General features: G+C 37.0%; 46 protein-coding genes and 3 tRNA genes (1 of these 49 cut by a window edge). 19 read left to right on the top strand and 30 right to left on the bottom strand.

All coding sequences use genetic code 11. From position 1 onward, the window contains the following. The 15 genes from proB to gltB form a co-directional block, all read right to left on the bottom strand. Positions 1-564, bottom strand: the 5' portion of a protein-coding gene (gene proB / locus I3217_RS07100; protein WP_435049053.1) for a glutamate 5-kinase. It extends 201 nt beyond the left edge of the window; only the first 564 of its 765 coding nucleotides appear in the window; it begins with the start codon at positions 562-564; the stop codon falls past the left edge of the window. Positions 565-566: 2 nt separating this feature from the next. Further along, complete coding sequence (locus tag I3217_RS07095) at positions 567-1,763, bottom strand: glutamate-5-semialdehyde dehydrogenase (RefSeq protein ID WP_435049052.1); 1,197 nt, start codon at positions 1,761-1,763, stop codon at positions 567-569. A 51-nt stretch (positions 1,764-1,814) separates the two neighbouring features. Further along, entirely contained in the window at positions 1,815-2,954 is a 1,140-nt protein-coding gene (locus I3217_RS07090) for an aspartate aminotransferase family protein (protein WP_435049051.1), read from the bottom strand. A gap of 2 nt (positions 2,955-2,956) precedes the next feature. Next, positions 2,957-3,748 carry a pyrroline-5-carboxylate reductase gene (proC, locus tag I3217_RS07085; protein WP_435049050.1) on the bottom strand — a complete coding sequence of 264 codons (792 nt, stop codon included), beginning with the start codon at positions 3,746-3,748 and terminating at the stop codon, positions 2,957-2,959. 20 nt (positions 3,749-3,768) lie between these two features. Then, positions 3,769-4,752 (bottom strand): N-acetyl-gamma-glutamyl-phosphate reductase, encoded by a 984-nt coding sequence (gene argC, locus I3217_RS07080; RefSeq protein WP_435049049.1) that lies wholly within the window; start codon positions 4,750-4,752, stop codon positions 3,769-3,771. A gap of 94 nt (positions 4,753-4,846) precedes the next feature. Next, positions 4,847-6,025, bottom strand: a complete 1,179-nt coding sequence (locus I3217_RS07075) for an argininosuccinate synthase (RefSeq protein WP_435049048.1) — start codon at positions 6,023-6,025, stop codon at positions 4,847-4,849. 8 nt (positions 6,026-6,033) lie between these two features. After that, positions 6,034-6,651 (bottom strand): GNAT family N-acetyltransferase, encoded by a 618-nt coding sequence (locus I3217_RS07070; protein ID WP_435049142.1) that lies wholly within the window; start codon positions 6,649-6,651, stop codon positions 6,034-6,036. A gap of 415 nt (positions 6,652-7,066) precedes the next feature. Continuing rightward, a complete protein-coding gene (locus tag I3217_RS07065; protein WP_435049047.1) occupies positions 7,067-8,659 on the bottom strand; it encodes an NADP-dependent glyceraldehyde-3-phosphate dehydrogenase in 1,593 nt (530 codons plus the stop codon). Between the two features lie 86 nt (positions 8,660-8,745). Further along, complete coding sequence (ilvA, locus tag I3217_RS07060) at positions 8,746-10,011, bottom strand: threonine ammonia-lyase IlvA (RefSeq protein WP_435049046.1); 1,266 nt, start codon at positions 10,009-10,011, stop codon at positions 8,746-8,748. A 7-nt stretch (positions 10,012-10,018) separates the two neighbouring features. Continuing rightward, positions 10,019-11,521, bottom strand: a complete 1,503-nt coding sequence (gene ilvC, locus I3217_RS07055) for a ketol-acid reductoisomerase (protein WP_435049045.1) — start codon at positions 11,519-11,521, stop codon at positions 10,019-10,021. 10 nt (positions 11,522-11,531) lie between these two features. Beyond that, positions 11,532-12,059, bottom strand: a complete 528-nt coding sequence (ilvN, locus tag I3217_RS07050; RefSeq protein ID WP_435049044.1) for an acetolactate synthase small subunit — start codon at positions 12,057-12,059, stop codon at positions 11,532-11,534. 2 nt (positions 12,060-12,061) lie between these two features. Further along, entirely contained in the window at positions 12,062-13,795 is a 1,734-nt protein-coding gene (ilvB, locus tag I3217_RS07045; RefSeq protein ID WP_435049043.1) for a biosynthetic-type acetolactate synthase large subunit, read from the bottom strand. Positions 13,796-13,838: 43 nt separating this feature from the next. Then, positions 13,839-15,524: a dihydroxy-acid dehydratase gene (gene ilvD / locus I3217_RS07040; RefSeq protein ID WP_435049042.1), complete on the bottom strand. Its 1,686-nt coding sequence runs from the start codon at positions 15,522-15,524 to the stop codon at positions 13,839-13,841. 484 nt (positions 15,525-16,008) lie between these two features. Then, positions 16,009-17,475: a glutamate synthase subunit beta gene (locus tag I3217_RS07035; RefSeq protein WP_435049041.1), complete on the bottom strand. Its 1,467-nt coding sequence runs from the start codon at positions 17,473-17,475 to the stop codon at positions 16,009-16,011. Positions 17,476-17,480: 5 nt separating this feature from the next. Next, positions 17,481-21,989: a glutamate synthase large subunit gene (gene gltB / locus I3217_RS07030; protein WP_435049040.1), complete on the bottom strand. Its 4,509-nt coding sequence runs from the start codon at positions 21,987-21,989 to the stop codon at positions 17,481-17,483. A 449-nt stretch (positions 21,990-22,438) separates the two neighbouring features. Here gltB and I3217_RS07025 point away from each other — a divergent pair, with 449 nt between their 5' ends. The 5 genes from I3217_RS07025 (at position 22,439) to metK (ending at position 28,130) form a co-directional block, all read left to right on the top strand. Continuing rightward, entirely contained in the window at positions 22,439-23,491 is a 1,053-nt protein-coding gene (locus I3217_RS07025; protein ID WP_435049039.1) for an outer membrane beta-barrel protein, read from the top strand. An 88-nt stretch (positions 23,492-23,579) separates the two neighbouring features. Then, complete coding sequence (locus I3217_RS07020) at positions 23,580-24,890, top strand: ammonium transporter (protein WP_435049038.1); 1,311 nt, start codon at positions 23,580-23,582, stop codon at positions 24,888-24,890. Between the two features lie 157 nt (positions 24,891-25,047). Next, complete coding sequence (locus I3217_RS07015; protein ID WP_435049037.1) at positions 25,048-25,386, top strand: P-II family nitrogen regulator; 339 nt, start codon at positions 25,048-25,050, stop codon at positions 25,384-25,386. A 19-nt stretch (positions 25,387-25,405) separates the two neighbouring features. Continuing rightward, a complete protein-coding gene (locus tag I3217_RS07010) occupies positions 25,406-26,632 on the top strand; it encodes an ammonium transporter (protein WP_435049036.1) in 1,227 nt (408 codons plus the stop codon). Between the two features lie 244 nt (positions 26,633-26,876). Next, the gene (metK, locus tag I3217_RS07005; RefSeq protein WP_435049035.1) at positions 26,877-28,130 is read left to right on the top strand and encodes a methionine adenosyltransferase; all 1,254 of its coding nucleotides are present in this window, start codon (positions 26,877-26,879) and stop codon (positions 28,128-28,130) included. 113 nt (positions 28,131-28,243) lie between these two features. On the opposite strand, the gene I3217_RS07000 is transcribed toward metK, so the two are convergent. The 3 genes from I3217_RS07000 to I3217_RS06990 form a co-directional block, all read right to left on the bottom strand. After that, positions 28,244-28,325: transfer RNA gene (locus I3217_RS07000), tRNA-Tyr, on the bottom strand. 133 nt (positions 28,326-28,458) lie between these two features. Beyond that, complete coding sequence (locus I3217_RS06995; protein ID WP_435049034.1) at positions 28,459-31,164, bottom strand: carboxypeptidase regulatory-like domain-containing protein; 2,706 nt, start codon at positions 31,162-31,164, stop codon at positions 28,459-28,461. Positions 31,165-31,197: 33 nt separating this feature from the next. Continuing rightward, positions 31,198-32,031, bottom strand: coding sequence for a GLPGLI family protein (locus I3217_RS06990; RefSeq protein ID WP_435049033.1), 834 nt, complete (start codon positions 32,029-32,031; stop codon positions 31,198-31,200). Between the two features lie 127 nt (positions 32,032-32,158). On the opposite strand from I3217_RS06990, the gene I3217_RS06985 reads away from it, so the two are divergent. Both I3217_RS06985 and I3217_RS06980 read left to right on the top strand, forming a co-directional pair. Continuing rightward, positions 32,159-32,938: a hypothetical protein gene (locus I3217_RS06985; RefSeq protein WP_435049032.1), complete on the top strand. Its 780-nt coding sequence runs from the start codon at positions 32,159-32,161 to the stop codon at positions 32,936-32,938. 3 nt (positions 32,939-32,941) lie between these two features. Next, positions 32,942-33,556: a deoxynucleoside kinase gene (locus I3217_RS06980; RefSeq protein ID WP_435049031.1), complete on the top strand. Its 615-nt coding sequence runs from the start codon at positions 32,942-32,944 to the stop codon at positions 33,554-33,556. Here the strand turns inward: I3217_RS06980 and I3217_RS06975 are convergent. The 5 genes from I3217_RS06975 to I3217_RS06955 form a co-directional block, all read right to left on the bottom strand. Further along, positions 33,553-34,551 (bottom strand): App1 family protein, encoded by a 999-nt coding sequence (locus tag I3217_RS06975; protein ID WP_435049030.1) that lies wholly within the window; start codon positions 34,549-34,551, stop codon positions 33,553-33,555. The genes I3217_RS06980 and I3217_RS06975 overlap by 4 nt on opposite strands. Positions 34,552-34,730: 179 nt before the next feature. After that, positions 34,731-37,091 (bottom strand): sodium-translocating pyrophosphatase, encoded by a 2,361-nt coding sequence (locus I3217_RS06970; protein ID WP_435049029.1) that lies wholly within the window; start codon positions 37,089-37,091, stop codon positions 34,731-34,733. 114 nt (positions 37,092-37,205) lie between these two features. After that, positions 37,206-37,733 (bottom strand): inorganic diphosphatase, encoded by a 528-nt coding sequence (locus tag I3217_RS06965; protein WP_435049028.1) that lies wholly within the window; start codon positions 37,731-37,733, stop codon positions 37,206-37,208. A gap of 145 nt (positions 37,734-37,878) precedes the next feature. Further along, the gene (locus I3217_RS06960) at positions 37,879-40,371 is read right to left on the bottom strand and encodes a DUF5686 family protein (RefSeq protein ID WP_435049027.1); all 2,493 of its coding nucleotides are present in this window, start codon (positions 40,369-40,371) and stop codon (positions 37,879-37,881) included. Positions 40,372-40,439: 68 nt separating this feature from the next. Further along, entirely contained in the window at positions 40,440-41,417 is a 978-nt protein-coding gene (locus I3217_RS06955) for a pyruvate dehydrogenase complex E1 component subunit beta (protein ID WP_435049026.1), read from the bottom strand. A 376-nt stretch (positions 41,418-41,793) separates the two neighbouring features. Here I3217_RS06955 and I3217_RS06950 point away from each other — a divergent pair, with 376 nt between their 5' ends. From I3217_RS06950 to I3217_RS06930, 5 genes are all read left to right on the top strand, one after another. Further along, positions 41,794-42,540, top strand: coding sequence for an electron transfer flavoprotein subunit beta/FixA family protein (locus I3217_RS06950; RefSeq protein ID WP_435049025.1), 747 nt, complete (start codon positions 41,794-41,796; stop codon positions 42,538-42,540). Between the two features lie 75 nt (positions 42,541-42,615). After that, entirely contained in the window at positions 42,616-43,578 is a 963-nt protein-coding gene (locus I3217_RS06945) for an electron transfer flavoprotein subunit alpha/FixB family protein (protein ID WP_435049024.1), read from the top strand. Between the two features lie 170 nt (positions 43,579-43,748). Then, positions 43,749-44,360 carry a bifunctional nuclease domain-containing protein gene (locus tag I3217_RS06940; protein WP_435049023.1) on the top strand — a complete coding sequence of 204 codons (612 nt, stop codon included), beginning with the start codon at positions 43,749-43,751 and terminating at the stop codon, positions 44,358-44,360. A 21-nt stretch (positions 44,361-44,381) separates the two neighbouring features. After that, the gene (locus tag I3217_RS06935; RefSeq protein WP_435049022.1) at positions 44,382-46,097 is read left to right on the top strand and encodes a NupC/NupG family nucleoside CNT transporter; all 1,716 of its coding nucleotides are present in this window, start codon (positions 44,382-44,384) and stop codon (positions 46,095-46,097) included. 90 nt (positions 46,098-46,187) lie between these two features. After that, on the top strand, positions 46,188-47,012 hold the full coding sequence (locus I3217_RS06930; RefSeq protein ID WP_435049021.1) for a thymidylate synthase: 825 nt from the start codon (positions 46,188-46,190) through the stop codon (positions 47,010-47,012). Between the two features lie 38 nt (positions 47,013-47,050). Here the strand turns inward: I3217_RS06930 and I3217_RS06925 are convergent, their stop codons facing one another. Continuing rightward, positions 47,051-47,347, bottom strand: coding sequence for an isoamylase early set domain-containing protein (locus I3217_RS06925; RefSeq protein ID WP_435049020.1), 297 nt, complete (start codon positions 47,345-47,347; stop codon positions 47,051-47,053). 242 nt (positions 47,348-47,589) lie between these two features. Here I3217_RS06925 and I3217_RS06920 point away from each other — a divergent pair, with 242 nt between their 5' ends. From I3217_RS06920 to lspA, 5 genes are all read left to right on the top strand, one after another. Then, a complete protein-coding gene (locus I3217_RS06920; RefSeq protein ID WP_435049019.1) occupies positions 47,590-48,489 on the top strand; it encodes a dihydrofolate reductase in 900 nt (299 codons plus the stop codon). Positions 48,490-48,594: 105 nt separating this feature from the next. Continuing rightward, complete coding sequence (locus tag I3217_RS06915) at positions 48,595-50,154, top strand: NAD(P)/FAD-dependent oxidoreductase (RefSeq protein ID WP_435049018.1); 1,560 nt, start codon at positions 48,595-48,597, stop codon at positions 50,152-50,154. Between the two features lie 12 nt (positions 50,155-50,166). Then, on the top strand, positions 50,167-50,730 hold the full coding sequence (locus I3217_RS06910; RefSeq protein ID WP_435049017.1) for a sugar O-acetyltransferase: 564 nt from the start codon (positions 50,167-50,169) through the stop codon (positions 50,728-50,730). Between the two features lie 54 nt (positions 50,731-50,784). Next, positions 50,785-51,681 carry an ACP S-malonyltransferase gene (fabD, locus tag I3217_RS06905; RefSeq protein ID WP_435049016.1) on the top strand — a complete coding sequence of 299 codons (897 nt, stop codon included), beginning with the start codon at positions 50,785-50,787 and terminating at the stop codon, positions 51,679-51,681. Continuing rightward, positions 51,681-52,175, top strand: a complete 495-nt coding sequence (gene lspA, locus I3217_RS06900; protein ID WP_435049015.1) for a signal peptidase II — start codon at positions 51,681-51,683, stop codon at positions 52,173-52,175. The genes fabD and lspA overlap by 1 nt, the downstream gene beginning before the upstream one ends. 59 nt (positions 52,176-52,234) lie before the next feature. Here the strand turns inward: lspA and I3217_RS06895 are convergent, their stop codons facing one another. The 3 genes from I3217_RS06895 to I3217_RS06885 all read right to left on the bottom strand — a co-directional run bounded on the left by I3217_RS06895 (position 52,235) and on the right by I3217_RS06885 (position 54,842). After that, entirely contained in the window at positions 52,235-52,426 is a 192-nt protein-coding gene (locus I3217_RS06895) for a hypothetical protein (protein ID WP_435049014.1), read from the bottom strand. 267 nt (positions 52,427-52,693) lie between these two features. Continuing rightward, entirely contained in the window at positions 52,694-53,716 is a 1,023-nt protein-coding gene (gene galE, locus I3217_RS06890) for a UDP-glucose 4-epimerase GalE (protein WP_435049013.1), read from the bottom strand. Beyond that, entirely contained in the window at positions 53,709-54,842 is a 1,134-nt protein-coding gene (locus tag I3217_RS06885; protein WP_435049012.1) for a DegT/DnrJ/EryC1/StrS family aminotransferase, read from the bottom strand. The genes galE and I3217_RS06885 overlap by 8 nt, the downstream gene beginning before the upstream one ends. 154 nt (positions 54,843-54,996) lie before the next feature. On the opposite strand from I3217_RS06885, the gene I3217_RS06880 reads away from it, so the two are divergent. Beyond that, positions 54,997-56,238, top strand: a complete 1,242-nt coding sequence (locus I3217_RS06880) for a 3-deoxy-D-manno-octulosonic acid transferase (RefSeq protein ID WP_435049011.1) — start codon at positions 54,997-54,999, stop codon at positions 56,236-56,238. 97 nt (positions 56,239-56,335) lie between these two features. After that, entirely contained in the window at positions 56,336-56,704 is a 369-nt protein-coding gene (locus I3217_RS06875) for a hypothetical protein (RefSeq protein WP_435049010.1), read from the top strand. A gap of 78 nt (positions 56,705-56,782) precedes the next feature. On the opposite strand, the gene I3217_RS06870 is transcribed toward I3217_RS06875, so the two are convergent. The 3 genes from I3217_RS06870 to I3217_RS06860 all read right to left on the bottom strand — a co-directional run bounded on the left by I3217_RS06870 (position 56,783) and on the right by I3217_RS06860 (position 57,538). Next, the gene (locus tag I3217_RS06870) at positions 56,783-57,175 is read right to left on the bottom strand and encodes a hypothetical protein (RefSeq protein ID WP_435049009.1); all 393 of its coding nucleotides are present in this window, start codon (positions 57,173-57,175) and stop codon (positions 56,783-56,785) included. A 180-nt stretch (positions 57,176-57,355) separates the two neighbouring features. Then, positions 57,356-57,441, bottom strand: a tRNA-Leu gene (locus I3217_RS06865). A 25-nt stretch (positions 57,442-57,466) separates the two neighbouring features. Next, a tRNA-Gly gene (locus I3217_RS06860) sits at positions 57,467-57,538 on the bottom strand. Positions 57,539-57,671 lie beyond the last annotated feature (133 nt).

Raw genomic sequence — 57,671 nt, 5'->3', positions numbered from 1 at the left:
TTCTATGGTTTTTGGCATGCCATTTTCCATAGATTCTTTCGTATAAATACCATTGGTATTGGTTGCAATAATGAACAAATCGGCTTCTAAAAGTGAAGCTGTTAAAGCTCCCAGTTTATCGTTATCGCCAAACTTAATTTCATCGGTAGCTACCGTATCATTTTCATTAATAATCGGAATATAATTATTAGTTACCAACACATTAATAGTATTAACAATGTTAGTTCTACTTTCTTCCTTTTCGAAATCGGAATACGACAATAAACACTGTGATGTTAACAATCCGTATTCTCTGAAAATCTCCTGATAGATTCTTATTAAGTGCGGCTGACCGATAGATGCCAAAGCCTGTTTTACAAAAACATCCTTTTGCTTACTTTCCAGTTTCACAAACTGTTTAGCCACGGCAATGGCTCCCGAACTTACAATAACAAATTCGCAGGTATCCTTCAACTCTGCTATCTGACTTGCTAAGTCTTCGATTTTTCCTCTGGAAATATTATCGGTTTCTTTAGTTAGCGTATTTGAACCAACCTTTAATAATATGCGTTTCTTTTTCTGCATGCCTATCTTATTTGTCCTTTACCGTGAACATACCATTTATTGGTTACCAAATGCTGTAAACCTATCGGACCACGTTGATGTAATTTATCGGTACTAATCGCTAATTCTCCTCCAAGTCCTAACTGACCACCATCGGTAAAACGCGTTGAAGCGTTGTGGTACACCGCTGCAGTATCTACATTTTCCATAAATACTTTCGCTTCATCCTCATTAGTTGTGATAATTGAAGAAGAATGCCCACCAGAATATTGGTTAATCATGGCAATAGCCTCCTGAGTTGACGCAATTTCAGCAATAGCGATTTTAAAATCCAAAAACTCCTGATACCAGATATCGTCAGATTCTATAGCTTCAACACCTTCATATTTCGCTATGTTTTCATCACCTAAAATCTGAACATCAAAATTCTTTAATTCTGAAATTAATGTATTTATAAAGCTTTTCTTATTCGGAAGATTAGCATCAATTAACACTTTATCAAGGGCATTACACGCTGAAATTTTAGCTGTTTTAGCATTGATAATCACTTTTAAAGCAATATCCAAATCGACTTCTTTATGCACATACACAAAGTTATTTCCACGTCCGCTAATAATTACCGGACAAGTCGCATGTTCCTTCACAAAAGCAATTAAACGCTCACCACCACGTGGCACAATTAAATCGACTTTTTGTGTTGGATTTTCTAAAAACGCCTGTGTTTCGGTTCTGTTGAATTGTAAATATTCTACCCATTCAGTCGACGCTCCATTTGCTTTTAAAGCCTCGTGCCATAATTCGACAATTTTTAAATTAGAACTAGTCGACTCCTTTCCGCCTTTCAATAGAATTTTATTCCCTGATTTAAAGGCGATTCCCGCTGCTTCAACGGTAACATCCGGACGCGATTCGTAAATAATCAGCACCGTTCCGAAGGATGCCGTTTTATTATACACCTGCATGCCATTATCATGTTTGAAACTAAAACGCTCAACACCAACGGGGTCTGCCTGAGATGCCAAATGCGTTACCGAAGCAATCATTTCATCTACTTTAGCATCGTTCACTTTTAAACGATCGTACATGGAAATGTCATCACCTTCGTAAGCTTCCAGATCTCCTTTGTTTATTTTTATGAGGGCTGCTCGATCTCTTTCAAGCAATTCCGCCATAGTTAATAATACAGCGTTTCTTGTTTCAATTGATAATAAGGTGTTCATTTTTTATATCCTTATGTGATTTCTCCTATCGGCGAAATGACAGGTTATTTTTTATACTTCAACCGCTTCCAGCTCCTTTTTTAAGGCCTTAAAAAACTGATCGATATGTTCTTTTTTAATGCTTAGTGGAGGTAAAATTCTCAACAGCTTTTTATTTGAAGCGCCTCCCGTAAAAATATGGTGATCGTAGATTAATTTCTTTCTTAAATCTCCAACTTCAAAATCGAATTCCAAACCAAGCATTAAGCCTCGTCCTTTTATATTTTTTATTTTGGGAATGGTTTTAGCAACAGCAACGAAATACTCGGACATCGCATTCACATTGTCGATTAATTGTTCTTCTTCAATGGTGCTTAAAACCGCCAAACCAGCTGCACATGCTAAATGATTACCACCAAAAGTGGTTCCTAACATACCATATTTTGCTTCAATATCCGGATGAATTAAAATCCCGCCAATAGGAAATCCGTTACCCATACCTTTAGCAATTGAAATCACTTCCGGAGTCACATTATAATGCTGAAACGCGAAGAATTTCCCGGAACGTCCGTAACCAGACTGTACCTCATCGGCAATAAAATAGGTGTTATTCGCTTTACAAAGCGCATCAACCTGCTCGTAAAATTCGGCAGTAGCCTGATCTAATCCTCCAACACCCTGAATAAATTCAACAATAACAGCACAAACATCTCCTTTTTCCAACTCGGTTTTTACACCTTCAATATCGTTTAACTCCAGAATGGTTACTTCCTGCTGCGCATTTATTGGTGCTATAATATTAGGATTATCGGTTGCTGCAACAGCCGCCGATGTACGTCCGTGGAATCCGTTTTTAAACGCCACCACACGCGACTTTCCTGTTTTAAAAGAGGCTAACTTTAAAGCATTTTCATTCGCTTCGGCACCTGAATTACACAAAAACAAATTGTAACCTTCACAACCAGAAAGCGCTTCTAACTTATCAGCCAATTCCACCTGAATCGGGTTTTGAATCGCGTTAGAATAAAATCCTAAAGCATTCACCTGACTGGTAATCGCAGCCACATAATTAGGATGCGCATGACCAATAGAAATTACGGCATGACCACCGTAAAGGTCTAAATATTCGGTATTGTTTTCGTCGTAAACGTGAATACCTTTCGCCGATACCGGCGTTACATTATATAATGGATAAACGTCAAATAATGGCATTTTTAATTCTTTTTAATTTGATTAATTTTTTCAAATGAAGCTACAATTCCCTGAATCAAAGCAGAGCTTAATCCATTGTGTTCCATAGCATTCAACCCTTCAATTGTACAACCACTTGGCGTGGTTACACGATCTATTTCCTGTTCCGGATGCTTACCGCTTTCTATTAATAAACTGGCAGCTCCGTAACAGGTTTGCACAGCCAATTCATGGGCTTCATGAGCTTCAAAACCTAGCTGAATAGCTCCTTGAGTCGTAGCACGAACCAAGCGCATCCAAAAGGCTATACCGCTGGCACAAATAACGGTTGCTGCCTGTATTAATTCTTCGGGAATCACCAATGTTGTCCCTGATTGATTAAAAATATCCTGTGCTAAACTCACTTTATCCTGAGCCTTATCGTTTGCCGAAATACACGTCATCGATTTACCAATAGAAATCGCTGTATTAGGCATGACACGCATGATATTTTTATCGCTTCCAATAATACTTTCAATCCTTGGAATTTCAACTCCGGCAGCCACAGAAATAACAATATGGTTTTGGGTAATCTTCCCTGAAACTTCTTCCAGAACCTTATCTATATGTTTGGGTTGTAAAGCGAAAATAACAATATCTGACTGCTCTACAGCCCACGAATTGTTGTTAGTCGTTTCAACGTTTTCAACGCCTTTAAACGTCTCTAAGCTACTCGCCTTTCGGCTACTTAAATACAATGAAAAGGTGTTGTTTTTAATAAGGCCGTTTGCAATCGAACTTCCTAAATTACCGATTCCTATTACTGCTATTTTCATGTGTTGGTTAGTTCTTTTTATTAGAAATAAGTCGCTTTCAAGTTCAACCCAGTGGTTTCTTCAAGTCCGAACATTAAATTCATATTCTGAACCGCTTGTCCGGAGGCACCTTTTAATAAATTATCTATAATACTCGTAATTAATAATTTTCCGTTGTGCTTATGCAAATGAATCAAACACTTATTAGTATTAACAACTTGCTTTAAATGTAATTCATCATCGGAAACAAACGTAAATTCAGCATCCTTATAAAATTCTGTATAAAGTGCTTTTGCATCTTCAACCGAACCTGAAAAATCGGTATAAAGCGTTGCGAAAATACCTCTTGAAAAATTTCCTCGGTTAGGCATAAACAGAATATCTGAATCGAATCCGTTCTGTAATTGTTTCACCGATTGATTAATCTCCCCTAAATGCTGATGCGTAAACGGTTTATAATACGAAAAGTTATTATCTCGCCACGTGTAGTGCGTCGTTGCCGAAAGCGATGTTCCTGCTCCTGTTGCTCCTGTTACCGCATTAATATGCACATCATTATTTAACAATCCTGCATTCGCCAATGGCAACAAACCTAATTGAATAGCTGTTGCAAAACATCCTGGATTTGCAATATAATTAGCTGTTTTAATAACTTCCCTTTGTAATTCAGGCAACCCGTAAACAAAGGTGTTTCCATTAAAAACTTTATCGGCTTCTAATCTGAAATCGTTTCCTAAATCGATAATTTTTGTGTTTTCTGAAAAGGTATTTTCCGATAAGAATTTAACCGAATTTCCATGTCCTAAACACAAAAACAACACATCAACATCCGGATTTACCGTATCGGTAAACTCCAAATCTAAAGATCCAACAAGATCCTGATGAATTTTACTTATTTTATTTCCTGCGTTAGATGTACTGTATACAAAGTTAAGTTCTGCCTGTGGATGATTGATTAATAATCTCACCAACTCGCCGGCAGTATACCCTGCACCACCAATAATTCCAACTTGAATATTTTTCATTTTTACTGTTTTTCAAACTCATCATTTAGATACTGAAACAACACTTCGACTCTGCTCAGTGTGACAATTCAGGATGACAAGCTTTAGTTCTGTTTTAGTTTGAATTTACCTGTTGATAAATTTTATTCTGGTTTCCGAAGATTTTAATAAATCCTTTAGCTTCATCTGCCGTCCAGCCTTTATTTTCTTCTCCATAGCTTCCAAACTTCGCACTCATTAAATCGTGCTCCGATACAATACCATCTAATGTAAAGTGGTAAGGTTTTAATGTTACAGTAACATCGCCACTCACTTTATCCTGGCTGCTTTGTAAAAAGGCTTCCATATCGCGCATTACAGGATCTAAATACAAACCTTCGTGTAAATGCATCCCGTAGAAACTTGCAATATATTCTTTGTGTTGTAACTGCCATTTAGTAAGCGTGTGCTTTTCTAATAAATGATGCGCTTTAATAGTAATTAATGCCGCAGCAGCTTCAAAACCAACACGACCTTTAATACCAACAATCGTATCCCCCACGTGGATATCTCTACCAATGGCATAAGCCGAAGCTAAATTGTTTAAGGTTTCAATATTGATTTCAGGATCGTTTTCAATTCCATTAACAGCTACCAACTCTCCTTTTTCAAAGGTTAATTTTACTTTTTCTTCCTCAGAATGTTTTAACTGAGACGGGTATGCTTCACTAGGTAATGGTTTTTCAGACGTTAAGGTTTCCGAACCTCCAACGCTAGTTCCCCAAAGTCCTTTGTTAATCGAATATTTCGCCTTTTCCCAAGACATATCGATACCATTGGCTTTTAAATAATCGATTTCTTCCTGTCTCGTTAATTTTTTATCTCTAATTGGTGTGATAATTTCAATATCTGGCGCCAAGGTTTGGAAAATCATATCGAAACGCACCTGATCGTTACCTGCACCTGTACTACCGTGAGCAATATACTCGGCATCAATACTTTTCGCGTATTCAATAATTTCAATAGCCTGAATAATACGTTCCGCACTTACAGATAACGGATACGTATTGTTTTTTAATACGTTTCCAAAAACTAAGTACCTTACTACTTTTTGATAAAATGTTGCTACCGCATCTATATTCTTATAGGTTGTTACACCCATTTTATAGGCATTTGCTTCAATTCTATCAATCTCGGCTTTGGTAAATCCACCGGTGTTTACACTTACAGCATGCACTTCAAATTCTTTTGATAAGCTTACTGCACAATACGAAGTATCTAACCCGCCACTATAGGCAATTACTAATTTTTTCATCTGCTATATTACTTTTGGTCTTTTTTTTTTAAAAACATAGTTTCCTTGATATGTTTTAATCTATTGAAAACCTTGTCTTTTACTTTTTTCTGTTTTTCTAATTTTGCTTTAGGGTCGTAAAGCATTCCTGTACACAAACACATTTTTCTATTTGTTCGTGTTAATACGTCGTAGTTTCTACAGGTCTGGCAACCATCCCAAAATGTCTGGTCATCTGTTAACTCAGAAAACGGAACAGGTTTATAACCGAGATCACTGTTCATCTTCATAACCGCTAAACCTGTTGTGATACTAAACACTTTAGCATCAGGAAATTTTGTTCTTGAATGCTTAAAGATTTTATGTTTTATCTTTTTAGCCAAGCCAACATTCCTGTAATCAGGGTGAACTATAAGTCCTGAGTTTGCCACGAACTTACCGTGACCCCAAAGTTCTATATAACAAAAACCAGCAAATTTGTCGCCTTCCAGGGCAATAACAGCATTACCATTTTCCAGTTTTTTCGTAATATACTCAGGAGAACGTCTTGCTATACCAGTTCCTCTAACAGCGGCTGATTCTGCAATAGTTTCGCAGATAATTTCTGCGTATTTAACATGTGATTTATTGGCAATTAATACCTCGATGTTTTTCATAAACCAATCTAGGTTAGAAATAAATAATGATTTAAATTTTGTTGCTTGTTATTTTGAATCCTAATAAAGTTAATATTTTTTGACCTAAGCATATAACACACCTATAAGGCGTATTTAAAATTAGTCAAAAAACAAATGGATTCTTTTCTTTTGGAAAAGCAGGGCACACCTGCTTCAATATAAACATTAGACCCTCAAGGGGCGGCGAAAACGACGTGTAAGAATAAAGGTATTGGATAATATGCTCAAGAACTGAACATTAAACTCTGTAAAAATATAATATGTCGTTTTCATAATAGTAACTCTAAATCGTCGGCCTAGGCCCCTTTCGTTAACTAGATGAAACAAAATTACATAAAATATTTAAACTACATCAAAACACACCAAAAAAAATCATTATTTATTTTTACAAAATATAATCGGTACTAATAAAATTAGACGCCTTAGTATCAAGCAGTTCTTTTAAAATAGCGTTATTATAAGAATTATCTTTAGACGCGACAAAAGTTCTAATTGAAAAAGAACGCAATGCATCATGTACACTCAAGGTGCCAACCGCCGAATCTTTACGTCCGGTAAATGGATAAACATCTGGACCACGCTGACAGGAACTGTTCAAGTTAACGCGACATACTAAATTCACAAGGGTATCAATTAATGGCGCCAGCGTTTGAACATTCTGTCCGAAGATACTAACCTGCTGCCCATAATTAGAATCTGCAATATCATCCATAGGCTCTTCTATATCCTTAAACGGAACAATAGGAATCACCGGTCCAAACTGCTCTTCCTGAAATACTCTCATGGTTTTATTAACAGGAAACAACACCGCAGGAAAAATATAATTCTCAACCGTTCTACCTCCCTTTTCGTTTAAAATGGAAGCTCCTTTTTCTAAAGCATCATCTATTAAGCCCTGTATATAATCAGGCTTATCGGGCTCCGGCAAAGGGGTTAACTTAGCTCCCTTATCCCATGGGTTGCCAAACTGAAGTGCATCTACACGTTCTGAGAAACGTTTATTAAATTCCTCCAGAATGGATTCATGCACATACAACACCTTTAAAGCCGTACAGCGTTGTCCGTTAAAAGACAACGTTCCTGCAATACACTCATCTATCGTTAAATCTAAATCGGCATTAGGTAATACTATCGCTGGGTTTTTAGCTTCTAACCCCAGTACCAACCTTAGTCTGTTTTGTCTGGGATGACTATCCTGAAGTGCATTTGCCGACTTACTATTTCCTATTAAAGCTAAAACATCTACCCGTCCTGTCTCCATTATTGGAGTAGCCACAACGCGACCTCTACCATAAATAATATTTACCACACCATCTGGAAAACTATTCTGGAAAGCTTCCAGTAAAGGTGTCATTAATAAAACACCATGTTTAGCCGGTTTAAAAATAACGGTATTCCCCATTATTATTGCTGGAATTAATAAAGCAAACGTTTCATTTAAAGGGTAGTTATATGGCCCCAGACAAAGCACTACGCCTAAAGGACCACGTCTGATATGAGCATATACACCATCGTGTTTTTCAAACTTGGCATTATCGCGATCTAACTGCTTATACTCCTCAATAGTATCGTAAATATAATCTACTGTCCTATCGAATTCCTTTTCCGAATCCGGTAAATTTTTACCAATTTCCCACATTAACAACTTTACAATTTCTTCACGCTTGGTTTTCATTTGTACTACAAATTTCTCCATACATGCAATACGATCTATCACTTTCATAGTAGGCCATTCGCCCTGGCCTTTATCGTATGCACTACATGCGGCTTCCAAAGCCTCCAAAGCTTCCTTTTTTCCCAGTTGCGGAATATGACCTAACAAAGTAGGCGCATACACCTCGGTAGAAGAAATTGTAGAGTAAACCTCAGCCATATCTCCCGACCAGGATTTCAATTCTCCTCCAACAAGGTATGTCTTCTGTTGTATTGTTTCTGTAATTTGATATTGTTCCGGAATGTCAAGGACAGATGTATTCATAATAAAAATAGTTATCTCTATTGATTTTTTAACGAATCCTAAAGATAACTATTTCTATATTAAATTTTAACCCACAAGGGTTAAGATTACACTAAAAACTGAAACAAATCGGGTTTATCATTTATATAATCTCCGAAGAAATTTTTAAGTTTCATTTTTGTCATTAAAGGCTCTAAATCAGCAGCCGATTTCAATTCAATCCCTACAACAGCAGATCCATTTTCTCTGTTGGTTTTCTTGGTATATTGAAAATAGGTAATATCGTCATTAGGCCCGAGAATTTCGGCTACAAACTCTTTTAAAGCTCCAGCACGTTGCGGAAACTTCACTATAAAGTAATGTTTTAAGTTTGAATACAATAAGGCGCGTTCTTTAATTTCTGCTGTTCTTGTAATATCGTTATTGCTTCCACTAATTACACACACCACATTCTTACCCTTAATCTTATCGGCATAAAAATCGAGTGCTGCCACACTAAGCGCTCCCGCAGGTTCAACCACAATAGCATCCTTATTATAAAGTTCCAATATAGTTTCACAAATTTTACCTTCAGGAACAGTAATCATGTCATCTAAATTCGTCTGACAAATGGAAAATGTCCGATCTCCAACTTTCTTAACAGCAGCACCGTCAACAAAATTTTCTATTGATTTTAAAGCTGTGTTATGACCGTTCCTGATTGAAGTTGACATAGATGGCGCCCCCTGAGGTTCAACTCCTATAATCTTAGTATTTGGTGAAATTTGCTTGAAAACAGTAGACAAACCAGAAGCCAGCCCACCACCACCTACAGGAACAAATACATAATCCAGTGGACAATCGGTCTGACTTAAAATCTCCAGTCCTATTGTAGCCTGCCCCTCTATGACTTCCTTATCATTAAAAGGATGAATAAAAGTTTTATTAAGACGCTCGCACTCTAACATTGCCGCATGATAAGCATCATCGTAAGTATCGCCAACCAATACAATATTAGTATACTCTTCTCCAAACATTTTAACCTGCTCTATTTTCTGATTAGGTGTTGGGGAAGGCATAAAAATAGTACCCTTAATTTTTAATAATTTACAAGATAAAGCAACGCCCTGCGCATGATTTCCCGCACTGGCACAAACAATACCATTTTCCAGCTGGTTTGGATTTAAAGACGAAATTCGATTATACGCCCCTCGAATTTTATACGACCTTACCAATTGCAAATCTTCGCGCTTAAATAACACCTTGGCATCGAAACGCTTAGAATACTGCATATTTACCATTAAAGGTGTTAAAACAGCGACCGACTTTAGTCGTTCGGCCGCTGCTTGTACTGCTTTTAAACTTGGATAATATGTCTTATTTTCTGTATGCATATAAAATTTAAGCTAACACAGAAGCTTCTTCTTCTACCTCTGTTTTTATTGTTTTCATTGCAGTCATTGCGGTTCTTAAAGTCTTACCTACCGCTTCGATTGGATGATTTCTAATTGCATCATTTACTGCAATTAATTCAATATTATCTACAGCATTAGACGTAGCAAAAGGCTTGCCTATTACATTAGTTTTAACCCTTTTCATAAAGTCTGCTAACAATGGTTTTGCAGCATGGTCGAATAAATAACAACCGTACTCTGCTGTATCAGAAATTACACGATTCATCTCGTACAACTTCTTTCTTGCAATAGTATTTGCTATTAATGGTAATTCGTGAAGCGACTCATAATAAGCAGACTCTTCTATAATCCCTGCACTTACCATAGTTTCGAAGGCCAGTTCTACTCCCGACTTTACAAGCGCAATCATTAATACTCCATTATCGAAATATTCTTGTTCAGAGATTTTTTCGCTTGTTAACTTTGTTTTTTCAAATGCGGTTTCAGCTGTAGCAGCTCTCCATGTTAACAAGTTTACGTCGTCGTTAGCCCAGTCTTCCATCATGGTTTTAGAAAAATGCCCTGAAATAATATCATCCATATGCTTTTCAAACAACGGACGCATGATATCTTTTAATTCTTCAGACAATTTATAAGCCTCAATCTTAGCAGGATTAGACAAGCGATCCATCATATTTGTAATTCCACCGTGCTTCAAAGCTTCCGTTACTGTTTCCCAGCCATACTGAATTAATTTAGCAGCGTAACCAGGCTCAACACCTTCTTCCACCATTTTGTCAAAACATAAAATAGATCCTGTTTGCAACACCCCACATAAAATGGTTTGCTCTCCCATTAAATCACTTTTTACCTCAGCCACAAAAGACGACTCTAACACTCCAGCTCTGTCACCTCCTGTTGCCACTGCATAAGCTTTAGCCTGTGCTAAACCTTTTCCTTCCGGATCATTTTCCGGGTGCACCGCTATTAATGTTGGAACTCCAAAGCCACGCTTGTATTCTTCGCGCACTTCCGTTCCCGGACATTTAGGAGCCACCATAATAACAGTTAAATCTTCACGCACCTGAGTACCTTCCTCTACAATATTAAAACCGTGAGAATATGATAATGTTGCTCCTTTTTTCATTAAAGGCATAACGGTGTTCACCACATTAGTATGCTGCTTATCGGGTGTTAAATTTAATACCACATCTGCAGTAGGAATTAATTCTTCGTAAGTTCCTACATTAAAATTATTTTCTGAAGCATTCACATAAGACGCGCGTTTTTCTTCAATTGCAGCTGCCCGTAAAGCATAAGAAATATCTAATCCTGAATCTCTCATGTTTAAACCTTGATTTAATCCTTGCGCGCCACATCCTACAATGACGATTTTCTTACCTTTTAAAGCACTTACACCATCCTCGAATTCTGAAGATGACATAAAGCGACATTTAGATAATTGCTCTAATTGTTTTCTTAATGATAGGGTGTTAAAATAATTTGCCATTTTTTTTAAATTAATTAAATGCTGCCAGCATTTGTGATATTTTCATTTCTTCTTTAGTTACTGCTATACGTCCTGAACGTACAAATTGCATAATGCCATAGACACTAAAATCACGATACAACTGATCGATTTCATGTCTGCGTCCTGATTTTTCCAGAACAAAAAACTCTTTATTTACCGTTACAATTTGCGTATTACTATCTTTTATAATATTCTGAATTTCGCGCTCATCAAACAATAAACTGGTCTTTAATTTAAACATACAAGACTCCTGATAAATGGTCTCTTCATCAGTGTGATAGTAAGCTTTTATGACCTCAACCTGCTTTTCTATCTGACCAATAATTTTTTTCATACGCTCTTCGGTCAAATTCACAACGATTGTAAATCTGGACACCCCTTCTATTTCTGAAATAGAAGTATTTAAGCTTTCGATATTAATGTGTCTACGCTGAAAAATTGCTGAAATTCTATTTAAAAGCCCGATATTATTCTCTGTATAAATAGAGATGGTATATGTATTTAAAGTATCTTCCATAATTAACTTAATCTAACATCTGAAACTGAAGCTCCTGTAGGAATCATTGGAAAAACATTATCTTCTTTTTCCACACAAACCTCAAGGAAATAAGCACCTTCGCAAGCCATCATTTCGGCTACAGCATCGGCCAGTTCTTCACGTTTGGTTACACGTTTTGCTTCTAAATGATACCCTTTGGCAATCGCTACAAAATCCGGATTTGTCATTTCGGTTGAAGCATAGCGTTTATCGAAAAACAACTGCTGCCATTGACGTACCATACCTAAAAACTCGTTATTTAGTACAACTATTTTTACCGGAACTCGTTGCTGAAAAATGGTTCCCAGCTCCTGAATATTCATTTGAAAACCACCATCGCCTATAATAGCTACCACATCGCGTTGCGGTGCCGCCATTTTAGCTCCGATAGCCGCCGGAAGAGCAAAACCCATGGTTCCTAAACCTCCAGAAGTTATATTACTTTTTGACTTATTAAATTTAGCATAACGACAGGCAATCATTTGATGCTGCCCTACATCTGAAACTATAGCGGCATCGCCTTTAGTCTGTTCGTTAATCTGATTTAAAACCTCTCCCATTGTCAACCCTTCTTTAGTAGGATGAAGATCATTTTTAATCACTTTTTCAAACTCTACAGCATACAAATCTTTAAATTGCTGATGCCATGTTTCATGGGAGTTTTCCTTTAATAAAGGAATTAACTCTGTTAAACTGCTCTTAGCATCACCAAGAACTGCTATATCTGTTTTAACATTCTTATCAATTTCCGCCGGGTCAATTTCAAAATGAATGACTTTAGCTTGTTTTGCATAGGTTGCAAGATTTCCTGTAACCCTGTCATCAAAACGCATCCCGATAGCAATTAACACATCACACTCATTAGTTAAAAGGTTAGGCGCATAATTTCCATGCATTCCCACCATTCCAACATTTAGCGGATGGCTCGTTGGCAACGCCGAAGCTCCCAAAATGGTCCAGGCCGACGGAATTCCGGATTTTTCGATCACCGTCTTTAATTCAGCTTCTGCCTGTCCTAAGATTACACCTTGTCCCCAAACAATTAAAGGCTTTTTAGCTGCATTGATAACATCTGCTGCTTTTTTCACAGCTTCTGAATCTGTTGCAGGAACAGGTTTATAACTACGTACAGAATTACATTTTTCGTATTTAAAATCGAATTCTGCAAACTGAGCATCTTTTGTAACATCAATTAGCACAGGTCCCGGACGACCACTTCTGGCAATATAGAATGCCTTGGCAATAGTAGCCGGAATATCTTCAGCCTTTGTAATTTGAACATTCCACTTAGTTACCGGAGTGGAAATCCCTACGATATCAGTTTCCTGAAATGCATCACTCCCCAATAAATGAGAAGCCACCTGCCCTGTAATACACACCAAAGGTGTAGAATCAATCTGAGCATCTGCAATACCGGTTATTAAATTGGTTGCTCCTGGTCCAGAAGTTGCCATAGCAACCCCTACTTTACCAGAAATACGCGCATAACCCTGAGCAGCATGCGCAGCCCCTTGTTCATGACGCGTTAAAACATGGTGTATTTTATCCTGATATTTATAAAGCTCGTCATAAACCGGCATAATAGCTCCTCCTGGATAACCATAAAGCACCTCAACACCTTCTGCTAACAAACATTTTATTATGGCCTCGCTACCCGAAATACGCACGGTTTCCTCCGTAGCTTTTTTAGATTGTTTTATTGTTTCTGTATTCATAAATCTTAACATATTTTAATTAAGATTCCTGCTGCTGCAGGAACTAGAACTCATCAGTCACACACCCTTTAGATGCCGACGACACCGTTCTTGCATATTTGTATAATACTCCTCTTTCGAATTTTAATTTTGGAGCAACCCATTTAGCGCGTCGTTCTGCCAGTGCTTCATCTGAAATTTCGATATTTATAGTATTATTTACTGCATCTATAGAAATTATATCTCCGTTTTCAACTAAAGCGATATTGCCACCATCCTGCGCTTCGGGTGCCACATGTCCCACTACGAAACCGTGAGAACCTCCGGAAAAACGGCCGTCTGTGATCAATGCTACATCTTTACCTAATCCCGCTCCCATAATAGAAGACGTTGGTTTTAGCATTTCCGGCATTCCGGGACCTCCTTTCGGGCCTTCGTAGCGGATGATGACGACGTCTCCTTTTTTTACTTTTCCTGTTTTTATACCTTCATTTACCGCAGCTTCGCCATCAAAAACATTAGCAGGTCCGGTAAACGACAATCCTTCTTTTCCTGTAATTTTTGCTACCGCACCTTCAGTTGCCAGATTCCCAAAAAGAATACGTATATGACCTGTATCTTTAACTGGTTTATCCAGAGTCTTAATTATTTCCTGCCCTTCTACTAAATTAGGCACATCTTTTAGATTTTCTGCCAGAGTATTTCCGGTAACTGTTAAACACTCACCATGCAACATACCGTTATCTAACATATATTTTAACACACCAGGAATTCCTCCTACAGCATGCAAATCTTCCATAGCGTATTTTCCACTAGGCTTTAAATCTGCAAGTAAAGGCGTTGTATCGCTAATACGCTTAAAATCTTCTAAAGTGAATTCTAACTGCGCAGCTTTAGCAATCGCTAAAAAGTGAAGTACAGCATTTGTAGAACCTCCCAGAACAGTTACTAATCTAAACGCGTTTTCTAAAGATTTCTTAGTAACAATGTCTGAAGGTTTAATATCGCGTTCTAATAATAATCGTAAAGCTTCACCTGCTTTTACAGATTCTTCTTCCTTTAAATTCCCTGAACTCACGGCTGGATTAGACGAATTAAAAGGCAAAGACATCCCTAAAGCTTCAATTGCTGAGGCCATGGTATTTGCTGTATACATACCACCACAAGCTCCTGCTCCAGGACAGGCTTTATGTACAACCTCTTTAAACTCGGATTCATCTATAGTACCGGCTACCTTTTGTCCATAAGCTTCAAAAGCAGAAATGATATCCAGTTTTTTTCCGTTATGACATCCAGAAGCTATTGTGCCGCCATACACCAATATAGAAGGTCTGTTTAAACGTAACATCGCCATTAAGGCACCAGGCATATTTTTATCGCAACCTACTACAGTTATTAAACCATCGTAACTCATGGCTTCTACAACAGTTTCCATAGAATCCGCAATAATATCACGAGAAGGTAACGAGAAACGCATTCCAGGCGTTCCGTTAGATATACCATCACTCACTCCAATGGTATTATATATTAAACCAACAAGTCCAGCATTCTGAGTTCCTTTTTTAACATGTAATGCCAGTTCGTTAAGATGCATATTACATGGATTCCCCTCATAACCCGTACTTGCAATTCCCACTAAAGGTTTTTGTAAATCTTCATCAGTCAACCCTATAGCGTGCAACATGGCCTGAGCGGCAGGTAATGTTGGATCCTGTGTTACAACCTTACTATACTTATTTAAATTTTTCATAAATTTTTAAAAGCTTTTGCTTTAATCTCTTTTATAATAAGAGCACTAAAGTAATTTTTTATCGTTTTTTAACAGATTTATTCAATTCCTGAAAGACTAAACTCATTTTCAAATCCACAAACACAAACAACTGATTAACAGTATTTTAAATCAATTCACATATGACGTTCAATACCTTCTTTTTTTAATATTTTTTCTTTTTATTCCTAATCTTTTTTGAAACGACTTAACTACTCATCAGATTTTAACAATATACTGATATTTACTACAAATCGATTCTCAAATAAAAACCCACAAAAAAAAGCCTTCCAAAAAGGAAGGCTTAAAATTTTATAATTAGTAAATACGCTTCCTTTACCCCCGAGATTTAATCTCAACGATAATAACAGAAATAATATTTACAATAATGTTTTTCATTTGTATGTCAAATATCCTAATTCTTTATTTAACGACCTAACGAATTCGCATTAAATTAACCTAAAATTTAAACTCTTGGCAAATCAATTCCCGACTTTAAAGGCAAATGAGATTCGCCCATCAGGTATTTATCCACATGATGCGCAGCCTGTCTTCCTTCTGAAATCGCCCATACAATTAAAGATTGACCACGACGCATATCACCAGCCACAAAGATTCCAGGAATATTAGACATATAATTATTAGTATCGGCCTTAATATTTGTTCTAAAATCTGTTTCCAGCCCAAATTGCTCTACCAAGGTGGTTTCCGCTCCGGTAAATCCAAGCGCCAATAATGCCAAGTCGCAATCCCAGGTTTTCTCTGTTCCAGCAAGTTCTTTCAATTGTGGACGCTCTCCCGGTTTAAAAATCCACTCAACTTCTATTGTCGTCAAACCTTTTAAATTTCCGTCTTTATCTCCTAAAAACTCTTTCGTAGAAATACTAAAAAAGCGCTCTACTCCTTCTTTATGCGAAGAACTCGTTCTCAAGCGCATTGGCCAATATGGCCAAGGCTGATGTGCAGGTCTTCCCGTCGTTGGCTTGTCTAAAATTTCAAAATTAGTCACCGATTTCGCTCCATGTCTGTTAGAAGTTCCAATACAGTCAGAACCAGTATCTCCACCTCCAATTACGATTACGTTTTTATCCGTTGCCAGAATTTCTTCTCCCAAGTCTTTTTGCCCGCTTACACGCTTGTTATTCTGTTTAAGAAAATCCATCGCCTGAACCACACCTTTTAAATCTGCACCGGGAATTGGCATTCCTCTTCTTACTGTAGCACCTCCACAAAGGACAACAGCATCAAATTCAGCTTTAATTTTTTCAGCATCAATATTCACACCAACATGAGCATTGGTTTTAAACTTAACACCTTCTTCTTTTAAAACCTCAATTCGCCTGTCTATAATCTCCTTCTCTAACTTAAAATCCGGAATACCATAGCGCAATAAGCCACCAACCTTGTCATCTCTTTCAAATAAAGTCACCAGGTGTCCTGCTCTGTTTAACTGCTGTGCCGCAGCTAAACCTGAAGGCCCTCCACCGATAACCGCGACAGTCTTTCCTGTACGTTGTTTAGGAGGATGCGCTTGTATCCAACCTTCTTTAAAGGCAGTTTCCACGATATTTTTTTCAATATTCTCTATCGTTACCGGATCTTCATTTATACCTAACACACAAGCTTCCTCGCAAGGTGCCGGACAAAGACGCCCTGTAAACTCTGGAAAATTATTTGTTGAATGCAAAATTGCCGCAGCCTCTTTCCATTTTCCTTTATACACTTTATCATTGAAATCCGGAATTAAATTCCCAAGAGGACACCCACTATGGCAAAACGGAATTCCGCAATCCATACAACGCGACCCCTGATTTTTAATTTCAGACTCAGACAACGGGATAGTAAATTCATTATAATTTTTTACACGCTGCTCCACTGGTTCGTAAGCCTCTACTTCTCTTTTATACTCTAAAAATCCTGTTATTTTTCCCATGACAATTATTGTGTTACAAGGTTTTCCTGTTCTAATTTAATTAAAGCCTGCCTATATTCCTCTGGTAAAACCTTGATAAACTGAGGCAGATACACATCCCATTGTTCTAATATTCGTTGTGCCAACGGACTTAAAGTAGCATTGTAATGATTCTCGATTAACTGTTTTAACTCATGCACATCTTCTTCAAGAACTACCGGATCTAAGTTTAAAGCTTCGGCATTACAATTTTTTCGGAAAGTTTGCTTCGCATCAAGCACGTAAGCTATTCCGCCACTCATTCCTGCTCCAAAGTTTCGACCAACTTCACCCAATATTACAGCAACACCACCGGTCATATACTCACAACCGTGATCTCCTATACCTTCAACTACAGCTTTAGCTCCTGAATTTCTAACACAAAAACGTTCTCCCGCTTTACCATTAATATAAACTTCACCCGAAGTAGCCCCATACAATGTAACATTTCCTGTTATTACATTCTCTTCCGGAACTATAGTTGCTGTCTCTGGCACCTTAATTACCAACTTTGCACCAGACAAGCCTTTTCCTAAATAATCGTTTGTATTTCCGTTCACCTTCATGGTTAAACCACGCGTAGCAAAAGCACCAAAACTCTGACCTGCCGATCCTGTAAAATTAAGATTCAATGTATTTTCCGGTAAGCCCTGAGCGCCATAAATTTTAGAAATCTCATTACTTAATACCGCACCCACAGCACGATCTATATTTGTTATTTTAAAATCCAGATACGTTTTCTCTTTTCGGAATAAAGCCGGATGCGCTCTGTTTATAATTTCAAAATCTAAATGACTTTCTAAATTATGATCCTGAGTATCCGTATTATAAAACTTAACATCAGGTGAATCCACCGGAACCTGATGTAAAATCGGTGTTAAATCAATTCCGGAAGCCTTATAATGCTCGATAGCCTTATTTCTATTCAATTTCTGCACCTGACCAACCATTTCATTAATTGTTCTAAACCCAAGTTTAGCCATAATTTCACGTAACTCCTGAGCCACGAAATACATATAATTTACCACATGCTCTGGCTTGCCCTCAAATTTCTTACGCAATTCAGGATTCTGAGTTGCAATACCAACAGGACAAGTATTTAAATGACATACACGCATCATGATACAACCTGAAGCCACTAATGGCGCCGTTGCAAAACCAAACTCCTCTGCACCTAACAAACATGCGATAGCCACATCTCTTCCGGTTTTCAACTGACCGTCACACTCCAGAACTATACGATTTCTTAAATCGTTCATAACTAAAGTCTGTTGCGCTTCAGCAATTCCTAACTCCCAAGGTAATCCTGCATGTTTTAATGAAGTTAACGGTGAAGCACCTGTACCTCCATCATAACCTGAAATTAAAACCACATCAGCCTTAGCTTTTGCTACACCGGCAGCCACAGTACCAACACCAACTTCCGACACCAATTTTACATTAATTCTCGCTTCTCTGTTAGCCGATTTTAAATCGTAAATTAATTGCGATAAATCTTCAATAGAATAAATATCATGATGTGGTGGTGGCGAAATTAACCCCACATAAGGCGTCGAATTTCTTGTTTTTGCAATCGAAGGATTCACTTTTGGTCCAGGCAACTGCCCTCCTTCTCCAGGCTTAGCACCCTGAGCCATTTTAATCTGAATTTCCTGTGCACTGGTCAAGTAATTTGAGGTCACTCCAAATCGTCCAGAAGCCACCTGCTTTATAGCACTATTTTTCCAATCGCCATCGGCATCTTTATAAAAGCGCTCCTGATCTTCCCCTCCTTCTCCAGAGTTACTTTTACCTCCGATACGGTTCATTGCAATCGCTAGGTTTTCATGAGCCTCTTTACTAATAGACCCGTACGACATTGCTCCCGTCTTAAAACGCTTAACAATTTCCGTCCAAGGCTCTACTTCATCAATCGAAATCGGATCGTAATTCGTAAACTCAAATAAACCTCTGATTGTCATTAAAGCTTTTGACTGATTATTCACCAGTTCTGCATACTCTTTATAGGTCGTTTTATTGTTAGAACGTACAGACTCCTGAAGCTTTGCGATAGTTAACGGGTTAAACAAATGCTTTTCACCATCACGTCTCCAGCGATACTGTCCGCCAATTTCTAAATCTAAATTCGCATCAATTTCCTGCTCCTGATAAGCACGTTCATGACGTTTTGAAATTTCACTTTCAATCTCATTCAGTCCAATTCCCTGAATACGCGTTGGTGTATTTGGGAAATATTTCTCTACTACTTTAGAATTTATCCCGATACACTCAAACAGTTGAGAACCTCTGTATGAATTTAAGGTGGAAATACCAATCTTATTCATAACCTTCAGGATTCCTTTACCAACTGCTTTATTATAATTTTTAACAGCCTCTTCAAAATCAACTCCTGTTACATCGTTAGCCAACAATTGCTGCTCGATAATTTCATTAACCATATACGGATTAATCGCACTGGCTCCATAACCGAATAACAAAGCAAAATGGTGCACTTCCCGAGGCTCTGCAGACTCTATTATAATACTGATTTTAGAACGCTTGTTTTGTTTATACAAGCCGTGATTCATATAAGAACACGCCAGCAACGCTGGTATTGGCGCTTTATCTTTAGACACATTTCTATCGGAAAGTATAAGAATATTTGTCCCTGAATCTATAGCTTTAGAAGCTATATCTACAATTTCTTCAAGTCGTTTTTCTAATCCGTTAACCCCCTTAACCACATCATACAACATAGAAATTGAAGTTACCTGATAATCCGGACTTTTATCGTGATGCTTAATTTTATCTAAATCCTGCTTCGAAATTACAGGATTCTGAATTTTAAGTTTACGACAGTGCTCCTCGCTAATTTTAAAAATATTCGTATCCGAACCTAAAGTCAAACTAATATCTGTAATCAATTCCTCCCGTATTCCATCAAGTGGCGGGTTAGTTACCTGAGCAAACAACTGCTTGAAATAGTTATAAATTAACTGCGGACGCTCAGACAGAATAGCAATTGGAGTATCACTACCCATAGAACCAATAGGCTCTTTTCCCCCTTGAGCCATTGGCTGTATAATAGTATTTACATCTTCCTGGGTATACCCAAAAACGTTTTGTCTAACTACTAAATCTTCTTCTTCATGTACAATTGGCTCACTTCCGTAAGGAATATCTCTCAGGTGAATTAAATTTTTATCCAACCATTCTCTATACGGATGCTTCGCTGCAATTTGCTCCTTAATTTCTTCGTCATTAACAATGCGACCTTCATCCATATTTACAAGGAACATTTTTCCCGGCTCCAAACGCCCGTGGAACTTCACATTTTTAGGATCAATTTCCACCACACCGGTTTCAGAAGACATGATTACGAAATCATCTTTAGTAACAGTATATCGGGAAGGTCTTAAACCATTTCTATCTAATACAGCTCCAATATAACTACCATCTGTAAACGGAATAGACGCCGGCCCATCCCAAGGCTCCATTAAACAAGAATTGAATTCGTAAAATGCTTTTTTAGCATCAGACATCTCAGTATTCTTCTCCCAGGCCTCAGGCACAAGCATCATCATAACTTCAGGAAGCGATCTACCTGTCATCAACAACAACTCTACCACCATATCCATAGAAGCAGAATCCGATTTTCCTTTTAAGATCGTCGGGATTACACGTTTAATATCATCTCCAAACCATTCGCTCTCCATAATCTCTTCTCGCGAGAACATTCTGGACACATTACCCCTTAATGTATTAATCTCTCCGTTATGACACATATATCTGAAAGGCTGAGCCAGATCCCAGGTTGGGAATGTATTGGTAGAAAACCTTTGGTGAACCAGTGCCAATTTAGCATCCAAAGCCGGATTTAATAAATCCTGGTAATACACATTTATATCTTCAGGCATCAAAAGCCCTTTATATATAATCGTTTTTGTTGAAAAACTTGGGAAATAGAAAAATGAAGATTCCGATAACTTTGAATTATAAACAGTGTGTTCTGCAATTTTTCGAGCCGAGAACAACTTCAGATTAAACTCAAAATCTGTTTGCTCTTCGTCCCCTTTTCCTACAAACACTTGTTTTATATGCGGCTCACTCACCGCTGCAATCTGACCGATACATGAATTATTAATTGGTACATTACGCCACCCTAATAATTTTAAACCCTGCTCTTTCACGCAAGCCTCGAACGTTTTTATACAATAGTCCTGCTGATTTTTCTTTTTCGGCAAGAACATATTACTCACTGCGTACTGGCCACGTTCCGGCAATTCAAAATCACAATATTTCACAAAGAAATCATGCGGTATATCTATTAAAATTCCGGCTCCATCACCTGTTTTTCCATCAGAACTTACCGCACCGCGATGTTCCAATTTCACCAAAATCTCCAAAGCTTTATGAATAATTTCATTCGACCTGCTTCCAGTCAAACTACATATAAATCCTGCCCCACAATTGTCGTGTTCAAATTCTGGCAAATACAGCCCCTGTTTCTTCAACATAATCATTAAATTTTAGTTATTTTTTGCAATTAGCATTTACTAAGATAGGAGTATAGATTCTACTGTAATAATTGCCCCGAAATTTTTACGACTTTTTAGGTTAACTCTACATTTTATTTGTTTTTTAAAATTTTTAAGCAACTTAAATTACGAATTCACTACCAACTTCAACCCTATAAAATACAAAAAATTTAAATCCAACCGAAAGACTTTAAATATTTATCATCTTTTCAAGGAATTAAACTCAACAATCCTAACATTTTTAACAAATTTCTTTGAATTTTCTTTCAAAAGAATCCAAAATATCACTTTCAAATTACCACACCCATATTTTTTATGGGGTAAAACTGTGTAAATAATAAAAATAAACCCACTACCCCTATTTTTTTAGGGGTATTTTAACTTTTTCTTTAGATTTATCCCATCAATAACTAATCAACCTTATCAATATGAAAAAATTATTACCATTTGCATTCTTTTTGGCAACACTTGGACTTTTCGCACAAGACACTATTGTCGAAAAAGTTGAAATTATCGATTTAAAGAAATTCAACTTCAGCGGAAGTGTTGATGCCTACTTCAGAGCAAACTTTAATGGTTCAAACAAAGGCTCCTCTAAAGGCGAATTTGCCGCTCCAGGATCATCTTTTGCAGACCTACCTGGATTTGCCTTAGGTATGGCCAATGTTGTCGCTTCTTACGAAGGAGAAAAAGCCGGTTTTGTAGCAGACCTTGTTTTTGGCCCAAGAGGTACCGATGCTATTTTCGCTTCTCCAATGTATTCTATGACAGGGAACATCGTTAACCAATTATATGCCTATTGGAATGTCACCGATAATTTCACTTTAACGTTTGGTAACTTTAACACCTTCTTAGGCTATGAGGTTATCTCTCCTACAGCTAATTTCAACTACAGCACATCATACCTATTCTCTTATGGTCCATTTAGCCATACCGGGATTAAAGCTGATTTTTCAATTACAGACGACTTAAGCTTAATGCTTGCTGTAATGAACCCTACAGACTTAACAGAATTTAATCCTAACGGAAAATATGCTTATGGCGCCCAGTTAGGATTTAAAGGACAATACTTAAACTTCTTAAGCAGCGAAGGCACTTACGAAATTGACTTTACAGGAGGTTTCGACCTAACCGATAGCTTCTTTTTTGGAATAAATGGAGCCTACTTCGATGGAGATGGTTCTGGATTCTGGGGTGTTGCCCTATATCCACAAGTAGCTTTAAGCGAAACCTTCTCTTTAGGCTTCAGAGGGGAGTACTTTAAAGAAGACAACGACTTTGGAGCAATAAACACAGGAGTTGAGGACTCCAATGTATTTGCCGCCACTTTAACAGGTAGCTTCGCTATAAACAACTTAACCATAAAACCAGAACTTAGATTAGACAGCGCTTCTGATGATTCATACTACTTCGTAGACAATGATTTATCTCCACAAAAAAGCTTAAGCTCTTTTGTACTTGCTGCCATTTACGCATTCTAAACCAATACATTAATTTAATAAACGTGCGACATCTTTATTTTTCACTCGCACGATAACTAAAAACACTAATCCTAAAACACTATTAATTATGTCATTACTTTTAAATGTACCTTTATTAATCCAGGACACCCCAGATTTAGCTGCTGCAGTTAAAGACGATATGGGTATGCTTTGGATGCTGCTTTCAGGAATACTTGTATTCTTTATGCAAGCAGGCTTCTTTCTTGTAGAATCTGGAATGACCGATTCTAAAAATGCTGTAAACATTGCGATGAAGAACTTTCTGGATATCGCCGTAGGCTCTTTAGCATTTTGGTTTATAGGATATTCTTTAATGTACGGTGCAGATGTATCTGGAGGCTTTTTCCACTGGGGTGGATTTATTTTTTCTCAGGGAGCTGCCGATTTATTCTTCCAGACTGTATTTGCCGCAACTGCTGCAACAATAGTTTCTGGAGCTATCGCAGGAAGAACAAAATATACTACTTATGCTATTTTCAGTATTATTATGACAGCTATCATCTACCCTATAGCTGGTGGATGGGAATGGAATGGCGGATGGCTAAACAATACCGATGGTATTATGCCAGCCGAGTTTATAGATTTCGCAGGATCTTCAATCGTTCACTCTGTTGGAGGCTGGGCTGCTTTAGTTGCTGCCTGGATGGTAGGCCCTAGAATTGGAAAATACTTAAACGGTAAACCTGTAGAAATGCACGGACACAACCAGATGTATGCGACTTTAGGTGTATTCATCCTTTGGTTAGGATGGTTCGGATTTAACGGTGGTTCTCAGCTAGCCTGGGGTGGAGCAGACTCTGCAGCTGCTTCTCAAGTAGTACTTGTTACTAACTTAGCTGCTGCTGCCGGAGCTTTAAGTGGTTTATTATTCACCTGGATTAAAAATGGAAAACCAAATTTAGGAATGACCTTAAACGGATCTCTTGCCGGACTCGTTAGTATTACTGCAGGATGTGGTAACATGACAGAAGGCGGAGCTGTTTTAGCAGGACTAATTGGAGGTATCTTAGTTGTTCTTTCCATCGGATTCATTGAAAAAACTTTAAAAATAGACGACGCAGTAGGAGCTATTTCTGTACACGGTGTTGCTGGTGCATGGGGAACCTTGGTAATTGGACTTTGGGGAGTAGACGGCGAAACCGGAATAGGCTTATTTAATGGTGGCGGAATTGCTCAATTAGCTGCTCAGGCTATCGGCGTAATTGCTTACGCAGTTTGGGCTATCGGTTTATCATTCATATCCTTATATATATTAAAGAAAGCTTGCAACGGACTTCGAGTTACCGAAGAAGAAGAAATTGCAGGATTGGATATCTCTGAGCACGGTGCAATTGCATACCCTGGAAAAAGACAAAGAGACTTCGATCAAGCTTCTTAAGAGACTTTTAAATACAAATTCCAATTTTATAATAAAAAGATGCCCTGCTTTGCTAGGCATCTTTTTAATGTTTATACAAATTCGTTTGACAAAAAACCAACAAAAGTCAAAATTATTTTTTAAAATTGAACTAACTAAATGATAATCTTAACATATTATGAAAAAAATTGAGGCAATTATTCGAAAATCAAAATTTTCAGAGGTAAAAAATGCACTTCATGAAATTGGGGTTAATTTTTTCTCCTATTGGGACGTCACAGGACTTGGAAATGAAAAAATTGGTCACGTATATCGTGGCATTTCCTATTCTACCAGCGACATCCAACGACGCTATTTATCGATAGTAGTAAACGACGATTTTGAAGACATTACAATCAAGGCCATTCTTCAATCTGCAAGAACAGGAGAAGTAGGAGACGGAAAGATATTTGTCTCCGATGTAAATGAAAGTTACAGAATTCGAACAGGAGAAAAAGGAGGAGAAACTTTAAAATAAAACTACTAAAAATTAAATTATGGAATTATTAACTACCAACAATGTATGGATGATGATCTGTACAGCATTCGTTTTCTTTATGCATTTGGGTTTTGCATTTTTAGAAATCGGATTAACCAGACAAAAAAACACATTAAACATACTTTTTAAAAACATATTTATTATTACCGTTGGACTCCTATTATATTGTCTAGTAGGCTTCAACCTAATGTACCCAGGAGAATTTAACGGCTACTTTGGTTTTGCCGGATTTGGACTAGACTCTCCTCTTACTCCAGATGGCGCACTGGACTTAACTTACAACGAAGGTTACACCTATTGGACCGACTTTTTATTCCAGGGTATGTTCGCTGCAACTGCTGCCACCATTGTTTCCGGAGCTGTTGCCGAGCGCATTAAAATTGTACCGTTCATGATTTTCACCGTTATATACGTAGGACTTGTTTACCCTATTGCCGGATCCTGGAAATGGGGTGGCGGATTTTTAGATGAAATGGGCTTCTATGATTTTGCAGGTTCCACACTAGTACACTCTGTAGGTGGCTGGGCTGCTTTAGTAGCGGTATGCTTATTAGGTCCAAGAATTGGAAAATTTAAAGATGGAAAAGCTCAGGCAATCCCTGGACACAATATCCCGTTAGCCACAGCAGGAGTATTAATTCTTTGGCTAGGCTGGTTTGGCTTTAACGGCGGATCTGTTCTTTCTGCAGATCCTGCATTAACCTCATTAGTACTTGTTACCACTTGTCTAGCCGCTGCCGCTGGAGGTGTAGTTGCTATGCTTACTTCTACGGTCATGTATAAAAACTTAGACTTAACAATGTTTTTAAACGGTATTCTTGGCGGTCTTGTTGGGATTACTGCAGGAGCAGATGTTGTTAGCCCTACAAGCGCAATCATTATTGGCGCTGTTGCCGGTGTACTAATTGTCCTTGCTGTTAGCTTTGTAGACAATGTTTTAAAATTAGACGACCCGGTAGGCGCCATTGCAGTGCATTTGGTATGTGGTATCTGGGGTACACTCGCTGTAGGTATCTTCTCTACCAACCCAGAACATAGTTTTATAACGCAATTAATCGGAGTATTATGCTATGCGGCTATTTGTATTATGTCATCGTTCCTGATTATTTTTATCTTAAAGAAAACAGCAGGAATCCGCGTTTCAGAAAAAGAAGAACTGGAAGGCTTAGACCCTCACGAGCATGGTATGTCCGCTTACCCGGATTTCCGATTAAACGAACACTAACACCTTATTATATTACACACCCACAAACGTCTTCAGGATTTTATCTTGAAGACGTTTCTATTTAAGAAAGGTTTAATAGCCGGAACTTTTGTAGTTTCAATAATATATGTACTTTTGCCGGAACAATTTAGAGGAAAGATTTGACTGATTGCAACCTCAATAAAAAATGCTAAAGGACAGTGCATACTTCCTGAGACGTTTTCGTCAAATCCACCCTCCATATTTTTTAAATATTTTATAGATTATGTCGTATTTATTTACATCCGAAAGCGTGTCTGAAGGACACCCAGACAAAGTTGCTGACCAAATTAGCGATGCCTTAATAGATAATTTCTTAGCCTTCGACCCAGAATCTAAAGTTGCTTGCGAAACCTTAGTTACTACCGGCCAGGTAGTTCTTGCCGGAGAAGTTAAGTCGAGTACTTATCTGGACGTACAACAAATTGCAAGAGAGACCATAAATAAAATTGGTTACACCAAAGGCGAATACATGTTCGACGGAAATTCATGTGGTGTTTTTTCTGCCATTCACGAACAGTCCGACGATATTAATCGCGGTGTAGATAAAGCCACTAAAGAAGAACAAGGAGCCGGAGACCAGGGAATGATGTTTGGTTACGCCACCAATGAAACTGAGAACTTCATGCCTTTAGCTCTGGATTTATCGCATTTATTACTCAAAGAACTGGCTGCTTTAAGAAGAGAGAATAAAGACATCACCTATTTAAGACCTGACTCAAAAAGCCAGGTTACTATTGAATATAGCGACGATAATATACCACAACGCATCGAAGCCATTGTAATTTCGACACAACATGATGACTTTGGAACAGACGAAGTTATGCTGGCTAAAATTCGTGAGGATATTATTAATATTTTAATTCCGAGAGTTATCGCTAAGCTTCCTGAAGACCTTCAAAATCTGTTTACAGACAGCATTAAATATCACATTAATCCTACAGGTAAATTTGTTATTGGTGGCCCGCATGGCGACACGGGATTAACCGGAAGAAAAATTATTGTAGACACTTACGGTGGTAAAGGCGCCCATGGTGGAGGTGCTTTTTCAGGAAAAGATCCAAGTAAAGTAGACCGCAGTGCCGCATACGCTACAAGACATATTGCTAAAAACCTGGTAGCAGCAGGCGTTTGTGACGAAGTTTTGGTACAGGTATCGTATGCCATTGGCGTAGTAGAACCTATGGGAATTTATATTAACACCTACGGCACTTGTCCATTCAATATGACCGATGGTGAAATTGCAAAAAAAGTAGCCGACATTTTCGACATGCGCCCGGCAGCTATAGAAAGTCGTTTAAAACTTCGTCAGCCTATGTATAGCGAAACAGCAGCGTACGGACATATGGGAAGAGAAAGCGAAGTTGTAACAAAAACCTTTTCTCAGCCAAACGGAGAACCTATAACTATAGATGTAGAACTGTTTACCTGGGAAAAATTAGATTATGTAGATCTTGTTAAAGCTGCATTTGGCTTATAACAACATTATACCTCAAAACACAAAAGCCATCTGTACAGATGGCTTTTTTTATTATCTTATGAGAACGAATTTTCCACAAACAAAAAAAGCAAGCTAAAATAGCTTGCTTTTCGTGGGAAGAGCAGGATTCGAACCTGCGAAGACATAGTCAGCAGATTTACAGTCTGCCCTCGTTGGCCGCTTGAGTATCTTCCCAAAACCGGATGCAAATATATTACTTTTTTTAGTGTTTCAAACAAAAAATCTATCAAATTTACACCAATGATTTTTAGCCCCTGATAATGAACAAATAAGCACTAAACATTCCTTATGGATTTTCAATAAAACACTACAAATTATATATAGCGCGTAGCGTAACATACCTTGGCTGTATGTAATAATCGGTTGCTCTAACCGAAATATCATCAGAACTACTCTGGCTTTGCGCTTTTGTATTTAACAAGTTGGTTGCTTTTAACTGAAACTCCCATTTACTATCACTATCTTTTCTGTATGCCATAGAAGCATTCCAAAACTGATACGTATTTAAGGTGGTTTCTTCATTTTTAAACTCATTATACACGTAATCTGTTTTAAAAGTAAGAACTTTCCAGATCAAGGCATCAAATTCTATTTTCGGAGCAGACGTGTAAAACTTCGTCCGTGTATCGCCCTGATCGTTATCCTGGATACTGTAATTGTACCCTATTTCGAAATTAGGAGCTTCTCTAAAATTGGTACGAAGTTCCACCCCGTAATTCTGCGTATAATTTTCGTTTACAGACCTTACATTCTGAATGTACTGATTAAATTTTGAGTAATTAAAACGCCCGTTGGCAGAAGCCTGAAACTTTCCAAAACGCTTCTGAAAACGTCCATTCGCTGAAAATGTTTCGTCTGCATAAGCCGAATTGAATGGCGAATTAGAGCGAATTACACTTTCAAAATTTGTAATATTTCTAATTCTATCAATACTCTTATTGTAATTAATGTTGGCAAATACATTAGTATAATTAAACATATTAAAACTGCGGTACGACAACCGTACATTATGAGCCAAGGCATTATCCAGACTTTCATTTCCGCTAAAAAACGAGTTATAACCATTCATAACCAAACCTCTTGCTAACTGAGTAACATCGGTAAACTGTGTTTCCATATTATAAGTAAACACAATCTGCTCGCTCTTTTTTAATTGAATTCTTGCATCAAAATCAGGTAAAATTTTAAAAAAGTCGTTATTATATTTTACCCCAAACTGTGTATTATCGGTATTATAAGCATGTACCGTTGCTCCTGGTGTAAACGTAAATATGCCAGTTTTTAATGTATAATGAAGTCCGACATACACATCTGTAAAACCGTATTCTATATCATTTTCAATCAAACCATCGTTGATAGATGGAGATGGAACGAACTCTGAATTGTTATCTAAAAGCTGAAAGATATTGGAATTAAACTTCTGGCGACTATAAATAGTTCCTAAGGTAAAATTTAAATTACTTTTTGCGTTTAGTACATTAAAATAATCAATCTTTCCGTCGAACTGATTCGATTTTACACGTTTATCCTGGTTCACATTATAATTAATCTGATCCATATCTAAACCTAAAATATCAGCGGTGTTGTCGTAAGTACTTTTTTCTTCTATAATAGCATTGTAAAACGGATCTTCATCCTGCCACAAATGCTGAGCTTCCAGAGCGAAAATATGTTTTTCACTTAGCGTATAGTAATAGTTTAAATTCTGATTTATACTAAACGGACTGGAATCTTCGTACTGCAACGTATTTCCAATAACCGAAGACAACACATTTTCATCCTGAGACTCTTTGGACAAACGCATCATTACATCGTAATCTAACTGGTTATCTGAATTAGGTTTAAAAAGCAGACTAAATTTAGCCATTCCCAAATCGCTGCGCTGTCTGGTATTACTTTCGGTAACCTCATCCGGCACTCCTAAATCTGTATTCGTATAAGTAATACTATTGATTTGCTGCATATCTATACGACTACTAGAGAAAATACCAAAACCACTAATATCTAAAGTTTGTTTTGGTGAATAACTAAAGTTTGCAGCTCCAAATTTTGTATAAATATCCTTTGCTCTGTTATTCTGAAGACTGGACAAATTAAGATTATTACTCCCCAGGTTTATATTTGTCCCGCTACTTCTGCTTGGTGCCCTAAAGCCTCCTGTGAAATTAAAATAATCCCGTCTGGAAAAGGCAATTTCTCCCAAATTATTTAAATCGCCTATAAGATTGACACTATATTTTGGACTGTAATAAAACAACTTAGGCTGGAAAACATAAAGGCCATTTTCGTCTGCAATTCCCGATCCGCCAGTTATATCTCCGAACCAGAAACTTTCCTTTCCTTTTTTAAGCTGAATATTAATAGCAACATTATCCTGATTATTTGTTACTCCACTTAACTGCCCTACTTCTGCAAAGTTTTTAAGTACCTGAACTTTATCTACTGCATTCGATGGAATATTTTTTGTTGCCAGTTTAGAATCGCCATCAAAAAAATCTTTACCATCTACCATTACCTTACTCACTGTTCGGCCTTCCACTTCAATTTCGCCTTCGTCGTTGACTTCTACTCCCGGCAGCTTTTTAAGGACATCTTCCAGCTTCCGCTCCGTTCCGTTTTTAAAGGAATCGGCATTATATATTAAAGTATCTCCTTTAACCGTAACAGGCATCTCGTAAACCAACTCTACTTCGTCCAGAGTATTATCACTTTTCAGAGTAAAAGTCTGATAAACATCTTCGCTACCGGTTTCTAAAAACTGCTGCTCCGTCTTCATACCAATATAACTTACCTGCACATTATATTTGGAATTCTTGCCTACCGATAATTTAAATGCTCCTTTGTCGTTAGTAATCCCATAAGATTCCAAAGCATTAGTTTCAGTATTTATTGCTATAACATTTGCCAGCTCCAGAGGCGTTCCGACACTATCTTTTACTACCCCTTCTAATTTTAACTGACCAAATACCGGGACAGAAAAAAGAACAATTAAACCTAAAAAAATATGTTTCATAAAAGCTTTTTGTATAACCGTTGATATTATAATTTACCTTCCACCTCGTCTGTTACGAAACATTTCACTCATCTCTTCCATTTTCTTTTTTACAATCTCGTCATATTCTGCTTTCGAAACTTCCTTTCCTTTTTTAGGCACTTTAATTTCAGACTTTTCCTGTGCATTCAACACTATTTTTGAACACAGAATGGTAGTTTTATCTGCATTCACTTCCAGAATCAATCCTGGTAACCCCCAGTACTCTCCCGGACCTTGATTAACTGGTATTTGAGGTGTATACCAAGCGGTCACCTCAATTTCTCTCGGTATTTCGGGTTTATTTTCGTCGTCATCATTTCGTCTGCCCGGAGGTCCCATACGCCTGAATTCCATTTCGCTAACCTGTTTAACAGCTGTTGCCTTAAAACAGGTATATTGCCCGATTTGCTTGGTTTCAGTTCCCATTTTCCAGGCCAGTTTTGGCAACGAGTCATGTATTAAAAATTGCTTCCCGAACAATTCCTGCTCCTGAAGCAATTGATTATCTTTAATATTTTTATACTGTGGTCCAGAAGTAAAATTCCCCATCATCCTAAACCCTCGCCCTCCGGAAGCTGTAGGTGCTTCCAGCTTTTCTTCTTCTGTATAAATGGATTCTGTACGATTAAAAGTTAAAACAAAAGATTTTTCCAGCATACTTTTCATACGCTCTGCTATTCTTTTTTTCTGCTCCTCGCTCATTTGTCTGCCGCCGAAGTCGGGCATCTCTGCACTTGTTTTAGATTCGTAATAGGCTACACCCTGAAAATCGCTTTGCGCATTAACACCGAAAACTGAGATTAATGCAAAAAGGAGCACTAGATTTTTTAAAATTTTAACTTTCATAATTGGCAATAAGTTATGTTTATACCTTCTAAGACTTAAAAAGTTAAGATTAGTTTAATGCATGCAAAAAATAAACACCCGAATATTTAGTTTTCATGATAATATTTGATTTTCGTATTTTTCGATTATGAAATTTATAACCTGTCTCATTCTTGCCGTTTGCAATCTTAGTTTTGCCCATTCCCAGATAAAGGCTAACCTTCTGGCAACACAACACACAGAAAAAAACACGGTTATTGGTTTAGACAACCTAGGCGCTGTTTATTATTGCAACACCAACGAATTATCTAAACAAACCCAAAGGCAGACTTTAAATTACACGAACTTACAATTGGGGAATATTTCGACAGTTAACACCTTTAATCCTTTAAAAATAAACGTGTTTTATTCCGCCTTTAATACCGTGATTATTTTAGATAACCGCCTGGCTGAAATTTTCAAAATTGATTTTAACTCCTTAAATCCTTATCGAAATCCGACTTTCATTTCTACAGGTTACGATAATACCATCTGGCTTTTTAACGATATAAACCAACAACTGGAATTGTATGATTACAAATATGGCAATCAACGTGCACAATCTACCCCAATAAACGGTAAAGTTTTAGATTTAAAAAGCGATTACAACTGGTGCTGGCTATTAACAGAAGACTTTATATACCAGTTTAACTATGTTGGATCTATGGTTTACAAAGTAAAAAATGAAGGATTTACCCGACTATTTCCTTTCAAAGAGAGTTTGATTCTACAAAAGGAGAACACCCTATATTACTTAAAACGTGACGATTCAAATTTTCATAGTATATCCCTTCCCGAATTATTAATAAAACAGTTTTTCGTAACCAACGAAAGCTTGTATATTTACGATACCGAAACCGTATATCAATTCCAATTAAAAACAGAATAAAATATGCACATTGCTATTGCCGGAAACATTGGAGCTGGAAAAACCACACTTACCAAATTACTCGCCAAACATTTCCATTGGGAAGCACAATTAGAAGATGTTGTTGACAATCCGTATCTGGATGACTTCTATAACCAAATGGAACGCTGGAGCTTTAACCTACAGGTGTATTTCTTAAACAGCCGTTTTAGACAAGTACAGCAAATAAGAGAAAGTGGAAAAGATATAATTCAGGATAGAACCATTTACGAAGACGCACATATTTTTGCCCCGAACCTTCATGCTATGGGATTAATGACCAATCGTGATTACGAAAATTACCGAGGCTTATTCGATTTAATGGAGTCTTTGGTACAAGGTCCGGATTTATTAATTTACTTAAGAAGCTCTATTCCTAATTTAGTAGGACAGATTCAGAAACGTGGTAGAGATTACGAAAACTCTATTAGCATAGATTATTTAAGCCGTCTTAACGAGCGTTACGAGGCCTGGATTCATGGATACAATAAAGGCAACCTGCTTATAATTGATGTGGATAATTTAAATTTTGTAGACAATCCGGAAGACCTTGGATATGTAATTAACCGAATAGATGCCGAAATTAATGGTTTATTTTAAGCTTTAATAAAACCATTTTCCTTAGCGTGTTCTATAGCCTGCAAGCTATTATCTACCAATAAAGCGGGTGTGGTTTTATAATTTTCGAAAAGCGATTTTATACGCTGCATTTTCCTTTTATGGTTTACACTTCTTAAATAAATTGCTAAAACACGCCCTGGAAAAGCCTCGGATATTTCGATATAAATATCCGCATCGGACTCGCTTCCATCTCCTATTAGAATAAACTTCAATTCGGGATACGCTTTTAAAATATTAACAATTTCCTTCTGCTTTTCTGGTTTATCGTTTGCTTTCTTCCGCTTAAAAATTGTATTCATACTGCGCAATAGAATAGGGCCTTTAGGAAACTTATTTTTCTTTAGAAAATATTCCAGATACCTATATAAATTCCAGGGACTGTGACTTACATAAAAAATCGGATTGGAATTTTCACCAGACTTACCGCGATGTAAAAGATGATAAAAATTTGCAGCACCCTCCAAAGGAATTCGGCTAAACGCTCCTTTAAAAAAGGTATTTATTAGCACCTGCCATTTTAATACAGAATACACTCCGGTATGCATAATCGTGTCATCTATATCGCTGATAACACCAAATTCGGCATGGCTAGGCGGAATTAATATTTCTACTGGAAATCTATTTTGATTGGTAATACTCCGTTTGATATTTACATCGCTGTACGCAGCTACAACGTGCATCCAGCCTTCGGTGTTTGTTAAAGCCTCTAAATTACTTAAGGCCTTTTCACACTTAAAATACCCTGATTTATCTGTTTTAACCTTTAGTATTTTACCATTAGGCAAACGCAAATCCAACCATACATTTTTAACCTCATCACTTTCAAAACGTTTATAGGAATTTATAAGTAGCTTGAAAAAACCCTTACGCTCCAAATCTATACTTTCATCTTCTATTGCCCTACCCCTTAAATAGAAATGATTAGATGTGGAATAACTTTGAAAAGCTATAATTTGCAAGGGGTCTTTTTTCAAAAAAATTACATTTTAAGGGTTAGTGCTTTATAAAGCTATAAAATTAAAAATACAGAATTTAATGACATACTAAAACTATTAGTTCTTCAAATTTGCATTAAAACTGTGGCAAAATTTCACATAAAAAAACGAGCGCAATGTCTTGCGCCCGCCATAGTATAAAAATTAAACTAAAACCTTTACTCCTGTTTAATTTTAACATCTTCTTTCAATTCTTTTAAGGCAGCCTGAACTTCTGCTTCCGTCCCTTCAATAATTTTTTCTGTAGTTTCTACTTCGCCATTTTTAGTCGTTTCTGTAATAATAACGGCTTTTGTTACATCTCCATCCGAAGTCACTTCTACGTTTATCTGTTTCTCTACTGCACCAGCAGCATAAGCTTCCTCTACATGATGACCTCCTAAAATAGGAGCAATCACCAATCCTACAAGACAAGTAAGTTTTATTAGAATGTTCATAGATGGTCCTGAAGTATCTTTAAACGGGTCACCAACAGTATCTCCAGTTACAGCTGCCTTATGAGCATCACTACCCTTGTATTCCATTTTGCCATTAATTTCCACTCCAGCTTCAAAAGATTTTTTTGCATTATCCCAGGCACCACCGGCATTATTCTGAAAAATGGCCCACATAACACCACTAACACAAACTCCGGCCATATATCCTCCCAGAGGTTCTGCCCCAAAAATTAAACCTATAATTATTGGAGTTAATATGGTGATTAGCCCAGGTAAAATCATTTCCTTCAATGCTGCTTTGGTAGAAATATCCACGCATTTTGCATAATCTGGTTTACCTGTTCCCTCTAATATTCCTGGTATGTCTTTAAATTGTCGACGTACTTCCTGAACCATTTCCATTGCGGCCTTACCTACGGATTGCATTGCCAAAGCTGAAAAAATTACAGGAATCATACCGCCTACAAACAGCATGGCTAAAACATCAGCTTTAAAAATATTAATACCATCTATACCAGTAAATGTAACATAAGCTGCAAATAGCGCCAAAGCTGTTAATGCAGCCGAAGCAATAGCAAATCCTTTACCAACAGCTGCCGTCGTATTTCCTACAGAATCTAAAATATCGGTACGCTCGCGAACTTCCGGATCTAATTCACTCATTTCGGCAACACCCCCGGCGTTATCTGCAATCGGTCCAAATGCATCAATAGCCAACTGCATAGCAGTAGTAGCCATCATAGCTGAAGCCGCTAATGCCACGCCGTAAAATCCAGCCAATTCATAAGATCCGAATATGGCAGCTGCGAATAATATAACAGATAAAAATGTAGATTTCATACCTACAGCCAAACCTGCTATAATATTAGTTGCAGCCCCGGTTGAGCTATTGGTTACAATATCTAATACAGGTTTTTTTCCTAAACTGGTATAATATGCCGTAACGACAGAAATTAAGGCTCCTACAGTCAAACCAATACAAGCCGCCCAAAAGACATTTAACGAAGGAATATCTATATAACCTTCTCCAAAAAATTTCATATGCATGGTTTCTGGCAACATGAACTTTATAAGAACAAAGCTGGCTATTAAGGTTAAAATTATAGCTACCCAGTTACCCATATCCAACGCTTTCTGTACCTGAGGTTCTTTATCTGAATTACTGGAAATCTTAACAAAAAATGTTCCGATAATCGAGGCTAAAATCCCTACTCCCGCAATAACAATTGGCAACAAAATTGGCCCCATATTATTAAAGCTATCGGTATACGCCCCCATAGAAGACATATCTTTAATAACATAATTACCAAGCACCATGGCTGCCAGAACAGTAGCTACGTACGAACCAAATAAATCGGCTCCCATACCAGCAACATCTCCTACATTATCTCCTACATTATCTGCAATGGTTGCTGGGTTTCTTGGATCATCCTCTGGAATTCCTGCTTCCACTTTTCCAACTAAATCGGCACCAACATCTGCCGCTTTAGTATAAATTCCTCCTCCAACACGGGCAAATAAAGCAATAGATTCTGCTCCTAAAGAAAATCCGGCCAGTGTTTCCAAAGCCATAGTCATTTCATCGTAAAACAATCCCGTACCAACCACAAATAGCTTAATAAATATAAAGAATAGGAAACTTAAACCCAATACGGCTAATCCGGCCACACCGAGCCCCATTACAGTTCCTCCGCCAAAAGACACTTTTAAGGCTTGTGGCAGACTGGTTTTGGCTGCCTCTGCCGTGCGTGCATTTGCTTCGGTAGCAATACGCATACCTACGTTACCTGCCAATGCAGAAAAACAAGCTCCTACAATAAAAGCAGGAACTATCATCCAGCTTGTAGTATCTACCAGCATAGATATAACAAAAAGCGCAATAGATGCGATTACAACAAAAATTAGCAATAGTCGGTACTCCGCATTTAAAAAAGCCAAGGCCCCTTCTTTAATAGCCTTGGAAATGCCCTGCATTTTATCATTTCCCGGCGATTGCTTCTTTACCCATGCCATTTTAGAAAACATAAATAGTAAGCCAAGTACAGCAAGTACCATTGGGACGAAAATCATGTTTGATTCCATAAAATTTATAAATTAAGTTAGTTTTTAATCTTATAAATGTAACAAAATCAAGCATAAATAAAAAACCCTTCCAGTGCTAACTGAAAGGGTTTCTCTTATTTATTTTAATACAAATTAAATTGTAAAATGTCCGTTTTTCTTGTGCTCGCTGTTTTCGTAACGATCTACACAAGCATCTAAAATTTCATAAGCTTCGGCAGCATCTCCCCATCCACCAACATCTACTTTTTTCTTTTCTAAATCTTTATACACCTGGAAGAAATGTGTAATCTCTTCTTTTAAGTGAGGATTTAAGTCTGATAAGTCTTCTAATTTATTCCAGATAGGATCTGATACAGGAACACAAACTATTTTCTCATCCGGCCCTTTTTCATCAGTCATATGGAAAACACCAATAGGTTTTACCTCCATAACACACATTGGAAAAGTAGGCTCGCTACCTAAAACTAAAACGTCTAATGGGTCACTATCTAAAGCTAAAGTCTGAGGAATAAATCCGTAATCTGCAGGATACATCATTGAAGAAAATAGCATTCTATCGAAACGAATTTTATTTAATTCAAAATCGTATTCATATTTATTTCTACTTCCTTTTGGTATTTCAATTAAAACGTCGAACGTTTTTTGTCCTTTTGGGCTCATAAATTTATTTTTTTAAAGGCCTCAAAAATACTGAACCCTTTGGTTATAGACAACTTAAATTTTAACAGATTTAACAAAACAGTGTATTTATAACACTTAAAATCTCTTAATTACTCGGTATACATTACTATTCAGCAGAATAAAACTAGAAATAGAACCCAAACGTCCCGGTTACTCCAAAATTTCTGGCATCAGGATTCTCAAGATAATTCCCTCTAAAATTAAAATCCAGTCTTAATATTTTAAAGATATTTCCTATTCCAAAACTGTATTCATAATATACTTTATCGCTTGGCGCGTTGTAAGGCACGTTAGAGGCATTTATAGCTTTATTTGCTTCTGAGATTTCTCCCCAAACACCTCTTACACCAACGATTTCCCTTAAATTCAATTTTCTTAAAAACGGAATCCTGGAAAACAGACGCCCGTTAAAATTATGCTCCATATGGGCAGAAACATAAGTATCGGTAATAAACTCGTAATAATTTAATTGAGAAAAGGTGTTATATATTGAAAAATACGCCTGGTTTCCCGGCACGATACTTAACAAACCTAAAGGTACTTCTCCAAAAGTTTTACCCGCTTCGACCGTTGTAAGCATGCGACCGAAACCACCTATTTGCCATGGCTGGGTATAAGAAAACTGTAATTTAGTATAATCGAAATCACTGTTTAAAACATTCTTTTCCCCAAGACTTAATTGCGCAAATAATGTCGCATAATTATCATTCGCCCGAGCACGTTCCACACCATACCCTGTCATACGGCGATTAGGAAAATAGGTTACTGATAGCGCTGTTTCAAATTGATTTAATTCTGAAGCTATTTCGGTAAAAGTATCATCGGTATAATAATCAATGTTAAAAGTTGGAGATGCAGAACTTAGAGTTCTGTAATCTGCTCCCAACCTGAAAACCACATTTTTTACGGGCTCCAGCTCGAAAGCCAGACTTGTTAATTCTATATTTGATAGTTTATCGTTTGTTCCCTTGGCAAAAAGTGCAGAAGATGCTAAACTTCTTCCCAACACATCGGTAGACGTAGTTAAACTCGCTCCAATCTGCTCTATATCCTTACGGTGACCTCCAGAAATTATAAAGCGATTCGTCTTATCGACAAGTACTTTACCAGAGATTCCGTATTTTACCTTTTCATCTCTAAAACCATAAGCTACAAAACCCTCAAGACGCCAGGGATCATTTGGTCCAAAATAAGTTCTTCCTCCACCACGAACACGTACGCCTTCCACTTCGTTAAATCCAAAGGTTGAATAAATTGGTCCGTAATCAAAATTCCACTCATCAATCTCGACATAACCTGATACTAAAATTGTCCCAAGATTATAAAGGCGATTGAATTTTTTAACGGTTTGCAGAGTATCCAGCATTTTATAAACACCTTTCTCATCCTTATTTAAATCTTCCATACGATGGGCCTCCCAGAACTCATCGTTTCGGTTATAAGTATCTTCATTATAATCTAAAACCTCTTCGTTATAAAAAGCATCCTGTCTTGGTTTATCAAACAAGTAATTATCGTACAAAGTTGTTCTTTTCCCATAGATTCCACGTGCTTTCTCTTTCTTTCTAAGCGCAAAATCCGACATAAAATAATCGCGCTTTATAAGAAACACAGAATCGCTTAATACATCAAAATCCTGTTCTATATAAATTTCTTTTACCCAGTTAATATTGGCACTTTTCGAAGCCTGCATATTAATTTTCTTAATAGCAAAAGTGGAGTCATTAACCCAGAAATCGCCCTTAAACGTCAGTTCGTTTTTTCGTCTCGGGTAATAAATAATATTGTAACACCATTTATTGTCGATAAACGCACTATCGGATAATTTATAATTATAGGTATTTATACCTGTTTTTGACAAAGGACTGACAAAACTCTTTTCGAAAAATTTAAGATAGTTATCGTAGATATCGTATTGAGAATATAAGTCTTTAATAAAATCGAGAATAAACTGATTGTTATTAAAACCAGACATTTTATTGCCTTTAAGCTCTTCGCGTTCTTTACCGGAAATATTGTTTCCATAAACTTTACTGGCCTCCTCGTTAATAAATATTGGCAAATAAGTTTTACCCGTAACATTAGAGGTGTCCACTTCATTAAAAATAAACTCCATGCCTTTAAAAATCTTATTTTCCATAAAGGCACTGTCTATCGTATTTAAATCGAATTCAACTTTCTCGTACTTATCGTATTCGTAATGATTAAATTTACGAAGACCATTCCGGCGCTTATGTTCCCAGATTTTGCGAAGAATATCTATTGCCGGATTATTTTTTTTAGGTTGTTTTCCGGCTACAATGACAACCTGATCCAACTCAGCGGCTTCTTCCTCCAATACTATTTCTAGTTTATAGTTAGCACCTTTTTTAAGTGGAAATTCCTCGGTATGATACCCTACAAAAGAAACTGTTAAAGCACTCCAGTTATCTCCGGACTCCATATAAAACCGACCTTCTTCGTTGGTTATCGTTCCTTGAGAAGACCCTTTAAAAATAACATTGGCATAGGCAACAGGTTCCCTGTTTTGGTCGTACACATAACCACTAACTTTAGTCTGAGCTAGTATAAACAGATTTCCCAGAAGGAAGAATATGAGGCTTAGTCTTACATTCATAGTTAAAAAAAAACTTCATCAGCAATTAATTATGTTGATGAAGTTTTTTACGACAACAAAAGTGTTGTTTACTTATATAATACTTTTTTTACAGCTTTTACAACATCGTTACTATTTGGCAACCACTCTGCTAATAATACTGGAGAGTATGGTGCCGGCGTATCGGCTGTATTAATTTTTACTATAGGAGCGTCTAAATAATCGAAAGCCTGTGCCTGAACCTGATATGTAATTTCAGTTGCAACGTTTCCAAATGGCCATGCTTCTTCTAACACTACCAAACGGTTGGTTTTCTTAACAGATTTTAAAATGGTATCATGATCCATAGGTCTTACAGTACGAAGATCTATAATTTCACAAGAAATACCTTCTTTTTCTAACTCGTCTGCTGCTTTGTAAGCTTCTTTAATAATTTTACCAAAAGATACAATAGTTACGTCTTTACCTTCGCGTTTAACATCGGCAACTCCTAATGGAATGGTGTATTCTCCTTCCGGTACTTCACCTTTATCACCGTACATCTGCTCACTTTCCATAAAAATAACCGGATCGTCATCACGAATCGCAGCTTTTAAAAGTCCTTTAGCATCATAAGGATTTGAAGGCACTACTACCTTTAATCCCGGAGTATTAGCAAACCAACTTTCGAAAGCCTGAGAGTGCGTTGCCCCTAACTGACCGGCAGATGCTGTAGGACCACGAAACACAATCGGACATTTAAACTGCCCACCAGACATTTGTCTTATTTTAGCAGCATTGTTTATAATCTGATCAATTCCAACTAACGAGAAATTAAAGGTCATAAATTCTACTATCGGTCTGTTACCTGTCATGGTAGAACCTACTGCTATGCCAGCAAAACCTAATTCTGCAATAGGTGTATCTATTACACGTTTTGGACCAAATTCGTCTAACATCCCTTTCGATGCTTTATAAGCACCATTATATTCTGCAACTTCCTCTCCCATCAAGTAAATGCTCTCATCTCTGCGCATTTCTTCACTCATGGCTTCACAAACTGCCTCTCTGAACTGAATTGTTTTCATGTATCATTATTTATAAGAACAGCAAAAATAACAATAATTGAAAAACTTTCTATAAAAGATTTTCCAAAATTTAAGTCGGGCAGGGCATTCAAATGGTGAATTCTTAATTCTTCCAATAATTCTAAAAAATAAATACAAAAATTACAGTACTTTTCCTTTTATAAAAATACTAAACCGATAGACTTTATAGTAAATAAAACTTTAAAAAAGCTGTAATACATTACATTTAATGTTTAAAAAACAGATTTAAAATTTCATTTTCGCAATAAAAGATTAAATTAATTCATTTTTTACTATGCATGCATAGTAAAAATAAAAAATAATTCAATAACTTCGTAACCGATAAAATATTACAGTAACATAACAAACAACATATATGAAGATTTTAGTTTGTATAAGTCACGTGCCAGACACGACTTCTAAAATTAACTTTACAGAAGGTGATACTAAATTTGACACTAACGGCGTACAATTTGTAATTAACCCAAACGACGAATATGGATTAACCCGCGCAATGTGGTTTAAAGAAAAACAAGGCGCAAGTGTAGACGTTGTTAACGTGGGAGGCCCTGAAACAGAACCAACTTTAAGAAAAGCTTTAGCAATTGGTGCAGATGCAGCCATACGCGTAAACACAGAAGCTACCGACGGCTATGCCGTAGCTGAACAACTTGCTAAGGTTGTTAAAGAGGGAAACTACGACCTTGTAATAGCAGGACGCGAATCTATAGATTATAATGGAGGAATGGTACCAGGTATGCTGGCTGCTTTAACGGATGCCAATTTTGTAAATACTTGTATTGGGATAGACGTAGATGGCACTAACGCCAAAGTTATTCGAGAAATTGACGGCGGAAAAGAAACCGTAACTACGACCCTGCCTCTGGTTGTGGGCGCTCAAAAAGGCATTGTTGAAGAAAGTGATTTACGTATACCTAATATGAGAGGTATTATGATGGCCAGAAAAAAAGCCTTAACCGTTTTAGAACCTGTTAGCGCTTCTACCGAAACGGTCTCAGTAAAATTCGAAAAACCAGAACCTAAAGGTGCCGTAACCTTAGTTTCTCCAGACAATTTAGACGAATTAATAAATTTACTTCACAACGAAGCTAAAGTTATTTAATCTCCTTTATTATAATTCAAAAGAATAACCTTTATTCCTTATAAACAGGAATACATTCAAAAAAATGTAAATCACATGTCAGTTCTAGTATATACAGAGTCCGATCAGGGACAATTAAAAAAAATAGCTTTAGAGGTTGCATCTTACGCAAAAACTGTAGCCGACCAGTTAGGAACAACAGTTACAGCTATTGCCATTAATGTAAACGACACGACGCCTTTAGGCTCTTATGGTGTTTCTAAGGTTTTACATGTTAAAAATCCAGACTTAGACACCTTCAACGCTAAGACCTATTCCGATATAATTAAACAGGCAGCCAATCATGAAGATGCTAAAGTTGTTATTGTAAGCTCAAGTGCCAACAGTAAATACCTAGCTCCTCTATTAGCTGTTGCTTTAAAGGCTGGCTATGCATCAAACGTAGTTGCTGCACCTTCAAACATTTCGCCTTTTACAGTTAAACGTATGGCGTTTACGAATAAAGCTTTCAATGAAACCAGTATAAGTACAGATGTTAAATTAGTAGGTCTTTCTAAAAATGCCTTTGGATTAAAACCTTCTGAAACCGTACTTGAAACCGTAGATTTTTCACCAAGTATTTTAGAAAGCGGAGTCCATGTAGAATCTGTAGATAAAGCTACCGATAAAGTTACCATTGCCGATGCAGAAATTGTGGTTTCCGGAGGTCGCGGATTAAAAGGCCCTGAAAACTGGGGTATGGTTGAAGAGTTAGCCGAAGTACTTGGCGCTGCTACAGCATGTTCTAAGCCTGTTTCTGATTTAGGCTGGAGACCTCATGGCGAACACGTTGGACAAACAGGAAAACCTGTAGCGGCAAACTTATATATTGCCATTGGTATCTCGGGCGCTATACAACACCTTGCCGGAATTAACGCATCTAAAGTGAAACTCGTTATTAACACCGATCCTGAAGCGCCTTTCTTTAAGGCCGCAGATTACGGTGTGGTTGGCGATGCCTTTGAGGTTGTGCCACAATTAATAGAAAAATTAAAAGCCTTTAAAGCTCAAAACGCTTAATTTTTATTAACTTGTAGTTATAATAAAAGACTGTTTAAAAGACTCCTACCCTTCTAATTTTGAAATTAAATTTTAAGGAGTTGACCTATTATTTCCATTAAATTTTAACAAAAAATTTTAAATAGGTTTGGTAAAGTCCCAATTTAAACAGTCTTTTGTGTTTTTAATTTATGAGTTTAGTTAGACTTAATATAAAAGGAATTTCTTACAGCCAAACGCAAAATGGAGCTTACGCATTAATCCTCAATGAGGTAGATGGAGACCGTAAACTACCTATCGTTATTGGTGCCTTCGAAGCACAATCTATTGCCATTGCTTTAGAAAAAGAAATCAGACCGCCCAGACCTTTAACTCATGACTTATTTAAAAATTTCTCCGACCGGTTTGACATTACAGTTAAACAGGTTATTATTCATAAATTGGTAGACGGAGTTTTTTATTCCAGCCTGATTTGCGAACGCGATAAAATTGAAGAGATTATAGACGCCAGAACCAGTGATGCTATTGCCTTGGCTTTACGTTTTCAGGCTCCGATTTTCACGTATAAAAATATTTTAGATAAGGCCGGAATTTATTTAAAAGTAAACCCGGAAAAAGAAGGCGATACGCAACCAGATATCCTGGTTGAAGATCTGGTAACTGAGGATGCAGATACACCTTCTCAGCAAGATGAGTATAAAGGAAAAACCTTAGAAGAATTAAATCACTTGCTGGACGAAGCTGTTACCAATGAAGATTATGAAAAGGCAGCAAAAATTCGAGACGAAATTTCCAAACGTTAACTTTAGGCCACACCGCAACGCATGAAACACATTTTATTCGCCCTTTCGTTTTTTATTCTAGGCCTTATAAATAATATCCATGCACAAAGTTTAGAAAAATCGTGGCTCCTGGACAGCCAACAGACTAAAATAGAAGACAGTTCTGTTTTGGCAACACCAAACTTAAAGTCTCTCATTCTTACAAACGGAGAATTTAGTATGCAAGCCACAGCTAACGACAGCCTATTAAGTCACGGTGATTACATGCTCCAGAACAAATTACTGGTATTTTATCATTCACAACCCGAAGATATTATTGGCCATTACAAAATTTCGAAACTTACTGACTCTACTTTAGTCCTTACCGAAAAAAACAATACCTATTATTTTACCGCTCCAGTTATTAAAACAGAAGGCGGCTTAGCTTCCGGTGAAAACAACACCATAATTTCTAGTCAGGGATTTACAACAAAAAGTCTACTTAAAGGCGTGTTTGGCATGCTAGTCCTCTTGGTAATCTGCTACCTTTTAAGTGCTAACAAAAAAGCTATTAACTGGAAAACAATAGGCGCAGGTTTAAGTGCTCAATTACTGTTAGCTATTGGCGTTTTAAAAATTGAATTTGTACAGCGCGCCTTCGAGTTTGTTGGGAAAATTTTTGTAAAAATATTAGAATTCACCCAGGCAGGAAGTGTTTTCCTGTTAGGTGATATGATGAATGTAGATAGTTTCGGGTTTATATTTGTATTTCAAATTCTACCTACCATCATTTTCTTCTCTGCCCTTACCTCCGTACTGTTTTATTTAGGAGTTATACAAATTGTAGTTCGTGGTATGGCTTGGGTTTTAACGAAATTATTAGGCATTTCGGGAGCCGAAAGTCTAAGTGTTGCCGGAAATATCTTTCTAGGTCAAACCGAAGCACCTCTAATGATTAAAGCCTATCTGGAACGTATGACCAGGTCTGAAATTCTATTAGTTATGGTCGGCGGTATGGCTACTGTTGCCGGAGGTGTACTTGCTGCCTATATCGGATTTCTTGGAGGCGAAGACCAGGCCTTAAAATTATTTTACGCCAAGCACCTGCTTACAGCCTCGGTAATGGCAGCTCCTGGCGCAATAGTCATCTCCAAATTACTATATCCGCAACAGGATCCAATTAGTTCTGAAGTTGAAGTATCTCAAGAGCACATCGGATCTAACATTTTAGACGCTATTGCAAACGGCACCACAGAAGGCTTAAAATTAGCCGCTAATGTCGGGGCCATGCTTTTAGTTTTCGTAGCCTTTATTGCCATGATAAATTATGGCTTTGGAAAGCTTGGATCATTGGGAGGTTTAAACCAATGGATAGCCGAAAATACACCATATACCGCTTTTTCCTTAGAGTTTGTTTTAGGCTATTTATTTTCGCCATTAATGTGGATTATAGGAGTAGCAAAAGAAGACATGGCTTTAATGGGACAGTTATTAGGTATAAAACTTGCGGCCAGTGAATTCGTTGGCTACATCCAGTTAGCCGAATTAAAAAACGTAGCTAATCCTATCCATTTTAAATTTGAAAAATCGGTAATCATGGCGACTTATATGTTATGCGGATTTGCAAATTTTGCATCAATAGGAATACAAATTGGCGGTATAGGTTCTCTGGCTCCAGGCAAACGCAAAACACTTTCTGAATTTGGTATACGCGCCTTAATTGGTGGTACTGTAGCTTCTCTGTTATCTGCTACCATTGCGGGAATGATTATTGGATAAGCCGTTAATAACTTTTCTGATTTTTAAGATTTTACTCCTTAGTATTCCGCCAGGTATTCTGTACTTTTACAGCCAGAAATTGATACCTGAATGAAACAATATTTAGACCTGGTTAAACACGTTTTAGAAACAGGAAACGTTAAAGAAGACCGTACAGGCACGGGAACAAAAAGTGTTTTCGGCTATCAAATGCGATTCGATTTAAGTGAAGGTTTCCCAATGGTAACCACAAAAAAACTACATCTAAAATCGATTATTTACGAATTACTCTGGTTTTTAAAAGGTGACACGAACATTAAATATTTAACCGATAACGGTGTTAAAATATGGAATGAATGGGCTGATCAAAACGGTGATTTAGGTCCGGTTTATGGCCACCAATGGCGCAATTGGAACAGTGATGAAATCGATCAGATTAAGGAAATTATTGAAACACTGAAAACCAATCCAGACAGCCGACGCATGCTCGTTTCGGCATGGAACCCTTCAGTATTACCAGACACCAGTAAATCCTTCGATGAAAATGTTGCTAACGGCAAAGCTGCTTTACCTCCTTGTCATGCCTTTTTTCAGTTTTATGTGGCCAACGGTAAATTATCATGTCAGCTATATCAGCGCAGTGCAGATATCTTTTTAGGCGTGCCGTTTAACATTGCATCTTATGCACTTTTAACCATGATGATAGCACAGGTTTGCGGTTACGAAGCAGGAGAATTTATTCACACCTTTGGAGATGCTCACATATACAGCAATCATTTTGAACAGGTAGAACTACAGTTATCCCGAGAGCCGAGACCTTTACCTAAAATGATTTTAAACCCGGAAATAAAAGATATTTTCGACTTTAAATTTGAAGACTTTACACTTAAGGATTACAATCCGCATCCGCATATAAAAGGAGCAGTGGCAATCTAACAACAAAAGCATTTCTTAATAGAAATGCTTTTTTATTTTTATACTGTTATAACACTGTTTTCTGCTGCTGCAAAATCATTCCAAACCAAACCGTCTGCTTCTGTTTCACTTACATACGTCCCATCAACCAAGTATCTGAATTCATACGAATTATCCGTTTCCAAATTTATCACCCCTTTAAATGTTCCGTTTTTCAACTTTTTTAAAGGTTCTTTTTTAGTGTCCCAGTCATTAAAACTTCCTACTACCATAACCTTCTCTGCATCACCTGCCGGGACAGTAAAAGTTACTTTACAAATCGGTTTACTTTTTAAATACTGTTTTGAAATTGCCATAACATTTATTTTTTGTTTCTCTAAAAATACAAAAGTTTAACACGTAATTTAAAAACAAACAACTGATGACCAAATAATTATCGTTTTCTTAAAAATAAATTCATTAAAATTTTATCTTTTCAATTTTGATTGAAATATTTTTAAATATGTCAACAAAGCAAAGGCTGTAAACCATGATTTTAACAAAAATGATATAATTTAATCAGGAAAATAGTAACTTTACTTCACTAACAATTACGCCTATGTTCGGGAAAAAGAAAAGCACCCCTCAAATTGATAAAGAGCAATTGGAACTTATAAAAAACGCGCAAAAACGTATTAAACAAAAAAAAGGTTTATACACGCATTTTATACTTTTTTTAATTGGATCGGTTGCCATAATTGTGGCCAACTTAGGACTTCACATTGCGGAAAAATTTCGTCCTTTTAATGTAGACTGGTTTGTATATGTGGTGGGGTTCTGGTTCCTTTTATTGTTATACCATGCCTTTAATGTTTTTGTAATTCATAAATTTATGGGGGCAGACTGGGAACAGTCGCAACTCGATAAATTAGTTGCAAAACAAAAAGAACGCATAGCTGAGCTGGAAAAGAATGTAAGCACCGAGATTCCTAAAACAAGTTTGCCTGAAAAAAAAAAGCTGACTACTCCTAAGAATCTTACACTTATCGTTGCTGTAGCAGAAAACAATGCTATTGGAAAAGACAACACCTTAATCTGGCATTTAAGGGACGATTTACAACGCTTTAAATCTCTAACTTCTGGACATTGCATTATAATGGGAAGAAAAACGTTTGAAAGCTTCCCAAAGCCACTACCAAACCGCACACATATTGTTATTACCAATCAACAAAATTACAAAGCGCCCCAAGGCGTCATTATTGTACATAATTTAGAAGATGCTTTAGATGCTGCTCAGGCAGACGCACAACCTTATATTATAGGCGGAGGTGAAATCTATAAACAAGCCTTACCCTATGCCAATACAATTGAATTAACCCGTGTACATGAGTCCTTTGAAGCCGATACTTTTTTCCCAGAAATTAATCCGGCGGAATGGAAAGAAACATTTACTAAATTCCACCCTAAAGACGAACAAAACGATCATGAATATACTTTTATAACCTACGAAAGAATATAATCCTTATTCACATACTTTTCCCCTAAAAAACATAACGCTTAAACTATTTGCCGCTTTCTGTTTTTGTAAAACTTAAGGCATTACAATTTTAAGTAAATTTGCAGCATGATAAAAGACATTCAGCTGCGCATCACGCTTCAGGAAGAAGCTGGGCAAAAGGATATTTTACGGGTTAAATCAGCAAAAGCTTTACACCTGGATTTAGCAGAAATTTCTGCTGTTAAAGTATTACGAAAATCCATAGATGCTCGTAAGCCTGCTATTGTATTCAATTATAAAGTGGCTGTTTATATCAATCAAAAACCTGAAGAAAGCTCACAGTACCAGTTTGATTATAAAGATGTATCTAAGGCTAAACCTATTCACATTATTGGTTTTGGTCCTGCAGGAATGTATGCCGCCTTACGCTGTATCGAACTTGGCTTTAAACCCATAGTTCTAGAACGCGGTAAAAATGTACAGGAACGCCGTAGAGATTTGCGATTCATTAATCAGTTTCACGAAGTTAACGAAGACTCCAACTATTGTTTTGGAGAAGGTGGCGCAGGCACGTATTCCGATGGTAAGTTATACACCAGAAGTTTAAAACGCGGAGATGTTAGGCGTATTTTTGAAAATCTGGTATACCATGGCGCAACATCTCAAATTTTAATCGATGCCCACCCTCACATCGGAACTAATAAACTACCGAAAGTAGTTCAGAATATTAGAGAAACTATTTTAAAATACGGCGGTGAAGTTCATTTTCAAACCCGAGTAACAGATTTCACCATTACCAATAATCAAATTACAGCTATACAACTTCAAAATGGTGAAGAAATGGCAGTAAATCGGGTAATTCTTGCTACAGGACATTCCGCTAGAGACATCTTTCATCTACTACATAATAAAGCTATTGCTATAGAGGCCAAATCTTTTGCCATGGGCGTTCGCGTAGAGCATCCGCAGCATATTATCGACTCTATTCAATACCATTGTAACGGACCGCGACACGAAGTTTTACCTGCGGCAGCGTACAGTCTTGTACAACAGGTTAATAATCGCGGCGTCTATTCTTTTTGCATGTGTCCGGGCGGATTTATCGTACCAGCCGCAACAGCAAATGGAGAAGTGGTTGTTAACGGCATGTCGCCTTCTAAACGCAATAACGAATTTGCCAATTCGGGCATCGTTGTAGAAATAAATGCCGATAAAGATTTAAATAAATACGAGCACTTTGGCCCTTTAAAAGCTCTGGAATATCAAAAAGATCTGGAGCGTCTCGCCTTCACTTCGGGAGGAAGAAGTCAGGTTGCTCCTGCTCAACGTCTGACCGATTTTGTTGAAGGACGACTCTCCAACGACTTAAATCCAACCTCTTACCAACCAGGTATTAAAAGTGTACCCTTACACTCGTTGTTACCCAAATTAATTGGTAAAAGTTTACGAAAAGGCTTTGAAGCCTTCGGTCAGAAAATGAAAGGCTACTATACGGCAGAAGCAAATATTATAGGTGTAGAATCCAGAACATCTTCCCCGGTAAGTATACCGCGAAACGAATATCTGGAACACCCACAAATTGAAGGCTTATTTCCATGTGGTGAAGGCGGAGGCTATGCAGGCGGTATCATTTCTGCTGCGATGGATGGTGAACGTTGTGCTGAAGCCGCGGCGAGAAACTTATAGCTAAAAATGATTATGACGGAAAAGGAAAAAATGCTGGCCGGTTTAATGTATAAACCTTCAGATCCGGAATTGGAAGCGGCTCGTTATCGCGCAAGAATGCTATTTCAAAAAGCAAATGCCTTAACAGAAGAGTCCAAAGCCGAACGAGATACTTTATTCAATCAACTTATAGACGCTGAAGATAATTTGCGAATAGAACCTCCTTTTCAATGCGACTATGGCTTTAATATTAAAGCCGGGAAAAACTTTTTTATGAATTACGGCTGTTGCATATTAGATGTTGCTCAGGTAAGCATAGGTGACAACGTCATGTTTGCTCCTAATGTACAGCTATATTCTGCGACTCACCCCATTGAAGCAAACTCCAGAAACAGCGGAAAAGAATTAGGAAAACCAATTAGCATAGGAAACAACGTCTGGGTTGGAGGCAACAGTACCATTTGTCCCGGAGTAACTTTAGGAGACAATGTGGTTGTGGGAGCCGGATCGGTTGTTACAAAAAGCTTTCCAGACGATGTGGTTATTGCAGGGAATCCGGCTAAAATTATCAAAACCATAAACAATAGCAAGTCGTAGAAGACCCTAATTTCTATTTATAATTACTATTTTTGCAGCATAAAATTTAATATCATGAATGCATATATATTTCCAGGTCAGGGTGCTCAGTTTACCGGAATGGGATTAGACCTTTACGAAAACTCTACTTTAGCACAAGAATTATTTGAAAAAGCAAATGAAATTCTAGGGTTTTCAATTACCGATATCATGTTTGAAGGTAGCGCTGAAGACCTTAAACAAACCAAAGTTACTCAACCAGCAATCTTTTTACACTCGGTTATTTTAGCCAAAACTTTAGGAGATAGCTTTAAACCAGATATGGTTGCCGGACATTCGCTAGGTGAATTTTCTGCATTAGTTGCCGCAGGTGCTTTAACTTTTGAAGACGCTTTAAAATTAGTATCGCAACGCGCTCAAGCCATGCAAAAAGCTTGCGAAATATCACCAAGTACTATGGCTGCTGTTTTAGGTCTGGAAGATAAAGTAGTAGAAGATGTTTGTGCAGAAATAGAAGGTGTTGTTGTGGCTGCAAATTACAACTGTCCGGGACAATTAGTTATTTCCGGAGAGGTTGAAGCTGTAGAAAAAGCCTGTGAAGCCTTAAAAGCTGCCGGAGCAAAACGCGCTTTAATATTACCAGTAGGAGGAGCTTTCCATTCTCCAATGATGGAACCTGCCCGCGAAGAATTAGCTACAGCTATTAAAAACACAACATTCAGTAAACCAAACTGCCCGATTTACCAAAACGTAACGGCTTCTGCTATAACAGATGAAAATGAAATTAAAGAAAATTTAATTTCACAATTAACAGCTCCTGTAAAATGGACCCAATCTGTGCAACAAATGATTGCTGATGGTGCAACACATTTCACCGAAGTTGGTCCAGGAAAAGTATTACAAGGTTTGGTTAAAAAAATTAACAGAGACGCTCAAACAGCCTCTGCAACTTTTGAAATCGAAAGTAATTAATGAAACTTTCCAGAACTGCGTTTATTCTTGCTTTAATTGCATTAAACATTGCCTTGGATCAAATTTCCAAGGTACTGGTTAGACTTTATGTTACACCATATAAAACAACGGAACTTATCGGAGATAAATTCATACTTACAAATGTGGAAAACTCCGGTGCTTTTTTAAGTTTAGGTAGTGATTTAAACCCAACACTAAAAAATATTTTTTTACTGGCTTTGCCTATTGTAGTATTGGGCTATGTACTGTATTATATTTTAAGCAATAAATCCTTAGACAAGATATCTGTCATTGCTTTTTCTTGTATTGTTGGTGGCGGAATTGCTAATGTTTACGACCGTATTATGTATGGTTCTGTAACCGATTTCCTTCATATAGATTTAGGAGGAATTTTTAAAACAGGTGTATTTAATGTTGCCGACATGTCTGTAATGTTAGGTATGGGGCTATTGTTGTACTCCAACTTTAAAACAAAAAAAGCTAAAGCTTCCTAAGCAAAGAATCGCTAAACCAAAATACAGAAAAGCCCCGAGATAATCTCGGGGCTTTTCTATTATGCTTGTAAACTACATTCTGCACAGTCTTTAACTTCTCCGTAATAAGTTTCCCTATATTTATGAAGGGTTTGAATTGGTACATTTAAAAACAAACGTTTTATGTACGTTACTTTTGTAATTAATTCACCCATTTTTGGTGTGAATCTTTTTTCTTCTTTGGTTTCCCGTTTTATTGTAATCAATTTCATAATATCATTTATCATTTAACCACTAGTATACAAAGATGAATTTCCAATTACAAGAATTAGAAGCTAATTCAAGCATTTTAACCTAATTTTTAAGTATTTAACAACGATTTTTAGATTTAACTAAAAATATAACAACAGATTTTCAGTCAAAATTCGGTGATTGTTTCTTATAAAATTCACTAAATCAATATCCTTTTTAAGCATAAAAAAACCTCCATTACAGCAATTTGTAATGAAGGTTTTCAACTAAATTAACACTTACTTAATTTATTGTTCTCTAATATGTTTTTCCCATTTCCAGGCCGAAGCCATAGCGTCATCCAAAGTTAAATCAGATTTCCAACCTAACACTTTATTCGCCTTTTCAGTATGCGCATAAGCAGCTATAACATCTCCTGCCCTTCTGGGAGCTATTTTATAATTTAATGTTTCTCCGGAAACACGCTCAAAAGATTTAATAACTTCTAAAACCGAACTTCCTGTTCCTGTCCCCAGATTAAACACTTCAAAATTTGTTTCATTTTTATGCGCTAACAAACGTTGCAAAGCCACAACGTGAGCCTTAGCTAAATCCACAACATGAATATAATCGCGAATACAGGTACCATCTTCAGTAGGGTAATCATCGCCAAAAACAGACAATTGCTCTCTTAAGCCTATTGCTGTTTGTGTAATAAAAGGCACTAAATTCTGAGGCACGCCAATTGGCAACTCTCCAATTAAAGCACTTTCATGAGACCCTACCGGATTAAAATAACGCAAAGCAATGGCATTTAATTGCGCACTTACTTTACAGGTATCCTTAATTATTTCCTCTCCTATCTGTTTCGTATTACCATAAGGCGACTCTGCAGGTTTAACCGGTGCGTTTTCGGTTATAGGCAATTCATCGGCCTGACCATAAACCGTACAGGAAGAACTAAAGATAAAATTAGCTTCTTTTAATTTATTTAATTCCTGTAAAACATATACCAAAGTATTAATGTTGTTCTCGTAATACAACAACGGATTCTCTACACTTTCCCCTACAGCCTTACTCGCTGCAAAATGGATAACACCTTTAACATCGTTATGAGTTTTAAAAAATTCCTGAACGGCACTTTTTTCTCTTAAATCCAGTTTTTCAAAAATTGGCTTTTTACCTGTTATAGCCGTAATACCGTCTAATACGTTTATTGATGAATTTGAAAGATTGTCGATAATTACCACCTCAAAACCTTCTTTTTGAAGTTCCACTACCGTATGAGAGCCAATAAAACCAAGTCCTCCGGTTACTAAAATTTTACTCATTTATAAATGCTTTTATGGTTGATGTAATAAACTCAATCTGATCGTCTTCCAACTCAGTATGCATAGGCAATGAAATCACCTCTTTTACCAACTGATTGGTAACCTCAAAATCCGCTTCATTATAACGGTCGTCCTTATAGGCTTTTTGATTGTGTAACGGAATTGGATAATACACTCCACAAGGTATCCCCTTTTCATTTAAATGCTTTACCAGAGCATCGCGATCTACACCGTTAACCTTTAAGGTATACTGATGAAACACGTGATTATCTTCTTCCCCAGATCTAAAAGGAACTGTAATTTTATCTTCATTTTTAAACGCCTCGTCATACTTTTTAGCCGCTTCAATTCTGGCTTTATTATACGCATCCAGGTGTGGTAATTTAGCATCCAACACCGCAGCCTGAATAGAATCTAATCTGGAATTTACACCAACCACATCGTGATGGTAACGCTCGTACATTCCATGATTTACAATACCTCTGATCGTATGTGCTAACTGATCGTCGTTAGTAAAAATTGCTCCTCCATCGCCATAACACCCTAAATTTTTAGAAGGGAAAAAAGACGTTGAGCTAACATGTCCAATAGTACCAACTTTTACCTTTTTACCATCCTTGTAAGTGTAATTTGCTCCAATAGCCTGCGCATTATCTTCAATTACAAATAAATTGTGCTCTCCCGCCAATTCCATAATAGCTTCCATATTAGCACACTGACCAAATAAATGAACAGGTACTATAGCCTTGGTTTTTGGAGTAATAGCTTTTCTAATAGCGTCTACGCTAATATTAAATGTATCAGGCTCAACATCTACCAAAACCGGAGTTAACTGCAATAAAGCAATAACCTCAACGGTCGCCGCAAAAGTAAAATCGGCAGTTATAACTTCATCACCTGGTTTTAAACCAAGTCCCATCATGGCTATCTGCAAAGCATCGGTACCGTTGGCACATGGAATGACGTGTTTAACGTTTAAATAACATTCAAGATTTTTCTGAAATTCGTGAACTTTAGGGCCATTTATAAAGGAAGTGGTTTCTAAAACTTCTTGAATAGAAGCATTTACAACAGCCTCTATTTTACTATATTGACCTTTAAGGTCAACCATTTGAATATTTTTCATGTGAAAGAAATTAAAGTCCTGGATACTATTGTATTTTGAACTATAAATTAAAAAATCCGTACGGGATATTGAACTCACGAAATTACGAAATTCAGCAACGTTAACCAATGAATTTCTAGATAAGAAACGTATTTTTGCCCTAAAGAAATAGATTTTGAAAATAATTTATAATATAGGCATTATCACTGCAAAATATCTGTTAAAGATAGTGGCTTTATTTAATTCAAAAATAAAACTAGGTGTTCTTGGCAGAAAAGAAACCTTTAAAATTTTAGACAATTCTCTGCAACCGTCAGACAAAACACTTTGGTTTCATTGTGCCTCGCTGGGAGAATACGAACAAGGACTGCCTGTATTTTCTGCCTTGCGAAACCTCTACCCAAAACATAAAATTGTTTTAACCTTCTTTTCGCCTTCAGGCTACGAAATCCGAAAAAATACGCCTGTAGCAGATGTCGTTACCTATTTACCTCTTGACACTCCCGGTAACGCAAAACGTTTCATTACACAGGTAAACCCGGAATTATCAGTTTTTGTTAAATACGACATCTGGCCAAATTTTTTATTAGAACTAAAAAAACGGGATTTAAACGCTATTTTAATTTCTGCTTTGTTTAGAAAACAACAGTCTTATTTTAAATTTTATGGTGGGTTTATGAGACAGGCGCTTTTTGGCTTTAAACATGTTTTTACCCAGAACGAAGCTTCAAAACTCTTATTGGAATCTATTAATTATACTAACGTATCTATTTCGGGAGACACTAGGTTCGATCGTGTATCAAATCAGTTAAAAACAGACAACACCCTGCCATTTATAGAGACATTCAAACAAGACAATTTATGTTTAGTCGCGGGAAGCACCTGGCCGGAAGACGAAGTCTATCTCACAGCGTATATTAATACTACCGAGCATAAAAATCTTAAATTTATAATTGCACCTCACAATATTAAATCTCAACAAATCAATCAGCTTAAATCTGGTTTACAAGTAAAATCTATACTGTATTCTGAAATGGACGCACAATCTTTAGCTAGTGCCAAAGTTTTAATTATTGACACTATTGGACTACTGACTAAAATATACAACTATGCCGATATTGCCTATGTAGGCGGCGCTGCAGGAACAACAGGTTTGCATAACACCTTAGAACCTGCCGTATTTGGAGTACCTATTATTATTGGAAAACACTACGAGAAATTTCCTGAAGCTCAGTATATGATTACTAATAAAAGTATGTTTTCCATCTCATCCCAGACTGAATTAAACAGCATCATAGACCTTCTAATTTCCGATTCGAATTTAAGAGCACAAACAGGAAAAGCCAACGCCGAGTTTATTAAAAACAATCAAGGAGCCGTAATCCATATTACAAATTTTCTTCGTAAATACTTTTAAAGCTAACAGGTAATGCAAAAAAACACGCAACACAATACACTGTTAAACAATAAGTTATTACCTTTAAGACTTAAATCAACACTAAAAAACCTTATTTATGAAAAAATCAATTTTAAGTGTGGCTCTAATTATTGCATTAGGAAGCACATTTATTTCTTGTAGAGATGTAAAAGAAAAATCTGAAAGTGCAGCTGATGCCGTAGAAAACGCAGCTGAAGCCACAGGAGATGCTATAGAAAAAACAGTAGATGATACTGGCAAAGCCTTAGATCATGCTGCAGATGAAGCTGGGGAGGCCATAGACAACGCCATGGACGCTACTGGAGAAGCTATTGATGATGCTGTAGATAAGACCGGCGAGATGGTAGATGATACAGGAGATGCCATCGAAGAAGCCGCAGACGACACCAAAGAAGCTGTAAAAAAAGCAGCCGACAAAACGAATGATGCCATACAAGGTGAATAACATCCTTGATCAAGATTAACAAAAAAAGCGACCCGAAACTTAATTCTGGTCGCTTTTCTAATTCTATTTGTAAGTACCTTAAAAAATTAAAGTCGCTAATTTATACTTCCTTTTAAATGGCTTCATTTCTTTTTTAATCTTCTTTTTATAGGATTTTAAAGCATCGTCACTCCCAAACACCTTACCTAAAGCATTATCTCGTTCGTTTTTACGATTATTAATTTTAAGTTTTTTGGTAGCATCATCATCCGAGCTTCCCATAATATCAACCACATCGCTCACAAAACTCTGGTTTTCACTTTCAAGCTTACTTGCAACGTCGGATGTTATTCCCAAATCGTTACCTGGTTTTAAAGTAGACAATAAATCTTTCGAAAAATCTGCAGAAGGCATAGTAATCTCCTGAGCCTGTAAAGCAAAGGACACTAAAAGCAACAGCATAAAACTAATGCGTTTACATGTAATATTCATAATTAATAGCGTTTTAAGTTGCTTAAATTTAAGCAATTAAAACCATTTAGAAAAAGCTAATTTTAAAATATTAAAGCCGTGATACTCGTAAAATAGAATAACAAGAAAATCAGCTTAAACACCCACAAAACGGAAAGTATAAAAACTAAAAAAGCCTCTATCTTTCGATAAAGGCTTTAGTACAGAAGGCGGGACTTGAACCCGCACGGGCATTACTACCCATTGGATTTTAAGTCCAACGTGTCTACCAATTCCACCACTTCTGCATTGGTATATTATAACAGTGTACAGAGCGAAAGACGGGATTTGAACCCGCGACCCTCACCTTGGCAAGGTGATGCTCTACCCCTGAGCTACTTTCGCGTAGTGTTTTTTAATGAACTTAACAATATCGCTATTGCGGATGCAAATTTAGGATATTTATTGAAATCTCAAAGCTTTTTATTCAAAAAATTTATTCCTTATTAAAGCCAAGAAATTAAACATATTTAGAATA

The organism is Formosa sp. S-31 (assembly GCF_051172795.1).
Classification (GTDB): domain Bacteria; phylum Bacteroidota; class Bacteroidia; order Flavobacteriales; family Flavobacteriaceae; genus Formosa.
The sequence above is the reverse complement of the archived record's forward strand: the minus strand, read 5'-3'. Positions and strand labels throughout refer to the sequence as shown.

Bases quoted from the DNA above. Each gene is read 5' to 3' on its own strand.
- I3217_RS07095 (WP_435049052.1), bottom strand. From the start codon at position 1,763: ATGAACACCTTATTATCAATTGAAACAAGAAACGCTGTATTATTAACT.
- I3217_RS07090 (WP_435049051.1), bottom strand. From the start codon at position 2,954: ATGCCATTATTTGACGTTTATCCATTATATAATGTAACGCCGGTATCG.
- proC (WP_435049050.1), bottom strand. From the start codon at position 3,748: ATGAAAATAGCAGTAATAGGAATCGGTAATTTAGGAAGTTCGATTGCA.
- argC (WP_435049049.1), bottom strand. From the start codon at position 4,752: ATGAAAAATATTCAAGTTGGAATTATTGGTGGTGCAGGGTATACTGCC.
- I3217_RS07075 (WP_435049048.1), bottom strand. From the start codon at position 6,025: ATGAAAAAATTAGTAATTGCCTATAGTGGCGGGTTAGATACTTCGTAT.
- I3217_RS07065 (WP_435049047.1), bottom strand. From the start codon at position 8,659: ATGAATACATCTGTCCTTGACATTCCGGAACAATATCAAATTACAGAA.
- ilvA (WP_435049046.1), bottom strand. From the start codon at position 10,011: ATGCATACAGAAAATAAGACATATTATCCAAGTTTAAAAGCAGTACAA.
- ilvC (WP_435049045.1), bottom strand. From the start codon at position 11,521: ATGGCAAATTATTTTAACACCCTATCATTAAGAAAACAATTAGAGCAA.
- ilvN (WP_435049044.1), bottom strand. From the start codon at position 12,059: ATGGAAGATACTTTAAATACATATACCATCTCTATTTATACAGAGAAT.
- ilvB (WP_435049043.1), bottom strand. From the start codon at position 13,795: ATGAATACAGAAACAATAAAACAATCTAAAAAAGCTACGGAGGAAACC.
- ilvD (WP_435049042.1), bottom strand. From the start codon at position 15,524: ATGAAAAATTTAAATAAGTATAGTAAGGTTGTAACACAGGATCCAACA.
- I3217_RS07035 (WP_435049041.1), bottom strand. From the start codon at position 17,475: ATGGGAAAAATAACAGGATTTTTAGAGTATAAAAGAGAAGTAGAGGCT.
- gltB (WP_435049040.1), bottom strand. From the start codon at position 21,989: ATGTTGAAGAAACAGGGGCTGTATTTGCCAGAATTTGAACACGACAAT.
- I3217_RS07025 (WP_435049039.1), top strand. From the start codon at position 22,439: ATGAAAAAATTATTACCATTTGCATTCTTTTTGGCAACACTTGGACTT.
- I3217_RS07020 (WP_435049038.1), top strand. From the start codon at position 23,580: ATGTCATTACTTTTAAATGTACCTTTATTAATCCAGGACACCCCAGAT.
- I3217_RS07015 (WP_435049037.1), top strand. From the start codon at position 25,048: ATGAAAAAAATTGAGGCAATTATTCGAAAATCAAAATTTTCAGAGGTA.
- I3217_RS07010 (WP_435049036.1), top strand. From the start codon at position 25,406: ATGGAATTATTAACTACCAACAATGTATGGATGATGATCTGTACAGCA.
- metK (WP_435049035.1), top strand. From the start codon at position 26,877: ATGTCGTATTTATTTACATCCGAAAGCGTGTCTGAAGGACACCCAGAC.
- I3217_RS06995 (WP_435049034.1), bottom strand. From the start codon at position 31,164: ATGAAACATATTTTTTTAGGTTTAATTGTTCTTTTTTCTGTCCCGGTA.
- I3217_RS06990 (WP_435049033.1), bottom strand. From the start codon at position 32,031: ATGAAAGTTAAAATTTTAAAAAATCTAGTGCTCCTTTTTGCATTAATC.
- I3217_RS06985 (WP_435049032.1), top strand. From the start codon at position 32,159: ATGAAATTTATAACCTGTCTCATTCTTGCCGTTTGCAATCTTAGTTTT.
- I3217_RS06980 (WP_435049031.1), top strand. From the start codon at position 32,942: ATGCACATTGCTATTGCCGGAAACATTGGAGCTGGAAAAACCACACTT.
- I3217_RS06970 (WP_435049029.1), bottom strand. From the start codon at position 37,091: ATGGAATCAAACATGATTTTCGTCCCAATGGTACTTGCTGTACTTGGC.
- I3217_RS06965 (WP_435049028.1), bottom strand. From the start codon at position 37,733: ATGAGCCCAAAAGGACAAAAAACGTTCGACGTTTTAATTGAAATACCA.
- I3217_RS06960 (WP_435049027.1), bottom strand. From the start codon at position 40,371: ATGAATGTAAGACTAAGCCTCATATTCTTCCTTCTGGGAAATCTGTTT.
- I3217_RS06955 (WP_435049026.1), bottom strand. From the start codon at position 41,417: ATGAAAACAATTCAGTTCAGAGAGGCAGTTTGTGAAGCCATGAGTGAA.
- I3217_RS06950 (WP_435049025.1), top strand. From the start codon at position 41,794: ATGAAGATTTTAGTTTGTATAAGTCACGTGCCAGACACGACTTCTAAA.
- I3217_RS06945 (WP_435049024.1), top strand. From the start codon at position 42,616: ATGTCAGTTCTAGTATATACAGAGTCCGATCAGGGACAATTAAAAAAA.
- I3217_RS06940 (WP_435049023.1), top strand. From the start codon at position 43,749: ATGAGTTTAGTTAGACTTAATATAAAAGGAATTTCTTACAGCCAAACG.
- I3217_RS06935 (WP_435049022.1), top strand. From the start codon at position 44,382: ATGAAACACATTTTATTCGCCCTTTCGTTTTTTATTCTAGGCCTTATA.
- I3217_RS06930 (WP_435049021.1), top strand. From the start codon at position 46,188: ATGAAACAATATTTAGACCTGGTTAAACACGTTTTAGAAACAGGAAAC.
- I3217_RS06925 (WP_435049020.1), bottom strand. From the start codon at position 47,347: ATGGCAATTTCAAAACAGTATTTAAAAAGTAAACCGATTTGTAAAGTA.
- I3217_RS06920 (WP_435049019.1), top strand. From the start codon at position 47,590: ATGTTCGGGAAAAAGAAAAGCACCCCTCAAATTGATAAAGAGCAATTG.
- I3217_RS06915 (WP_435049018.1), top strand. From the start codon at position 48,595: ATGATAAAAGACATTCAGCTGCGCATCACGCTTCAGGAAGAAGCTGGG.
- I3217_RS06910 (WP_435049017.1), top strand. From the start codon at position 50,167: ATGACGGAAAAGGAAAAAATGCTGGCCGGTTTAATGTATAAACCTTCA.
- fabD (WP_435049016.1), top strand. From the start codon at position 50,785: ATGAATGCATATATATTTCCAGGTCAGGGTGCTCAGTTTACCGGAATG.
- lspA (WP_435049015.1), top strand. From the start codon at position 51,681: ATGAAACTTTCCAGAACTGCGTTTATTCTTGCTTTAATTGCATTAAAC.
- I3217_RS06895 (WP_435049014.1), bottom strand. From the start codon at position 52,426: ATGAAATTGATTACAATAAAACGGGAAACCAAAGAAGAAAAAAGATTC.
- galE (WP_435049013.1), bottom strand. From the start codon at position 53,716: ATGAGTAAAATTTTAGTAACCGGAGGACTTGGTTTTATTGGCTCTCAT.
- I3217_RS06885 (WP_435049012.1), bottom strand. From the start codon at position 54,842: ATGAAAAATATTCAAATGGTTGACCTTAAAGGTCAATATAGTAAAATA.
- I3217_RS06875 (WP_435049010.1), top strand. From the start codon at position 56,336: ATGAAAAAATCAATTTTAAGTGTGGCTCTAATTATTGCATTAGGAAGC.
- I3217_RS06870 (WP_435049009.1), bottom strand. From the start codon at position 57,175: ATGAATATTACATGTAAACGCATTAGTTTTATGCTGTTGCTTTTAGTG.